Here is a 57,106-nt window from a genome sequence, read left to right as displayed (position 1 = left end):
CATCGCGCTCGGCGACGAGCTCCTGCGGCTCGGCCCCTTCCCGAGGGACGAGCCCCCGTACCTCGCGTATGGCCTGCTCGATCGGCCGCCCGGCGGCGAGGCGCCGCGCTTCACCGTGCACCGCGCCTTCCCGTCGAGCGCGCTCCGGACTGTCCTGCTCGGGACCGACGGCGCGATCGATCTGCTGGAGTCGTCGTCACGGCAGATCCCGGGGGGCGGCGATGTCGGCCCGCTGTCGAGGTTCTGGGAGGACGACCGGTATTTCCGGAACCCCGACGCGGTGAGGCGGCGGCTCGCGCTCATCAACCGATCGGTGACGCGGCCCGTGTGGAAGGAAGAGCGGATGGAGCGCGAAGGCGGGCTGCTCCGCGACGACACGACGGTGGTCGTCGTGCGGAGGGCGCAGGGCGCCCGCGATTGAGGCGCGGCCCTGCGCGGAGGCGCGGGAGTCGCGGAGGGAAACGACAGGGCGTCTGCGCTCGATCGCGCTCGATTGTGCTCGATTGCGCTCGATTGCGTTTGATTGCGGCCGGAGGAGGCGACTGTGGACGTTTATCTTGGTTCAAAGCGGGTTCGGCTCGACCCTCGGTCCTCGATCGGCAAAGGCGGGGAGGCGGACGTGTTCGACCTGGGCGACGGCCGCGCGCTCAAGGTCTGGAAGACGCCCGATCACCCGGATTACGCTGGGCAGGACGCCGAGCAGCGCGCCGCCGAGGCGCGCATCGAGCGCCACCAGGACAAGCTGCGCGCGTTCCCGCCGGCGCTGCCCGATCAGGTGATCGCGCCCCTCGAGCTCGCAACCGACAGGAGCAGGAAGCGCGTCGTGGGCTACGCCATGCGCCTCGTGCGCGGCGCGGAGCCGCTCCTGCGCTACGGCGAGCCGTCGATGCGCCACGGCGGGCTCTCGTCGGCCGCGGTCTCCGAGGTGCTCGCCCGGCTCCACCGGGCGGTCGCGGCGATCCACGACCGGGGCGTGGTGATCGGCGACTTCAACGATCTCAACGTGCTCGTCGCCGGCGGCGAGGTGTTCGTCATCGACGCCGACAGCTTCCAGTTCGGCCCGTACCTCTGCCAGGTGTTCACCGAGCGCTTCGTCGATCCGCTGCTCTGCGACCCTTCCCTCCCTCGGCCGCTCCTGTCGAGGCCGTATTCGCAGGAGTCCGACTGGTACGCGTTCGCCGTGATGGTCATGCAGAGCCTGCTCTGCGTGGGGCCTTATGGCGGCGTCTTCCGGCCGCGGTCCGCGTCGGCGCGGGTGCCCGAGAGCGCGAGGCCGCTCCGCCGCATCACCGTGTTCGACCGCGAGGTGCGGTATCCGAAGCCGGCCATCCCGTACCGCGTCCTGCCGGACGATCTCCTGGACGCGCTCTACCGCGTCTTCGCCGAGGACCGGCGCGGCGTGTTCCCGCGCCGGCTGCTCGACGCGCTCGCGTGGACGAGGTGCTCTTCGTGCGGCGTCGAGCACGCGCGCCCTGCCTGCCCGGCCTGCGCGGGCGCCGCGCCGGCCGCCGTGAAGGAGTCGACGGTCGTCCACGGCGAGGTGCTGGCGACGCGGATCCTGAGCACGCGCGGGGTGATCCTGGCCGCGTCGATCGGCCCGGGTGGGCTCTCGTATCTCGTGAACGAGGGCGGCCGCTTCCTGCGGGAGGACCGGTCCGTCGTGATGTCCGGCGCGCCGCACCCCGCGACGCGCTTCGCGGTGCACGGGAGCGCCACGTTGATCGGCCGGGGCGGCGATCTCGTGGTGCTCTCGCCGGGGGCCGCGCCCGAGCGGATCCAGGTCGACTGCGTCGGGACGAGGCCCATCTTCGACGTCAACGCGCGCGCCCGCTACTGGACGCGCGGCGGGCAGCTCCTGCGCAGCGGGAGGCCGGGCGCCGCCGCGCTCTCGGGCGAGGCGGACGCCGTGCCGATGGGCGAGGTGCTCGCCGGGCAAACGCTGTTCTGGGTGGGCCAAAGCTTCGGGCTCGGCTTCTACCGCGCCGGGAACGTCTCGATAGCGTTCGTCTTCGACGCCGATCGGCCCGGCCTCAAGGACACGGTCAAGCTGCCTTTCCCGGGCGGCAAGCTCACCGCGGCGACCTGCGTCTTCGACGCCGGCCCGAGCTCGTCGTCGAACGACGGCCGCGGGCGCCCCGACGACGGCCGCGGGCGCCCCCGCGCCGGGCGCGCATGGCTGTTCCTCGCCGCCGAGCAAGCCGGCCGGACCGTGCACCGGTGCGTCGTCGTGCGCGAGGACGGCGCGGTCGAGGCGGTCGCCGACGGCGACGGCGAAGGCGGCTCGTGGCTCGGCGCGCTGACCGGCAAGTGCGCGGCTTCCGGGTTCCTGCTCTCGGCGACCGACAGCGGCGTCGTCCGCGTCGAGGTCCGCGGGGGCGCGCTCGTCGAGACGCGGCAGTTCCCCGGCACCGAGCCGTTCGTCACCCAGGCTTCCCGGCTGCTCGTCGGCCCAGAGGGCCTGTTCGTCGTCGACGCACAGGCGATCACCTTGCTTCGTATCTCGTGAATCCACGCTGAGCTGACGGCCCGCGCTCGCGGGCCGATCGAGAGGAGAGAGACCATGAAATCGACAGAGCTCCCCCTGCCCGCCTTCTATGACGCCAAGAACGCCGAGCGGTGGGGCTACCACCCCAATGAAGAGGCGCTGCACGGCGCCGCCGCCGCGTGGCGGAAGGCGCATGGCGTGAAGCCGTCGGCCGCGGACGCGCAGAACGTCCACCTCCTGCTCATCGACGTGCAGAAGGACTTCTGCTTCCCGCAGGGCTCGCTCTACGTCGCCGGCAGGAGCGGCACGGGCGCGGTCGACGACAGCCGCCGCATCGCCGAGTTCATCTACAGGAACCTCGCGTCGCTCACGAACGTCACGGTCACGATGGACACCCACTTCGCTTACCAGATCTTCTTCCCGGCCTTCTGGGTGGATCGCGAGGACCGCCCGCTGACCGCGCACCGCGAGATCACGACGGCGCAGATCGACGCGGGGGAGGTGCGGCCGAACCCCGCGGTGGCGAAGTGGCTCTGCGGCGGGAGCTACCCGTGGCTCATGAAGCAGGTCCGGTATTACTGCGAGGAGCTCGAGAAGGCCGGGAAATACAAGCTCTACCTGTGGCCGCCGCACTGCATCCTCGGGAGCGACGGCCACGCGCTCGCGGGCGTCGTGCACGAGGCGCGGATGTTCCACGCGTTCGCGCGCGGGGTGCAGTCGTGGGTCGAGGTCAAGGGCGGCAACCCGCTCACCGAGAACTACTCGGTGATGCAGCCCGAGGTGCTGACGCGGCACGACGGCCAGCCGCTCGCGCAGCGGAGCACGGGCTTCCTGAGGACGCTGCTCCACGCCGACGCGGTGATCATCGCCGGCCAGGCCGCGAGCCACTGCGTCCGCAGCTCGATCGAGGACATCTTGACGGAGATCGCGCTCACCGACCGCGCGCTCGCCAAGAAGATCTACGTGATGACCGACTGCATGTCGCCGGTCACCGTGCCCGACGGCAAGGGGGGCTTCGCCGTCGATTTCACCGCCGAGGCGGACAAGGCGCTCGCCCGCTTCGCCGCCGCCGGGATGAACCTCGTGAAGAGCACCGACCCGATTCCGTGCCTGGGCGCATGACCGTGGAGGATCCGATGAGCAAGAACAAGGAGAACAACAGCGGAACCAGCCGCGATGGCTCGCTCGACATCGAGCAGCTCTTCGAGGCGGCGCGGGACGACGGCGCGCTCTCGCCCGAGGCGATGCAGGCGCTGCACATCACCGACCTGGGCGCGCAGATCCAGGCCGGCTTCGGCGTGCAGGTGGACGACGTCGCGTCGTCGGAGGTCGTGCTGGTCACGGTGATGCCCGACGACTCGGGATCCATCAAATTCGCCGGCAACGCCCCGTCGGTGAGGGACGGGCACAACCTGGTGGTGGGCGCCCTCTCCGACTCCAGGCAGCGCGACTCGATCCTGGCGCACAACCGTTACCTGAACGGGGCGGTGCTGTATCCGTACTGCCCGATCGCCCAGGCCGTGAAGATGGACACGAAGAACTACGATCCCATGCTCGGCACGCCCCTCTACGATCAGACGGTGGTCTTGCTCGGAACGGTGATCGCGAAGGCGCAGGAGTTCGCGCTGAGCGGCGTCCCGGCGCGCACCGTCACGCTGATCATCTCGGACGGCGCCGACGCGGGCTCGACGTGGGCCAAGGCCAGGGACGTGTGCGCCCTCGTCCGCGACATGCGGCGGGCCGAGGCCCACCTCGTGGCGGCGATCGGCATCGACGACGGGAACACCGATTTCCGCGCCGTCTTCCGCGACATGGGGATCGAGGACCGCTGGATCCTGACGCCGAAGAGCGACGCGGCGGACATCCGCAAGGCGTTCGCGCTGTTCTCCCAGTCGGCGGTGCGCGCCAGCCAGGGCGGCGCGTCGTTCTCGAAGACGGTCGCGGGCGGCTTCGGCGGGTGAAGCGCGCGCCCCCGGCTCGCCGCGCGCCCCCCTGCGCGGCGGCGAGCCCTCTTCACCTCTCGGCTGCTTCGGCGGAGCACCCGGATCAGGCCGCGGCCTCCCAGGGGACGACGCCGTAGCGGCGGCGCAGCTCGTCGAGATCCACCGCCATGTCGGACCAGAAGTCCCAGTCGTCCATCAGGTCGATGCTCATCTTCGTCCCGCGAACGAACGATCGCACGAGCTCGTCGGCGAGCCCGGGCGTGGCGAGCATCCCCTGCTGCGACGGCGCCAGCACGGTGAGCTGAATGCCCTGCTGGAGCTGCACCAGCAGGAACACGAGGATGCCGAACGGGTCCTCGCGGCGATACCCCGCCTGAAAGGCGATCGTCATCGCCTCTCCGCGCAGATCCGTGCCGTAACCGGCGAGGATGTGGCTCAGGTCGTGCGTGAGCACGCCCTCGGGCACGCCGCGCTTCTCGCCGGGGAAGGAGAAGCCGTTCTCTCGATAGAAGGTGAAGAGCGCCTTGCCGAGGGTGCCCTCTCTGTAGGCCTCGAGCGAGCGGTAGCGCGCGGCGACCGGCTCGTTCTCCAGGACGCCAGCGAAGCTCGCGACGTTCCTGGCGAGCCCATAAAGGCCGCCCTCATCGAGCATGCGCCGCACGTTCTTGCCGAGCAGCGCGCTCCGGCTGATGTCGATGCGCAGGAGGAGCAGCCGCCGCTCGTGGAGGTGGTGGAGCTGGCGGACAGCGTTCGGCCGCGCCCCGAGCGCCGCGGCGAAGCGCTCGACCTCGAGCAGCTCGCGCTCGTCGACGCGCTCGCCGCACAGGGTCATCGCGCAAAGACCGTTGATGAGCTGCTCGCGCAGCGCGGGATCCTCGACGGCGCGCGCGAGCTCCTCGGGCGCTATCGGGGCGAGCGCGTCGACGTCGAGGTCGGTGTGAAGGAGGTGCCGTTGCACCGCGGTTATCGCGTCGCGCCGCGACCCGTCGAGGGGGCCGGCCGAGGTAAGGACGACCTTGATCGCACGCAGACCCGCGTGCGCCTGTTCTTGGCTCGGGATGAGGTAGGTCATGAGAGAGAGAGTGATACCGAGCGCGCGTCCCGTCCTTGACCGGCGGCGCCAATGTCTTGACCGGACGCGCCGCCTGGGCGAACGATGTGGGTTGGTCATGACGGTCGTACGGTGGAAGGCATTGGAGCGGCGCGTGGTCCAGCACTCGCCGTGGCGGAGGATCGAGGACGTCACCTTCGAGCTCCCGGACGGGCAGGTCCGCACGTTCTCGCTCAAGAAAGAGGGCCGAGTCGTCGCCGTCCTCGCCATCTCCCGCGAGAAGAAGGTGATCCTGGCGCGCCAGTACAGGCCGGGGCCCGATCGGATCCTCGACGAGCTCCCAGGCGGCGGCGTCGAGCCTGGCGAGGCCCCGGAGGCGGCGGCGGCGCGCGAGCTCCTCGAGGAGACGGGGTATGTCGCCGGGCGGCTCGTGCCGCTCGGCCGCCCGCTGGAGTGCGCTTACTCGACCATCGAGCGACACGCGTTCCTGGCCGTGGACTGCGTGCGCGACAGGGCGCAAGCGCTGGATGAGACGGAGTTCATCGACGTGGTAGAGAAGCCGATCGAGGACTTCGTGGAGCAGCTCAGGGAGGGCGCCTGCACCGACCCGGAGGTCGGGTGGATGGGGCTTTACGAGCTGGGCTGTCTGAGAGCGAGCGCCTGAGCCTCGCCACGCGGCAGCGCGGCGGAAGCGCGCGGACGCCGGCGCCGCGATGCCCGCCGGTCGCTGGCTGCGCTATGGTGGAGCTCATGCGCAGGCACGATCACGTCCTCCTCGCCCCCGGCGCCGGCGCCTCCGGTCGCACGGTCCACGCGCCTCCGGCCGGCAGGGCGCGCCCGCACGTGGACGACCGGCTGGCGCCGCCCGAGACGCGGGTGGAGTACCTCCACGGCGTCGAGGTCTACGCCGCCCCGGCCGATCCGCCGCACGCGACGCAGCATTTCGATCTGACCTACGTCCTCGGCGCCCACGTCGCCGAGGGCTACCGGGGCGCCGTGGACATGCTGACCCGGACCGACCTCGGCAGCGATTATGCGGCCGACGCCAGCGTCTTCGCGCAGAAGCCCGACCGCGCGGGCCGGCGGCGGCTGGAGGAGCTGGCGTTCGAGGTCAGCGACAAGCAGGCCCTCGCCGTTCCGACCACCAAGGCGCGCCTGCTGATCGCCCGCGGCGTGCGGCGGGTGTTCTGCATCCTGGTGAAGCAGCGCCGGGTGATGGAGTGGTCGCGCGAGACCGACGGCTGGCGCCCGCTGCCCAAGGATGCGGTCATCGAGGATCCCTGCCTCGTGCGCCCGCTGCCGATCCAGGCGCTCCTCGAGGCCGCGTCCTCGGACGACGCCGTGGCGCGCGCGCTGCTCGACAAGCGCGTACCCGCGCTCGAGGCAGCGCTCGCGGAGGGCGAGGCGCGCGGCGAAGCGCGCGGCGAGGCGCGCGGCGAAGCGCGCGGCGAGGCGCGCGGCGAAGCGCGCGGCGAAGCGCGCGGTGAAGCGCGCGGCGAGATCAAGATGGCGCAGGAGGCCATCCTCACGGTGCTGGAGTCGCGCGGGGTCGCCACGCCGGCCGAGGTGGCCCGCGCGATCGCCGGCTGCGAGGATCTGAGCAAGCTACGGCGATGGATCAAGCGCGCGGCGACCGCGACGACCGCCGCCGAGGTCGTCGCCGGCTCCCGGCGCAAGCGCTGAGCGAGGACCGCCGCGGCGCGGGCGCGCTGGACGCTCTCCCCCGCGCCCGCGCGCCCCGTTACTCGTGCTCGCCCCCGCCGCGGCGCACGTGCTTCTTCTCGCCCGTGCGCCGCTTCTCGTCGAGCCGCCGCGCCTTCGACGCGCGCGTCGGCCGCGTCGGCCTTCGCTGCACCGGCACCTCGAGCGCGCGCAGGATGAGCGCGCGCAGCTTCTCGCGCGCGTCGTCCAGGTTGCGCAGCTGGTCGCGCGTCAGCTGGCTCACGATGAACAGCCGCCCCTCGGCGTCGAGCCGGCCGCGCGCCAGCGCGCGCAGCCTCGCCTTGGCGTCGTCGGCGAGCTCCGGCCACGCGCCGAAGTCGAAGCGCAGCTCCACCTTGGAGGCGACCTTGTTGACGTTCTGACCGCCGGGCCCCGACGCGCGCACGGCGCTCCAGCTGAGGAGCGCGGCCGGGGCGGTCAGCGCATCGTTGACGACGAGGGGATCGGACACGGCGGCTCTCCTGCCCTGCGGGCGGCGCGAGCGCCGTGCGGAGCGGCTGACGCCTAGCACGCGCGCGCCGCGCCCGCCGCGCTGCGCGCAGGGCGCGCTCTGCCGGGGAGGAGGCGCGTGTGCGATAGAGTCGCCATGCAGTGCCCCCCCGATCCCGCCGCCGCGCCGCCGGGCGCCCCTCACCGAGGCCGCCCGCCGCCTGCGCGGCTCCGCCTGCTTCGCTGCCTCGGCATCGCCTCCGGCCCAGCCGCCGCCCTCGCGATCGCGCTCGTCCCGAGCGGGCTCCACGCCGTCCCTGGGTACGGCCACCGCCCTGCGTACGCGGCCGCGGTCGCGGCGTGGATGGCGCTGTGGTGGCTCTTCGAGGTGCTCCCCGTCGCGCTCACCGCCTGCTTGCCGCTCGTGCTCTTCCCGCTGCTCGGCGTCTTCGGCCGCGGGCTCGCGGGCGACGCGGCCCGCGCCGCCGCGCCGTTCGTCGACGCCTACATCTTCCTCTTCCTCGGCGGCATGGCGATCGGGGCCGCCATGGAGCAGTGGAGCCTTCACCGCCGGGTGGCGCTCCACATCATGCGGGCCGTCGGCACGGACCCGAGGCGCCTCCTGCTCGGCATGCTGGTCGCGACGAGCTCCATCTCGCTCTGGATCTCCAACACCGCGACCGCCGTGATGATGGTCCCTATCGGGCTCGCCCTGCTCGCGCAGCTGGAGTCGGCCGCCGGGGGGCGCAGGCTCACGCACTACGGGGCGGCCATCATGCTGGCGGTGGCCTACGCCTCCAACGTCGGCGGGATCGGCACGAAGATCGGCACCGGGACGAACTCCATCTTCTGCGGCTTCCTCGCCGACAAGCTCGGCCACGATCTCGGCTTTCTGCGGTACATGGCGATCGCCCTGCCGTTCGTGGTCCTCTTCGTCCCGCTGCTCTGGCTCGCCCTGTGGCGCGTCGGCAAGCGGGACGGGCTCGGCCCCGGCCGTGCGCGCGACGCGCTCGACCGCGAGCTCGCGGCCATGGGCCCGATGAGCCGCGGTGAGAAGACCGTCGCCGCCATCTTCGCGGCGGCCAGCGCGCTCTGGATCCTCGGCGATCCGCTGCGCGCCGCGCTCGCGCCCCCCCTCCAGGCCGCGCTCAGCGGCCTGGGCGCCGCGCTCGGCTCGGGCGCCGCGGCCGGCTTCAAGGTGCAGGGCAAGCACTACGAGGCGACCGTGGCCGTCCTTGCGGCGCTCGGCCTGCTCGCCCTGCGCGCCCTCTCGCTCGCCTCCCTGCGCAGGATGCCCTGGGGCACGCTCGCCTTGCTCGGCGGCAGCTTCGCGATGGCGGCCGGCATCGAGGGCGGCGGGCTCTCGGCGTGGATGGCCGCGAAGCTCGCGGTCGTCGCCGAGGCGCCGCTGCTCGCGCAGCTCGGGCTCGCCAGCGCCGGCACGATCGCCCTGTCGGCGCTGGCCTCCAACACCGCCACCGTGAACGTGGCGCTCAACGTGCTCCCGCAGGACCTCGGCGTGCTGTTCGCGGCCACGATCGCCGCGTCCTGCGACTTCATGCTGCCGACGGGCACGCCGCCCAACGCCATCGTGTTCGGCAGCGGGTACGTGCGGCTCCCGGTGATGATCCGGACAGGCTCCCTGCTCAACGTGGCTGCCGCCGCGCTCATCACGGTCTACGTGTACGGCTACGCGCGGCACCTCATCGGCGGCTGAGCGCAGGGGCGCAGCGGCCTCCCGCGCGCCGTCGCCAGCCTGGGCGCCCGCGCCTCGCCGCCGGGTCCGGCGCCCGCGCGCGGCTCAGGAGACCTCGCGCCGCGCCGACCCCCACCCGCGCCGCACGAGCGCCGGCGCAGCGGGCCGACCAGCGCGCCCCATGTCGCGGCTTTGGGCTCGGCTCCGGCGCCCATCAGCTGGAACGCCGCGCAGGGCTGGCCACGGAAATGGGCCAGATAGAGCCGAAGGATGCGGAAGAAGGCCGCCCAGCCGTGCATGTGGCCCTCGAACTGGTTGTCCCAGTCGTCGGTGCTCGCGAACCAGCTGTGCACCACGCGCACGACGCACGTCCCCCCGGACCGCGCCTCCACGATCCACTCCGTGGCGACCTTGGGGCCGCCGGGTCCCACGTCCTCCGGGGCCTCGGCGGAGAACCGGCGAGGCGGCTCCCAGGCCGGTGAGCGACGATCACCAGGCCCCGAGCCCCGTCTACGTCACCGACCGGCGGCGTCCGGGGAGAGGGCGTTCAGGTCGACGCCACCCGCCTCGATGGCCCGGTAGCTCGCCGCGAGGCGCTGGGCCCAGGCCTCCACGCCCTCGTCGCTCAGCAGGCCGTCCTGGCGGATCTCGAGGAGCACGCAGGGCAGGCCGCGGGCCTCGCCGTGCGTGGGGATCCCGTAGTCGCCGCCCTCGGTCACGCGGTAGGGCTCGTTGTCGCCGACGCAGAGCCCGGGCTCGCGCCGCAGCGCTTCGAGGAACGGCGCGGCGAGCCTGCGGTCGCGCCCGTAGAGGACGGCCGCGTGCCACGGCCGGTCCTCGCCGGGCATCGCGGGCGTGAAGCTGTGGACGCTGAGGATCGCGGTGCGCTTCCGGCGGTCCCGCCGCGCGTCGAGGAGCGCGGTGATCGCGCGGTGGTAGGGCCAGAAGCACGCGTCGGCCCGCGCGCGGGCCTCCGCGGCGTCGATGGCGTTGCCGGGGATGGGCACGCCGCAGCTGATCTCGGGGATCGACGTCGGCGACCCCAGCGGCCGGTTGCAGTCGATGACGAGCCGCGAGTAGCCGGAGAGCACGAGCGGCGCGTCGAGGAGCGCGGACAGGCGGCGCGAGAGGCGCGCCGCGCCGATGTCCCAGCCGGTGTGCTCGCGGAGCGCCTCGTGCTGCCTGCCCAGCTCGGCGAGGCTCCTCGGAACCGCGTTGGACGCGTGGTCGCAGAGCAGGACCGCGCTGGAGGGCCCCTCGGGGTTCACCACCTCGAACGCGGGCGGCTCATCGGACGCGAGGATGCGCAAGGCTGGCGAAGGAGGGCGCATGACGTCTGGCCCAAGACATAGCAGACACCGGCGCGCGCGCGCCGCGCGCTCTCGCGAGGGCCCGCGGCAGCGCGCGCTCAGTGCGGCGACGTCATGCACGCGCGCAGCGCGACCTTGGCCCGGTGCAGGAGCACCGCGACGTGGCCGGCCGAGATGCCCAGCGCGCGCGCCACGTCCTCTCCGGGTTGCTCCTCGAGCATGCGCAGCGTCACGACGGCCTTCTGGATCTCGCAGAGCTCCTCGACGCACGCGCGCAGGCGGACGTGCTCCTCGGCCCGCGCGATCGCCTCGTCGGTCGCCGGGGCGTCCCCCGCGGCCTCCGGGTGCGCGTCCACGTCGTCGTGCGGCCGGGCGTGGAAGTGGCGGCGGCGCCGGTTGCGCGCGGCGTTCCGCACCGTCCCGGCGAGCACGCCGCCCCATGCGCCGACGTCCTCCGGGAGCGCGCCCCGCTGCGCGAGCGTGAGCAGCGTGCAGAGGCCCTCCTGCACGCAGTCGACCGCATCTTCGGGTGTCACCCCCTCCGCGCGCGCCAGCCCCGCGAGCGCCGCACGTTCGGAGCGCACAAGGTGCGACACGTGGTTGAGGAGGTCGTCCGCGTCCTTGATGGCGCCCATGGTCCAGGAGGTCAGGTGTCGAGCCGCGCCCACATTACAACGGGCGACCGCTGTAATGGATGCCGCCCTCGAGACCTGCCAGGGCATGGAGGTTCACGCCATGTCCACGAATCCTGTCCGCGAGATCGATGAGGCGAGCTTCGACGCCGAGGTGCTGGAGGCCAAGGTGCCCGTCCTCGTCGAGCTCACCGCGCAGTGGTGCCCGCCGTGCCGCGCGCTCGCGCCCATCCTGCACAAGCTGGCGGAGGAAGGCGCAGGGCGCCTGAAGGTGGTGGCGGTCGACGGCGACCGGTGCCCGGCGATCGCCCGCCGCCTCGGCATCCGCGCGTTTCCGACCGTCGTCGCGTTCGTCGGGGGCAAGGAGGTGGCTCGTCACGTGGGGCTGACCACGAAGGACAAGCTCCTCCGGCTGATCGAAGGGGGCGGGCTCCCCGGCGGTGCGGGGAGGGACCGAGCGCCCTCGCCGCCGTGAGGGCGGCACCATCGCGCGCCTCCGGCGGCGGGCGGCTGAGATCGGCGCGCGGAGGGGCTCCTCGCGCCGATCTCGGGCCCGCCCGTGGCCTATCGTCGTGGCCTATCGTGACGCCGGTGCGTATCGCGCTGCCCCTCGGCGGGGAAGCTGACCTTGCGCGTCGTCGCCTCGGACGCGGAGACCTCGAACGGCCCCACCGGCAGCGGGTCGCTGACCGACTTGCCGTCCTCATCGACGAGCGAGATCGTCCCGACATACTTATCGGCGGCGACCTGCACGCTCGCGTCGAATCGATCGCAGGGGACCACCTGCCGCGTGATCTCGTTGTTCTTCGTGTTGATGAGGACCAGCTCGACCGCTTGCGCGCCGTGCGCCTTGCACTGAGCGGCGTCGGTCTTGTCCCCGATGGACCACTGGACGGTGGCGAACCCCATCTCTTCAGGGTGTGCGCCTCCAGGCCGCGTCTCGCCGGTCGTTTCTCCCGTGCACGCGACCATCATCGCTGCACATAGCCCTGCTGAAGCGTAGACACTTCGCATACCTACCTCGCTGTGCTCGCTGCGGACTCCAGCGCCGCGCCCCGCATCCAGCAACGCGGATGCCACGCGGCCTCGCGGCGAGCCTGCGAGCCCGGCGCTCTCGGGCAGGGCTTGAAATGGCCGAGCTGGTTCGCCATGTTCGCCGTCCGATCGAACGCGAGCGGCGCCTCGCAGCAGCGGCGCCAGGCGACGGGCGGCGTCGGGCGACGCCCGCCGAGGAGGCACGACCCCGATGCGCACGCCCGAAGATGCTCGCGACAGCCGCCAGGAGGCCGCGTGGGGCGTCGCCTACGGGATCGCGGCCTACAGCTCCTGGGGCGTCGTCCCCGTCTTCTGGAAGCAGCTCCGCCACGTCGGCGCCGTCGAGCTCCTGGCCCATCGCACCGTCTGGAGCCTGCTCTCGTTCGTGGCGCTCACGCTGGCCGCAGGGCAGCGCCGCGCGCTCGTCACGGCCCTGCGCGACCGGCGCGTCGTCGCGGCCATGGCGGCGACCGGCGCGCTCGTGTCGGCGAACTGGGTCCTGTTCATCCACGCCGTCGCGGTGGGGCGCGTGCTCGACGCCAGCCTCGGCTACTTCATCAACCCGCTGCTCAGCGTGCTCCTCGGCATGCTCTTCCTGCGCGAGCGGCTGCGGCCCGCCCAGTGGCTCGCGCTCGGCCTCGCCGCCTCGGGCGTCGTGCACCAGGCGGTGCGCGCCGGCTCGATCCCCTGGATCGCCCTGGGCCTGGCGAGCACGTTCGGGGTGTACGGCCTGCTGCGGAAGGTCGCCGCCGTCGGCTCGCTCCCCGGCTCCACCCTGGAGACGTCGTTCATCGCCCCGCTCGGCGCGGCCTACCTGGCCGCCCTCCACGCCGAGGGCGCCGGCGCCGCGGGCCGCGCCGATCTGCGGACCCACCTCCTGCTCGCCGCGACGGGCATCGTCACGGCCCTGCCGCTCGTCTGGTTCACGAACGCGGCGCGCCGCCTGTCGCTGACCACCGTCGGCTTCCTCCAGTACCTCGCGCCGAGCGGCCAGTTCCTGCTGGCCGTGCTGGTCTATGGCGAGCCGTTCACGACGGCCCAGGCCGTGAGCTTCGCCTTCATCTGGACCGGGCTCGCGGTGTTCAGCGCCGACGCCGTGCTGCGCGCGCGCCGCGCACGAAGGGACGAGCGCCGCCCGGGGCGCGGCCGCTGCCGCCGGTGTTCCGCGAGCGCTACGGCGCGCTGACCCCCGGCGACCGCGGGGGCATCGTCGTGCCAGGCACGCGGCTCCACGCCCCGCTCGATCCGGCGTGACCGGCCGCGCCCGCGAGCACCGGGGCGCTCACCGCTGCTCGTCCGGAGGTCCCGACGTGAGCTCCTGCCCGCCGAGGAGCTCGACACCTCACCGCCGCATGCGCGCGCTGCATGCCCATGGCGCGCGCTCCGCAAGGCACCTCACCGCCGCGAGCGCTGCATGCCCATGGCGCGTGCGCTCTGCGAGGCAGCTCACCGCCGCGTGCGCGCGCTGCATGCCGATGCCGCGCGCTCCGCAAGGCAGCTCACCGCCGCGTGCGCACGCCGCACCCACACGACCCCGGCATGCTCCTCGCAGCGCACGACTTTCCCATGGCTCCCTTACCTCCGGCCCGAGCGGCAGAGGAATGCGCCGGCAGCGATCCCAGTCCCGCGCCCGGCGGCGGGGCGCGCGTCCCTGCCGCTCCGCCCGCCGCCCCGGACGCGACCGCCGCCCGCCGCGCGCGGCGAAAGGCGCTGCTCCACGCGGCGCTCGGCGGCCTCGGCCTGGCCGCCCTGGCCGCGCTCATCCGCCACGTCGGCGCGGCCGAGATGCTCGCCGCGGTGACCCGCGCCGCGCCGTTCGTGCCTCTCCTGATCGCGCTGGAGGCGGCGCGCGTCGGCTGCGAGACGCTCGCGACCGGCGTGCTCTGCGCGCCGCGCCGCGTCCCGGCCGCGGAGCTCCTTCGCATCCACGTCGTCACCTATCCGGTCATCACGCTGATGCCGGCCGGCCGCCCCGCGGGCGAGGCGGTCAAGGCCGCGCTGCTCTCCCCCCACGTCGGCGCCCCGCGCGCGGCCGCGATCGCCACGACGAACCAGTCGCTCGCGCTCCTGTCCTCGGCCCCGCTGTCGCTCCTCGCGGCCATCGCCCTCTTCCACATCGGCGGCGCCTCCCCGCTCGCCCTCGGCGTGCTCGCGCACGCCGCCCTCCTGGTCGCGAGCGGCCTCGGCGTCGCCTTCGCCGCGCGGCAGCGCGCCGCCTCGGCGTGGATCACCCGGCGGTTCGCCCGCGCCGGCCAGCTCGCCACCGCCTTCCAGGAGGCCATCCGCGAGCGCCCGCCCGTCCCGGCCTGGCCGTTCGCCGCTTGCCTCGCGGGCCGCGCGCTCCAGGCGGTGCAGTACGGCGTGCTGCTCGCCGTCGTCGGCGCCGAGAGCGGCCTCCTCCGCGCGCTCGCCGCGTACGGCGTGGGCGCCGCCGGCACGGCCGCCGGCGACCTCATCCCGGGCCAGATCGGCGCCACCGACGGGGCCTTCACGCTCGCCGCCCCGCTGCTCGGCCTCACCGCGAGCTCCGCCGTCGCGATCTCGCTGCTCGTCCACCTCCTCCAGGCGACCTTCGCGCTCGCGGGGATCGCCGCCGCGCTCGTGTGGCGCCGCAGCCCTCCGGCGCCCTGAGCCGAGCTCGGCCGGGGCCAGGGGCGTCGCTCGCGCCTCCGGCGTGCGCTCAGCCGCGCTCGCGCCTGATGCGCTCCAGCTCCGCCAGGGCCTCGGCCAGCCGCCGCTCGGCCTCGTCGGCGCGCTGCCGCTCCGCATCGAGGCGGCGCCGCTCTTCGTCGAGGCGGCGCCGCTCTTCGTCGAGGCTCATCTCGGTCTCCTCGATGCGCGCCTCGAGGTCGCCCACCATCGAGCCGAGCCGGGCGAGCAGCTCGTGCGTCTCCGGCAGCGGCGCCAGCCCGTGGAAGAAGCGCAGCCGGTCTCCCTCCAGGCTCAGGTCGAGGTCGAGCACCGTGCTCGCGAGCCGGCCCTCCTGCGGGACGATCGGCTGGTACCGCGCGCTGCCCTCGGCGAGCCGGAAGCCGCGCAGCCGCCTTCGCCTGCGATCGAAGACGAAGTACTCGGAGATGCCCAGCGACGCGTAGCGGGTGACGTTGTCCTCGAGGTCCTTCTTGCTCTTCCCGCGCCAGAGGATCTCCAGCGCGAAGTCGATCCCCTTGCCCTCGGCGCTCACCGACCAGTGGGGGCGCTCCTTCACCTCGACGTCGAGCACCGCGATGACGTCGGGCGCGAACATCCGCTCGGCCGGGTAGTACACCGGCAGCTCGCACGCGAGGTACACGCGCCGGCCGATGCGCTGGAAGTACCCGCCCAGCGCGTCCCTGGCCGCCACCTTCGGGTTGAAGTGGAAGTCGCCCTCGGGAGGGCACGCCTCGGAGACCTCGAACTCCGACGGGAGCGTGTCGAGGACGCGCTGCCGCTCCTCCGGCGTCATGTGGTCCCAGAGCTCCTGCGGGGGGGCCCGCGGATCGTCGGGGTCGATCACCCAGGACGTCGGCGCGCGCTGCATGATCCGAGCTTAGCGGGCCCACGCGGACACAACCAGCCAGGAGCCTGACGGCCCCGCCTCATGTCACGAAGCCCGGCAGATCGATCGGCGTTCCGGTCGCGGCGCTCCTGGTCCTGCAAACCCACGTGCGCTTCGAGCCGGAGCCGAGCGGGACCTGGAAGGTGCCGGTCGAAAAGGAGCCGACCAGGGGGTCCGGAGGGGGTCCGGCACCCCCGCCCGCGCTCTGCATTGCGCCACGGGAGGGGTCCGGCACCCCCGCCCGCGCTCTGCATTGCGGTTCGGAGGGGTCCAGACCCCCCTTGTGGCACAACGGAGAGCGCTTTTGCGGGGTAGATGGCACAGAATTTCGGTAACAACAGCAGAATCTGGCACAATCTTGCCCCGAAAGACGCTCTGCCGAGCGTTCTCGAGGGGTCCGGACCCCGGTGTGTCGCAATGCATTCCGGTTGTGCCGGTGCCGGACCCCCTGGGGTGGCACAGAACAGCGCCCGCCTGGCACAAAAGCCGGGCGTGCGGTGCGGCAGCGCGAGCCCGCTCGGCGAACGCTCGGCGCGGCGCCCTCGATGGGTCCGGCGGCGCGGCGTGGCGCGGCCGCCCGACGACACAGCGACCGCGACCGCGGCAGATCGCTGGCCACCCTCCGGCGGTTCGTCCTACGGTGTGCAGTCATGACGGAGACGACCGGCGGCCCTGGAAGGGACGTGCTCACCCAGAAAGAGGCAGAGGAGCGCGCCGCGCGCATCGGTAATGCGCGCTACGAGCTCTCCCTCGACCTCTCGCGCGGCGCCCGCGGCTACCGAGGCGAGGCCGTCGCGTACTTCGACGTCCGCGGCCACGGCGACACGTTCATCGACTTCCGCGGCCGGCGCATCGAGCGGCTCGAGATCAACGGCGCCCCGGTCGAGCCCGTGTGGTCCGACTGCCGCATCCTCCTCCCGGGGCGGCTGCTCGCCCCGGAGACGCGCGTGCGCGTCGTCTACGAGAACGACTACGATCACACAGGCGACGGCTTCCATCACTTCCGCGACCCGGAGGACGGCGAGGACTACGTCTACTCGGACCTCGAGCCGTTCAGCGCGCACCGCGTGTTCCCCTGCTTCGATCAGCCGGACATCAAGGCGAGCTACCGGCTCTCCGTCACCGCGCCCGAGGACTGGGAGGTCATCGGCAACGCCCGCGTCACCCGCACGTTCGGCGCCGGCCTCGGGCGCACGACGCGGGTGTTCGAGGAGACGACCCGGTTCAGCACCTACATCTTCGCGCTGATCGCCGGCCCGTACAGCGGCGTCCGCGACGAGCACCGCGGGATCCCCCTCGGGCTCTACTGCCGCAGGTCGCTCGCGAGGCACCTCGACGCCGAGGAGCTCTTCACGCTCACGAAGCAGGGCTTCGACTTCTACCCGGAGTTCTTCGACTACCCCTACCCCTTCAGCAAGTACGACCAGGTCTTCGTCCCGGAGTTCAACGCCGGCGCCATGGAGAACGTCGGCGCCGTGACCTACAGCGAGCGCATGATCTTCCGGGACCCGCCGACGGACCACCAGCGCCTCACGCGCGCCGAGGTGCTCCTCCACGAGATGGCCCACATGTGGTTCGGCAACCTCGTGACCATGCGGTGGTGGAACGATCTCTGGCTGAACGAGAGCTTCGCCACGTACATGGCCTTCCTCGCGATGGACCAGGCGACCCGGTTCCAGCCGGCCGTGTGGAAGGCGTTCAACGTCATGAAGAGCTGGGCCTACCGGCAGGACCAGCTCGTGACGACGCACCCCATCGCCGGGGAGCTCGCCGACACGGAGCACACGTTCCTGAACTTCGACGGCATCACGTACGGCAAGGGCGCCGCCGCGATGAAGCAGCTCGTCGCGGCGATCGGCCTGCCGGCCTTCCGCGAGGGGATGCGCCGGTACTTCAAGCGCTACCAGTACGGCAACGCGACGCTGCGCGACTTCCTGTCCGCGCTGGAGGAGGGCTCCGGCCGCGACCTCGGCGCGTGGTCGCGCCTCTGGCTCGAGCAGGCGTCCCTCAACACGCTGACGGCCGAGTGGGAGCGCGAGGGCGACCGCATCGGCCGGCTCCGCGTGCTGCAGACGGCGCCCGCCGACTACCCGACGCTCCGGCCGCACCGCATCGACGTCGCGCTCGCGCGCGAGGAGGACGGCGCGCTCGTCGTCGACGCGGTGCCCGCGGAGATCGACGGCGCCGCGACCGAGGTCGCCGCCGCGCGGGGGCAGCGGGCGCCGCTCCTCGTGTTCCCCAACCACAACGACCTCACGTTCGCGAAGATCGCGCTCGACCCGGCCTCGCTCGCGTTCGTGCGCGAGCACATGGGCCGCGTGGAGGATCCGCTCCTGCGCCAGCTGCTCTGGTCGTCGCTCTGGAGCATGGTGCGCGACCAGAAGCTCGCCTCCCCCGCGTACCTCGCGCTGGTGAGGGACAAGCTGCCCGCCGAGCCGGACCTCTCCCTCGTCGACCCGGTGCTCACGAACGCGGTGACGGCGCTCGCGCGCTACGTGCCGGATCCCCTGCGCGAGGCCGAGGCGAGCGCGTTCACCGGCCTCGCCCTCGCGGCCCTGCGGGCGGCCCCCCGCGGCGACGCGCAGATCGTGTGGGCGCGGGCGCTCTTCAACGCGGCGTACTCCGCGCCGGATCTCGCGCTGGCCGCGCGCCTCGCGGACGGCGAGATCGAGGTGGACGGCCTCGAGATCGACCAGGAGATGCGCTGGACGGTCGCCGTGAAGTGGGTCGCGCGCGGCATGAAGGGCGCGGAGGAGCGGCTCGCGGCCGAGCGCGAGCGCGACCCGTCGGATCGCGGCCAGCGCGCCGCGCTGCGCGCCGAGACGGCGCGCCCGGATCCGGCGGTGAAGGCCGCGGCGTGGGCGCGCTTCCACGAGGACGGGTACGGCTCGCTGCACCTCACCAGCGCGGCGATGTCGGGCTTCAACTGGTCGTTCCAGCGCGCGCTGCTCGAGCCGTACGCGCAGGCGTTCTTCGAGCGGGTGCAGCAGGTCTTCGAGACGCGGACGCACGAGCTCGCGTCCGCGTATTTCACCCATCTGTTCCCCTCGTACCGCGTCGATCGGGACCTCCTCGCCCGCGCGGAGGCGCGGACCGCGGCGCTCGGGCGCGCCCCGGACGGCGCGCCGGCGGCGCCGCGGCTGCCGATGCTGGTCCGGATGCTCCGCGAGGCGAGCGACGACCTCGTGCGGGCGCTCGCCTGCCGGGAGCTGGCGGCGGCGAGCGCCGAGGGGCACCGCCCGGGGGGCGGGGGCGCCCCCGGCTGAGCGAGGGACCGGGGAGAGCTGCGCTCGAGGCGACGATGATCGTGCAGATCGGGAAGACGTCCGTCACGTGGACGCGCGCGGACCTCGAGGCGAAGGTCGCCGGCCACGCGCGCGTCCTCATCGACGTCGGCACGGGCGACGGCCGCTTCGTGTACCGCTCGGCCGGCGCCCACGCCGATACGTACTGCATCGGCATCGACCCCGCGGGGGAGCGGATGCGCGAGGTGTCGTGGCGCGCCAGCCGCAAGGTCGCCCGGGGCGGCCGGCCGAACGCGCTCTTCGTCGTGGCGTCCGTGCAAGCGCTGCCCGAGGAGCTCACCGGGCTCGCCCACACCCTCACCGTCAATTTCCCCTGGGCCTCGCTGCTCTCGGCCCTCGTGCTGCCCGAGGCGCCGGTGCTCGAGGCGCTGCGCCGGCTCGTCCGACCGGGGGGGGAGCTCATCGCGCTGCTCAACCAGAGCGTCTTCGACGACCGGCCCTACGCGGGGCGGCTCGGGCTCCCCGAGCTCTCGGACGCGTGGGTCGATGACACGTTGCGCCCCGCCTACCGCGCGGCGGGCTTCGAGATCCGGGCGAGCGAGCTCGTCGAGGGGGACATGCCGCACCAGACCAGCTGGGGACAGCACCTCACGCTCGCGTCGGGCCGGAGGACGCGCCTGCTCACGGCCGAGGCGATAGGCGCGATCGGCGGCGGAGCGCCGGGGTGAGGGCGCCGCGCGCCGCCGGGACGCTCAGGCGATCTGCCCGGCGAGCTACCGCGTGCTCCCGTGCTGCACCGCCTCCCGCTCGGTCACGCGGCGGACGGTCTGCGCGGTGTGCCTGTCGTCCTCGCTCTGCGCGACGTCCGACAGGCTGATGATGCCGACCAGGCGGCCGTCCGCCTCGGTGCACAGGACGCGCGACTTGTGGTGCTGCCCCATCAGCTGCTCCGCGCGCTGCACGTCGTCGTCGGGCCGGCACGCGACCACCCCGCGCGTCATGACGTCGCCCACCTTCGTGCTCAGCGGCCGGCTGTGGGCCAGCACCCGGATGGCGAGGTCGCGGTCCGTCAGCGCCCCGAGCACCCTCCCGGCGCTGTCGCAGACAGGAAGGAAGCCGATGTTCGCGTCGCGCATCTTGCGCGCGGCCGTCTGGATGGTGTCGTCGGCCAGGACGCTCTGGATGTCTTGCTTCATGATCTCCTTGCACAGCATGGTTCCCTCCTTCGGTTCCGTTTGCAGCGCTCGGCAGCGTCACCGCGCACAAAAGGACCTTAGGGGCCCCTCGCGGGCGAGGGATGGAGCATCATGATGAATGCGGCGTCAGGGACCGCTTGATCGCGCCTCCGGCGGGCGAGCGCGCCGGGCGGCGCCCTGGCGGGGCGCCGCGGCGAAAGCCAACCTCGGTGCGAGACACCAAACCTCGGTGCGAGACATCATGTCAGAGCGGATCACGGGGGCGGTCATCCGCCGGGCGCGGCCGGCCGACGCGGCCGTCATCGCGCGCATCGAGGTCGACTCCTGGCGGGCGGCGTATCTGGGCCTCGTGCCGGCGGCCGATCTCAACGCCCTCTCCGTGCCGGCGCGCGAGCTGAGCTGGCGGCACATCCTGAACCGCGACGCCGCGGCCGGGACGCGGACCTGGGTGCTCTGCGCCGAGGACGCCGGGCTCGGCTTCGCGAGCGCCGGGCCGACGCGCGACGACGACGACGACCCGGACGACGTCGGCGAGCTCTACACGATCTACCTCCTGCCCGCCGCGTGGGGGCGCGGGCTCGGCGCCGCGCTGCTCGACACGGCGCAGGCCGACCTGGCCCGGCGCCGCCACAGGACCATGACGATCTGGGTCCTCGAGGGGAACACCCGCGCGCGCCGCTTCTACGAGCTCTCCGGCTTCAGCCGCGACGGCGCGCGGCGGTGGGCGCGGGTCGGCGCCGGCAGCCTCCCGGAGCTCCGCTACCGGCGAGCGCTGTAGCGCCCCGGATCCCGCGCCGAGGGCGGCGCCGGCCCGCGCACCAGCGACGGCATCGAGCCCCGGCGCCCCGGCGCGCTAGCCGAAGCGCACGACGATGCTGCTGTAACCGCCCCGCGGGTCGTACTGGGAGGTGATCTTTCCCCAGGAATACTCGTACGGCGGCGCGCCGAGGATCGACGCCAGCCAGGCGTCGTGGCTGGCCTTGCGCTCCGCCTCCTCCTTCTCGGACCAGTCGTTCCAGAACGCCTTCGACTCGGCGCCCACCTCGAACAGCTCGACCCACGCGATCTTGCCGCTGCAGAAGTGCAGCGTGATGCGGAAGGTCCGGAAGCCGATGCGCTGGCGCGACGTCCGGTATCCGCTCCACGGCTGCGCCTGGCTCAGGGCGTTGGCCATCCGCGCGAGCGGCGACGACAAGAACTGCGCTTCCGAGTACGAGGGCCCGATGCGAAGCCCGGATGTGAGCTCGATCTCGCCCGTCTGTCGATGGATCATCCAGCCCTCCGACCGCTCGGAACAGCATACACCACGGCTCGCGGACCGGCGCGGCTCAGCCGAGCCCCGCCGACGTCCGCGCGCGACAGTCACGCGAAGACCCGACTCGGCCTCTCCGAAGGTGGGTGTTCGACGGAGGTTCACCCCTGCCTCTCGCTCGCCCGGCTGCTCGGAGGACAACAGCCGCGGTCCCTCCCGCGCAGCGCGAGGGACGCCGCCGATGTCCTCCGGTGTCGACACGGCACCCACGATGTCGCGGGTGACCGAGCAGACCGAGCAGACCGAGCAGACCGAGCAGACGGAGCAAACCGAGCACCCACTTTTGCCATGGGCATAAGGCAGTGTCGCGCAATGCGGTTTTCCTGCTCGTGACAACCCGCATACCGGTAATATCGGTCACGGATCGCGCCGGGCCCCACCCGAGGTCATCCGAGGTCTTCTTGCTGCGTTGCCCTTCCTGCCATCGCCGACTCGCAGTGCTCACCTCCTGCCCGACGGACGGAGCCACGGCGCCGTCCCGCCCAGCGCCGGTCGATCTCGACGCAGAGACGCCGCCGTCCGTCGCGGGCTTCCTCGTCGGCTCGCCGCTCGCGGCGGGCGCCTTCTCGGTCCTCTGGGCCGCGACGCGGGCGGAGGACGGCGCTCCCGCCGTGCTCAAGATCAGCAGGGCCCACTCGCTGCTCGCGCGCGAGCGGTTCCGCAGCGAGGCGTGGGCGCTCGAGCAGCTCGGCCCTCCGGCCTCGCCTCGCCTGCTCCAGAACGGCGTGCTCGAGGACGGCCGCGCGTACATCGCGATGGAGCGGCTCCGCGGCGAGACGCTGGCGGCCCACCTCGAGGGCCTGCCCGCCGCGCCCGACCTGCGCTCCGCCCTCGACGTCGCGCTCGGCGTGCTGGGCTGCCTCCAGGTGATGCACGAGCGCGGCCTGGTCCACCTGGATCTCGCGCCCGAGAACGTCTTCCTCGAGCCCGACGGCGGCGTGCGGCTCCTCGACTTCGGCCTCACGCAGCGCGAGCGCGGCGTCGTCTGCCACCCGGCGGACAGCGCGCTCACCACGCTGGGCGCCATGCTCGGGGCGCTCGAGGTCGCGTCGCCCGAGCGGCTCCGGGGCGAGCCGCTCGACGCGCGCGCGGATCTCTACGCCTTCGGCGCGCTCCTCTTCGAGCTGCTCACGCTGCGCCCTCCGTTCGCGGGCGCTCCCGCGGACGTCGCGCAGGGGCACCTCGGCCGGCTCCCCCCCAGGCCGAGCGAGATCGCCCCGGTCCCGCCGTCCATCGAGGCCCTCGTCCTCGCCTGCCTCGCCAAGGAGCGCGCGCGCCGCCCGGCCGACGCCGCGGGCCTGCGGGCCGCGCTCGCGTCGGCGGGCGCCGAGGCGCTCGCCCTGGCCGGCGGGGCCGCCGGCGCCGCGGCGACCGCGGGAAACGACGCCGCCACCGGCTCCACGGACCGGCACGACACGGTGGTGCTCGCCCTGGAGGCCCGCGGCGCCGAGGCCGAGGTCCGCGCCGCCGTGGCCCGCCACGACGGGCACCTCGCGCGGCAGCGCGGCTACCGCTTCGTCGCGATCTTCCCCGGCCCGAAAGAGGCGGCCGCGGAGCGCGCGCTCCTCGCGGGGCGGGAGATCGTCGCTTCGGTCGGCGCGCCCCTCGCGATCCACATCGCGCCGCTGAAGCTCCGCCGCGACGCCGAGGGCGTCCACGCCGCCGGCATCGCCGTGGAGCGGCCCGAGTCGTGGCTCCCCTCGGATCCGTGGCGCGGCATCGCGCTCAGCGCCGAGCTCGTCACCGCCCATGCCGGGTTCGACGTCGCCGCGGCGAGCGAGGACGGCCGCTACTTCTTCGCCCCGGACGCGCCCCCGCCCTCGGGCCGTCGTGACGCCGCGCCGCCGCTCGTCGGGCGCGGCGACGCCCTGAGCGCCGCCGAGGAGAGCCGCGAGCGCGCGCTCGCGGGCCTCGGGCCCGGCCTCTGCGCGCTGATCGGCGAGCGCGGCGCCGGCAAGTCGCGCCTCGCCGAGGCGATCGCCGAGAGCAGCCGGCGCGCGCACCCCGGCGCGCTCGTGATCTCGCTGCGCGCCGCGCCGGAGCTCGGCGCACGCCCCGGGGGCGGCCACGGCCGGACCGCGGCCGCCTTGCTCGCCGAGGTGCTCGGCGCGAGCAACGGCGCCCTCGCGGCGCCCGGCGACCCGCGCGCGTTCTGCGTCGAGCGGCTCGGAGAGCCGCTCGGCGGCGAGGTGTGGCCCGCCGTGGCCGCGATCCTCGGCTGGCCGGGCGGCTCCGCAGGCCGGCCGCCGCCGCGCCGCGGGAGCGTGATCCGGGCGCTCGCCGAGGGGCTCCGCCGGAGGGCGATGGATCGGCCCGTCGTCGTGATCGTCGACGACGCGCACCTCGCCGACGGCGCCACGCTCGACGCGCTCGACCTCGCGACGCGGCGCGAGGCGTCGGTCTCGCTCTGGGTGCTGCTCGCCGGCGCCCCGGCGCGCTGCTCGCCGGCGCCCCGGCGCCACGCGCTGAGCGCCCGCGGCCACGCGCGCGATCACGTCGCGCTCCCGCCGCTCGACGACGCCGCGGGGCTCCTGCTCTGCGCGGAGCTCCTCCGGCCCGCGGAGCCTCCGCCGAGCGCGACGCTCCGGCGCATCTGCGCGTGGGCCGGCTACAACCCCCGCGCCCTCGTGGAGCTCACCCGGGCGATCAAGCGCGCGGGCCTCGTGCGGCTGCGGGCGAGATCGAGCGGCCACCAGCTCGCGACCGCCGAGCTGGAGAGGCTCCCGCCGTCGCCCGCGTGGCAGTGGTTCGCCGCGGGGCAGCTGGAGGCGCTCCCGCCGGAGCTCGGCGCGTGCGCGAGGCTCTGCGCGGTGCTCGGCTTCGAGCTCTCGGAGGACGTGGCGGCGAGCGTGCAACGCGCGCTCGAGCGCGAGGACGCGGCGGCGGCGAGCGCCGACCACGTCGACGTCCCGAGCGCCCTGCACGCGCGCGTCGACGTACCGAGCGCGCTCCGCGCGCTGGTGGCGCGGGGGCTCCTCGTCCCCCGTGGCGCGCACGGCGCCGCGCACGGCGAGGGCGCCCTCTGCGGCGGCGCCAGCTATGCCTTCCGGAGCGCGCTCTTGCAGGAGGCCATCTACGCGCTGCTCCCGGAGGACCGGCGCGCGGTGATGCACCGGCACGCGCTCGCCGTCTGGGAGCTCAGGGCCGAGGCCCGGCCGAGGGCGCCGGAGCTGCTCGAGCCGATCGCGCGCCACGCCGCGGCCGCCGGAGCGCGCGCGCGCGCGGCGCACGCGTACCTGCTCCTCGGCGATCTCCAGCGCGACCGGCACAACAACGCCGTGGCGGAGAGCCACTACGCGTCCGCGCTCCTCTGGGCCGACGGCGACGATCAGCGCCAGCGGTACCTCGCGCTCCTCGGCCGCGCGCGCGTGCGCTACCGCGTCCTGCGCACCGGCGAGGCGCTCGACGATCTCCGCTCCGCGGGGGCGCTGGCCCGGACGATGAAGGACCCGCGGATGATCGCGGAGGCGCTGCTCGAGGAGGCGACCGCGCTCGACTGGGCGGGCGCCTGGGAGGAGTCGGCGGCGCGCGTCGAGGAGGTGATCCCGCTGCTCGACGCCCGCGAGGGCCGCGCCGACGCCGCGCTCGCCGCGCGCTTCGAGGTCGCGGCCGGCCGCGCGGCGTTCCGCAAGGGCAACCTGGACGACGCCCTCGAGCGGCTCACGCACGGCGTGGAGGGCGTCCGCGAGGCCGATCACGACACGCACGTGACCGGGCTCACGCTGCTGGCCTGCGTGCTCGCGCGGTCCGGCCAGCTCGAGGAGGCGGAGCGGCGCTTCGACGACGCCGTGCGCAGCTGCGAGGAGCGCGGCGACCGGGGCCACCTCTGCGCGGCGCTCGTCCGCCGCGCGGAGCTCTGGCCGGCGCTCGACGCCCCGGATCGCGCGATGGCGGACCTCCGGCGCGCGGTCCAGCTGGCCCGCGAGGAGGCGAGCGCCCTGGCGGAGCGCGACGCGACGATCAAGCTCGCGGAGCTGCTCTACCTCTGGGGGCACGAGGACGAGGCGCTGCCCCTGGTGCGGCAGGCGCGCTCGCTCGACGAGCAGCTCAAGGACAGGCCGGCCTACAGGAGCGCGCTCCTGCTCGCGCGGATCCACGCGATGCGCGACGAGCACGCGGACGCGAGCCGGCAGCTCCGGTGGCTCAGGGCGCAGGGGGCGATCGCGGATCTGCCGCCGTACGCCCAGGCCCTCCTCGGCGTCATGCAGCTCGCCGTGAAGGACCCGAGGTCCGGCATGGAGAGCGCGCGCACGCGGGCGACGGCGCGCGAGGAGGGGGAGCCGCCCGGCGAGCTGGGCGGCGGGCTCAGCGCCGACCAGCGGGTCGAGCTCCTCTACTGGCGGGCGCGCGCCCTGCTCGACGCCGGCCGCCCCGAGGATCTGGCGCTGCTCCTCGCGCGCACCGCGCCGCTGCTCGCCGAGAGCCGGGCCTGGCGCCCGCGCTTCGCGAAGCTCCGGGCGGGCGACGGGCAGCTCGCGGGGTAGGCGCTTCGGGTTCGTCGATCCGTCCCGGAGCCGCGCTCGGTCGCCGCCTCCTCCTGAGGAGCCCGCGCGAGCTCGACGACATCGAGGGCGCCCTGGTCATGGAACGGCCGCTGCTACCGGCGGGGCATGAGCGTCGCGCCATCGAGCGTCGGACGACGGGGCCTCCGGGCGGGCTCTGGGGCCCCCTCGGGGTCGAGGGCGCGCTCGGGCCGCGTCGGCCCGTCACGGGAGTCGAGAGACAATGGACTCGTCACCTGCAATCAAGCTGCTCCTCACCGACGTCGACGGCACCCTCGTCACCTCCGACAAGCGCCTCACCGATCGCGCCCGCGCGTCGGTCGAGCGGTTGCGCTTGGCCGGTGTCGTGTTCGCCATCATCAGCGGTCGCCCGCCGCGCGGGATGGCGATGCTGAACGGACCGCTCGCGCTGACGACGCCGATCATCGCGTTCAACGGCGGCATGTTCGTGACGCCCGATCTCGGCACGGTGCTCGAGCAACGGTGCCTGTCGGCCACCGTCGCCGAGGAGGTCGCGACGGCGCTCGCGAACGCCGGCCTGGACGTCTGGGTCTACCGTGGCAGCGATTGGTTCATCCGCCGCCGCGACGCGCCGCACGTCACGCACGAGGAGCAGACCGTGCAGTTCGCGCCCATCGTCATCGACGATCTCGGCGGCGTCCTCGCGAACGCCGTCAAGATCGTCGGCGTCAGCGACGACCTCGCCCTCGTGGCGCGCTGCGAGGGCGAGCTGCGTCAACGCCTCGGAGCCCAGGTGTCCGCGGCGCGATCGCAGCCTTACTACCTCGACGTGACGCACCCCGACGCGAACAAGGCGGCGGCGCTGCAATGGTTGTCGCGCGCGCTCGACGTCCCGCTCTCGCAGGTCGCCTGCATCGGTGACATGCCGAACGACGTGCTCATGTTCCGCCTGGCGGGGCTGAGCATCGCGATGGGGAACGCCAGCCCCGACGTGCAACGCTGCGCGCGCCACGTCACCACGTCGAACGACGACGAGGGGTTCGCGAGCGCCGTCGACCGGTTCGTCCTCGGCGCGCGCGCCGACTCGTCACCGCGGCCTGGCCAGCTCCAATGACCCCGAAAGCCAGGAGGACCTCATGTCTCCCGAACAGTTCGACATCCTCATTCTCGGCAGCGGCGCCGGCGGAAAACACGTGGCCTGGGACATGGCCCCGGCCGGGGGCCGAACGGCCGTCGGGTCGCCGTGGTGCAGACGGCGATGCTGGCCGGCATGCCCTACACAGGACTGCGAGATGCCGTCCTGACGCACCCGACGATGGCGGAAGGCCTCGACCCGCTGTTCGCAAAGGTGCCGGCCAGGTCCACGCGCTAGAGCGACAAACGGGTTGAAACCCCAGAAGAGAACAGGAATTTGAACCGCCAAGCGCGCCAAGGACGCCAAGACTGTGGTTTGTTCTTGGCGTCCTTGGCGTCCTTGGCGTCCTTGGCGCGCTTGGCGGTTTATTTCTCGCTCGATCAACGTGATCGGTATTCCAGAATACCGATCACGTTGAAACCCGGAGAGTTTTCACAGGGAGGCGGGGAGGCGGGGAGGAAGAAAAAAATGAATCTCTCGCTCTTGCCGTCTCTCGCTCCCCGCCTCCCCCTCCGTGCAGGGTCGCCCGGCGGGCTCCTTCCCTCAGGTGAAGGCGTATGTGCGCGAGGCGCGCGGTGGCCGCACCGGATCCATGGACACACCTGGGCACCGATGGACGCCACGTTCGTCATCAACGAGCATGTTCAACGAGCATGCCACTCCGCCACAGATAACGCGTCGCGTTATATCCTGAAGCAAAGGGCGCCGCCGCGCGAACTGCGAAGCGCATCACATTCCGAGGTGAGAACCGCATCACATCGGAATCTCAATGGCGGAGGCGGAGGCGGAGGCGGAGGCGGAGGCGGAGCTCGCTCCGGGCGCCCTCTCTGTTCCGCGCTCGCACGAGAATCATGAGAAAAGCCGCGCCGCCCGCGGAACTAGTGGTTGGATCCTGCGCGAGGGCGGCGTAATATAACAGATTGTGTCATCCCCCGAACCGACGCAGAGCGCCTCGCTATTCCTCTGCATCACCTTCTTTCCGAGCGAGCGCCTGGCGACGGCGGTGCTGCGGCTGGTGTCCAGCTTCTGCGGCGCGGTGCTGGACGACGCGAATGTGAGCTCGCGGTTCTACATGGCCGCGCACGAGCTCGCCGAGAACATCACCAAATACTCCACCGGCCCTCGCGTCAGCCTCGAGCTCGCGCTGGAGGAGGACGAGACGTCGCACATCATGAAGATCCGCGCGCGCAACGAGGCGTCGCCGGAGCGGCTGCGAGAGGTCGAGAAGCGGCTGCTCGACCTGAAGACCGCGAGCGACCCGCTGAAGCACTACGACGACCTCATCACGGAGACAGCGATGATCGAGGGCGTCTCCGGCCTGGGCCTCGCGCGCGTCCGCGCCGAGGGAGGGCTCGACGTCGACTACAAGATCGAGGGCAACGAGCTCACGATCATCGCGCACGCGCCGCTCGAGCGGTGGAGGATGAATGGACAGCCTAAGGGTTGATCGCATCACCACGGACAGCTTCGGCATCGAGCCGGCGCTGCTCGGCGATCACCTGAGTATCAAGCTCACCGGGACGGGCGACATGGCGGCGGCCGCGCCGCTCGGCGCCTATTGCAAGGAGGTCCTGCACGAGGTCCGGCGCCTCTCGCTCGCAGCCGTCGAGTTCGACATACGCGCCCTGTACTTCCTGAACTCGAGCTGCCTGAAGGCGTTCATCGCCTTCATCTCCGGCGTCACCGACCAGGGCCCCAAGTGCAAGATCCGGTTCGTCACCGACGCGAGGCTCGGGTGGCAGCGGCGGAGCCTGGCGGCCCTGGAGCGCATGTCCCCCGGCCTCGTCTCCATCCACGACAAGTGAACGAGGAGCGATAGATCATGGCGGCGAAGCGCCACACGATCGCCCTCCTGACCGACTACCTCTGCGGCGAGTACCAGTCCGAGGCGCGCTTCGGGGTCGAGCGCGCGGCCGAGGCGCACGACGTCAACCTCATCGTGGCCTTCGGCGAGACGCGCGCCCGCCAGGGCTACACGCTGGACGCCCGGGGCGGGATCTATTCGCTCATCGGCGCGACGACGGTCGATGGGGCGGTGATCATGTCGTCGGCGCTCACGAACCACGTCGGCCCCAACGGAGCGCACGAGTTCTGCCGATCGCTCGCGCCCTTGCCCGTGTGCAGCGTGGGGCTCGCGCTGGACGGCGTCCCGAGCGTCATCGTCGACAACGCGGTCGGGGGGGAGGCGGCGGTCGCGCACGTGCTCGACGACCACGCGTGCAAGCGCGTCGCCTACATCAGCGGGCCGGCCAACAACGAGGAGGCGAAGCTGCGCGCCGTGGCGTACCGGAGGGCCCTCGAGGCGCGCGCGCTCCCCTACGACGAGCGCCTCTTCGTGTACGGCGATTTTCTGATCGACGGCGGCCGCCGCGCGATGCGCGAGCTCCTCGGGCGCAGGGTCGAGTTCGATGCCGTCGTCGCCGGCAACGACAACATGGCCCTCGGCGCGATGGACACGCTGAAGGCGCACGGCATCGACGTCCCTGGCGACGTCCTCGTGTGCGGGTTCGACGACGTCGCCGTCTCGCGCGTCACCAGGCCGTCGCTGACGACCGTCCGCCATCCGATCAAGGAGCTCGGGGCGCTCGCCGTCGAGACGGTCGTGCGCCAGCTCCGCGGCGAGCGCGTGCCGGAGTGCAGCCTCCTCCCCGTCGAGCTCACGCGGCGCGAGTCGTGCGGCTGCGGCTACTACGCTGCCCTCCCGCGCGCGACCGGGGCGCCTCCGCGCCGCGAGCCGCTCTCCCTCGCCGCGCAGCGGGAGCCGCTGGAGCGCGCGCTCGCGCGGTGCGTGACCGTCCCGGCGGCGTCGCGTGAGGCCTGGCCCCGGGAGCTGCTCTCCGCGCTCGAGGAGGAGCTGAGCGGGCGGGAGGGCCGCTTCCCGACGGCGCTCCAGGACGTCCTCGACGCGGCGGCGCGCGAGGGCGTCGCCCTCGACCAGTTCCAGGGCGCGATCACGCTGCTCCGCGCGAAGATCGGCCGGGCGCCCGGCGGCGCCTCCGAGGACCGCCTCGAGCGGCTCTGGCACACGTGCCGCATCCTCATCAGCCACGCCTCCGCCCGCGCCGAGGGCGAGAAGCGGCTGTACCTGGAGCGCGCGTCGGTCAACCTCAGCTGGACCGGCATGTTCTTCTCGACCTGCCTCGGCATGCCCACGCTCCGGCGCACGCTCGCGGCGGAGCTGCCGAAGCTGGATCTCACGCACGTCGCCATATCGCTCTTCGACGACCCCCAGCGCGCCACCCTGCAGTCGCTCTTCCTGATGGAGAACAGCCGCGAGGTGGAGCCGCCGCCCGCGAGCTTCGCGTCCTCGTGCCTCGCGCCGCCCGGATTCCTGAGCTCGTCGGAGCGCTGGAGCGTCGTCGCGATGCCGCTCACGTTCGGCGAGACGGAGCACTACGGCATCGCGCTCGTCAACAGCGGCGCGAACGAGATGGTCTACGACGCGGCGCGCCTCCAGATCGGCTCTGCGATGAAGGCGGTGTCGATGCACCGGGAGATCGTCCGGCACGTGGAGGTACGCGAGCGGCTGGAGCAGGAGAGGGTCCACCAGGAGACCCTCGTCGCGAAGCACATCCAGACCTCGCTCGTCCCGTCGCACCTGCATGTGGAGGGGCTCGATCTCTCCGCGATGATGCGGCCGGCCGCGGAGGTCGGCGGCGACTACTACGACGTGCTCCCCACGCGGGACGGCGGGTGGCTCGGGATCGGCGACGTCGCGGGGCACGGGCTCGTGGCGGGCCTCGTCATGTTGATGATCCAGAGCATGGTCGCGGCCATGACGCGCAGGGATCCGGGCGCCCGCCCGGGCGAGGTCGTCTCGGCGCTCAACCGGGCGATCTACGACAACATCCGCGACCGGCTGAAGCGCGACGAGCACGCGACCCTGCTGCTGCTGCGCTACGAGCGCGGCGGGCGGGTGACGTTCGCGGGCGCGCACGACGACATCATCGTGTGCCGCGCGAGGACGCGGAGGAGCGAGTGCGTCCCGAGCTCCGGCGTGTGGGTCGGCGTCCTGCCGTCCATCGACGCGTTGACCAGGGACGCCGAGCTCCTCCTCGAGGACGGCGACCTGCTCGTGCTCTACAGCGACGGGGTGACGGAGGCGCGCAACGCGCACCGGGAGCAGTTCGGGCTCTCGCGGCTCTGCGCCACCGTCGAGGCCGCCCAGGACGCGCCGGTCGACGACATCCGCGACCGGATCCTGCGGGAGGTCGACGGCTGGTGCCCGAGCCCGGACGACGACATCACGATCGTCGTGGGCAGGTACCGCGCGCCGGCGGCCGCCCTGTAGCCGCGGCGGCTCGCCGGGCTCGTCAGCCGGTGACGCGGCCCTCGATGATCCCGCCGTCCGCGGTGATGGCGACGACCACCTCGCCGTCGACGAACAGCGACACGACCGGGCCGACCCAGGCGTCGTTCTCCCAGACGCACTCCCACGCCCCGGCCATGGGCGGGATGCCCCCGCGCCGCACCCAGACGCGCCCCGCGCTGCCCGCCCAGGCGCGCCCCTCCGCGTCGATCGTCACGGCCGACAGGGCGCGCCGCGGCTCGATGATCTCCGTGAAGACGCTCTGCCCGTACCGCCAGACGACGCTGCCCTCCGCGCCGACGGCGATGCCCACGCCGAGATCGGGCCGCCCGGCGCACGCGACGAACGCCCGCGCCGGCGGCGCCGGGATGCGCTCCAGGTGCCAGTCGAGCGGCGCGTAGAGCGCGACAAGCCCCTCGCCCTTGGTCGACCGGCCGACGACCAGCCACCGCTCGTCCTCGACGCGCGCGACCGCGGCGAGCAGCGCGACGCCGTCGGCCGGCATCGGCCGCAGCCAGCGCTTGGCGATGAACGCGTGGAGGAGCGGCCGCGGATCGTTCGGCGTCGTCGAGACGAGGATGCCCATGTCCTCGAGGTCGCCGCTCAGCGCGACGTGGCTCTGCGGCTCTCCCGGCAGCTGGAAGACGCCCGTCACGCCGCCCGTCGTGTACACCGCGAGCGTCGAGGCGTCGCCGCCGATGAGCCACCGGCCGGGCCCGATCCGGTGCACGAAGCGCACGCCCTGCGGGCTCGGGAGGCCGCCGGACGACGCCTCGCTCCAGCTCGTCCCGTTCCAGAAGAGCAGCCCCCCCGTGGCCGCCGCGAGGCACCGGCCGTAGCCGTCCCAGGCCACGCTCCGGATGACCGAATCGAGGCTCGGGTGGTGGAGCACGCTCCACGTCCAGCGCTCGACGACCGCCGACAGGCGCGGCGCGGGCTCCCGCGAGGCGCGCGGGGGCGCGCTGATGATCTCGGCCTCGATCGGGCGGTCCTGGCTCGGGCGCTCGGCGGCCTTGGCGCTTCGCGGCGACAGCAGCGTCTGGCCGAGCTCCCCCTTGAGCTGCACCGGCGCCTTCATGTGCGTGGACGGGACGGTCATCGGACCGACCTCCTCCGCGGCGCGCACGCGCGGTTCCCCCGCGCTCGCCACGATCCGCTGCTCCAGCGCGGAGATCGGCGAGGCGGGGCGGAGGTACGGCGAGAGCATCGCGGCCACGGCCACCGCCTCCTGGAGGCGCTCCTGCGCCTCGCCGGTGGACGCCCAGCGGAGCGCGAAGTCGATCGACTTGCACGCCTGCTCGTTGCCGCGCAGCGCGGGGTGGAGCCACCGCGTCTCGACGATGCTCCGGCGCGTGCGCGCCATGGCGGCCATGAGCGCCTGCGCCTGCGACTCCGCGATGATGTACTCCTCGCCCGTCAGCAGGAAGAAGATGACGGACGCGAGGTTGAAGATGTCGGTCCACGGGCCGATCGTGCTCGGATCGGCGGACAGCATCTCCGGCGGCACGACCCCGGCGTTGCCGACGACGCCGGCCATGATCGTCTCGCGGATGCCGCGCGGCCGCGCCATGCCGAAGTCGCTGATCTTGAACAGCTCGCCTTCGCCGGAGCCGCAGCAGAGGATGCTCTCCGGCGTGAGCTGCCGGTGGACGACGCCGACGTCGTGCACGGCCGACAGCCCGCTCGTGATGCACTCGATGGCGCGCGTCGCGCGCGCCGGATCGAACGCGTGGCCCGTGGCCTGGATGGTCCCCTGCACCCGCTGCCGGAGCGTCACGCCCTGCACGCCGCCGTGCACGTACTCGATGGTGATCCAGGGGAGGTTGAGCGCCTTCGTGCCGCGGCGGACCTCGAACGTGCCGGTGTCGATGAGCCGGACAACGAAGGGGGTCGGAGGGACCTGCTCGTTGAGGCGGCCGAGGGACACCGCCTCTTTCTTCACGATGACGGCCGCTGACGGACCCAGCTGCCTGAAGAGCGACGGCCGGAGGATCTTGACGACCACGGGCGTCTCGCCTTCGGGCGCGGTGCGGACCGCGTAGAACGAGACGAACATCGCCCCGGACCCGGCGCGCGACACGATCCGGTAGCCGATGCTTGACGAGAGGTCGCTGGCGATCGTGGCACCCTGCAGACCTCCGAGGGCCTCTTCATCGCTGGGTATTGTGAGCACGTGAACGACCATAGCGCACCCGGCGCGGCGTGGAACAACTTGCCGCGGGGGAGCAACGCGGCCGCCTCGGGCGCCGCCGGAGCGGCTCGGCAAGCGGCCCGTCGGTCTGCTCGCGGCGGCGAGCGCGCGGGCGCGCGGGCGCTGAAGCGCGCGCCCCCTGTAAGCCGGCCAGGGCGGCGCGCGTTGCACGGGCATGAAGAACCAGCGCTCCCTGTCCCGGGCGTGCCTCGCCGGGCTCATGCTTTCGGTCACACCGCTGCTCGCGGCGTGCGCGGCGCAGGCGACGCCGCCCGTGGCCGCCGCTCCGGAGATCAACACCATCACGGTCGTCGGCCGCGGCGACGTCAGCGCGAGGCCTGACGTCGCCCGGGCGCAGATGGGCATCGAGGTGATGGCGCCGACGGTGCACGAGGCGACGAGGCTCGCCGCGGCGCGCATGACCGAGATCCTCGCCGCGCTCAAGAACGCCGGCCTGGCCGAGAAGGATATCCAGACCAGCAACTACTCCATCCAGCTCGTGCGGCAGCCCGACGTGCCGCCCTGGATGGCCACGGGCCACGCGCAGCCCGCCCCGGCGGTCGCGCCGGCGGCCCCGGCCGCGGCGCCCGCGGCGCCCGCGGGGCGCGGACCGAAGGCGCCTCAGCCGCCCGCGCCGAAGCCGCCGCCCGCCGACCTGGCGCCGGCAGCGCCGCCTCCGCCGACGCACGTCTATCAGGTGAGCAACACGGTGATGGTCGTCATCCGCAACCTCGATCAGGTCGGGGCGGTGCTCGACGCCGCCGTGGCCGCCGGCGCGAACAACGTCTGGGGCGTCTCGTTCGGCCTCGACGAGACCGACCCGCTCGAGGCGCGCGCGCGGGAGAAGGCGATCGCGGACGCGCGGGCTCGCGCCGGGGCGCTCGCCAGGCTCCAGGGCGTCTCGCTCGGCCCCGTCGTCTCGATCAGCGAGGTCGTCGAGCAAGGCCCGATCTACGCCCCCCGCGCCGCGCTCGCCTCCGGCGGGTACTCCGCGGACATGGGGACGCCCGTGTCGGCCGGCGAGGTCTCGTTCGGCACGCAGGTGAAGGTCGTCTACGCGCTGGAGAGCGCGCCGGCGAGCCCGCGCAAGTGACGCCGCGGCGCGGAGGGAGGGGCCGCGGGCGCGCCTGCCCGCGCGGCGGCGGTCGGATTCCAGCTAGATCCACCGCGCGTCGCCCCAGTGGGTAAAGTCCTGGTACCCAGCACAGACCCATCCTCCATCGGCCCCTGCACAGCGCACCATGATCGCTCCGCCCCGCCCTTCCCTTCGCCGTGCCCCTGTCCTCGCGGCGCGCCCGCGCCGCTCCGCCGCGCTCGCTCGCTCGTTCGCGGCGGCGGCGCTCGCCGCCTCGACCACGGGCTGCCTCGTGCTCGAGCCGCCGACGTACGAGCACCCCGAGCAGACCGCGCCGGTGCTCACGGCGGTCTTCCCTCCCCAGCACATACCCGTGTACATCGTCGAGCGGCAGGACAGCTTCAAGAATTTCGGCGCGACGGTGCTGTCCGAGGACAACGGCACCCCTCTGCAGGGCGTCCTGTACATCGATTATGGGCGGCCCAGCAGTGAAGATGCCCTGTTCCCGCTCCCGTTCCGGAGGGTCACGTTCCCACGAGTGTTCCCAGCCGGGACCATGGCTGGCGGACAGCGCCCCTTCGAGCTCACGTGGGATCTCACGACGCCGATCCCGGCAGAGGGGGTGACGCCGGAGAAGGAGTGCCACACGATCACCATGATTGCATCGCACGCCTTCAACAAGTGCAGTTGCGCGGCCGACCCGGACGACGTGAGTTCGCTCACCTGGCAGATCATCCACTGCAATCCGAACGAGCCGACCTGCCCCAAGTCATGCCCTCCGCTGGATTGCGAGACGACCCCGTGCCTCTTCTGCGATGATCCCTCGCTCGAGGATGGCTGCAAGAACCACTGACGCCGCGGGGCCGCGCGCTCGGGGGGGATTGGGCGCGCCCCCGACGCCGCGGGGGCGTGGTACATCGGGTCGATGAGCGCTCCCCCTGATGTCCAGCCCGCTCTCGCGCCGCGCGGCGGGGTCGTGCGCCCTGCGCGCCGGCCGCCCGGGTGGGTCGCCCCCGGGCCGCAGCCGGCGACGCCGGATCGCCCGGAGGTCTGGCCCGGCCCCGGCGAGGACCTCTGCTATCTGTCGGGCGACTTCCGGATCCTGCAGCGGCTCGACGGGCACCGCTGGTCGGCCGACGACCTCGTGACCGCCTGGTTCGCGGCCGAGCGGGTCGCGCACGCGCCCCCGCGACGCACGGTCGACCTCGGCTGCGGCATCGGCACGGTGCTCCTGTTCACCGCGTGGCGCTTCCCGGACGCGCGCTGCGCGGGTGTGGAGGCGCAGGAGGTGAGCGCCTCGATGGCGCGGCGCTCGGTCGCGTGGAACGGCGTCGACGCGCGCGGCGAGGTCCGGTGGGGGGACCTGCGCGATCCGGCGGTGCTCGACGGGCTCGCGCCCGCGGAGCTCGTGACGGGGACGCCGCCGTACCTGCCGGTCGGCACCGGCATCGAGTCCGCTCGGCTCCAGTGCGGGCCGTGCCGCTTCGAGCACCGCGGCGGCGTGGAGGAGTACTGCCTCGCGGCCGCGCGGCTGCTCGCTCCCGGCGCGCCGTTCGTGGCCTGCGCGGCGGCGCGGCAGCGGCCTCGCGTCGAGGCGGCGGCGGCGGCGGCCGGGCTCGCGCTCGAGGCGTGGCGCGACGTCATGCCCAAGGAGGACAAGGCGGCCTTGTTCTCGGTCTATGCCCTGCGCCGCGCCGAGGCCGTGGCGTCGTGCCATGACGAGCCGCCGCTCGTGTTGCGGGGCCGGAACGGGCGCTTCACCGAGGAGTTCGACGCGCTCCGCCGGACGATGGGAATGCCGGTATAACCAGGGATCCTGCGCGGGTGTGTCGGCGGGGGGCTCACCGCCTCATCGCGGAGCGCACGAACCTGCGCCCCGCGACAGGGCAGCCTCCTTGCCGGCGGATCCGCCTCGTTCGCCGCCCGTCAGCTCGGCTGTGACACGAGCGGAAGGGTCATGGTCTGCGCGCGGAGCAGCGGCCGTCCGTCGCGCGACAGGAGCGCATCCTTCGCTTGCTGGCCCTGTGCCGTGCGCGGTCGCGCCGGGCGCGCCGGCTTGTCGCCGGGCTCGGGCGCAGGCGCAGGCGCTGGCTCAGCGGACACCATCTCGACCGGGGCCTCCCATGCGTGTCGGGTCCCGCCGGCCTCGTTGGCCTGGAAGAACACGGCACGGAGCGCCCTCCCCTCGACGTCCGTCTCCACGGCCATCATCCAGAACCACGGGCCATCCGGCTCGGTTTCCTGCCCCATGAACGAGAAGGCCATCTGGCGCGACTCCGAGCGGCGACCGTGCTCGCTGCGCGCGGCCTCGAGGTGCCGCTGCGAGGGTTTGTCGGCCGGACCGCGGTACACGCGCACGGCGACGCCCTCGATGTGCGGCATGAAGTACAGCCCGTCTCGATGGACGGACAGCCAGGGATGTCTTCCGCTCTCCGCCAGCTTGCAGAGGGAATGACCGAACCGCTCGTGCGCCTTGCAGCCGATGCCCCAGCTGGTGTCGCCCTCCTCGCGGTTCGCCTCGCTGAACGCCTTGTTGCGGACATCGACCGCTGTCTGCGCCAGGAGGACGAGCCGGCTCTGCTGGAGGACGGGGTTCAGCTCCCAGGGCAAGGACGCATCCATCGTGTCCGGCACGGTACGCGTGTTCACTGAAAAGTCAATCGGTACCGGCGCTTGCACGTGCGCGAGGGGGCTCCGTGCGCGGCGCAGCGGGCGCGGCGGGTCGACCCGACGCCTCCCGAGCGGCACCGCTGCGCGCCGTGCTAGAGCGCGCTCCACGCACGACGGCGTCGCGTGCGGGGAGGTGTCCTTGGGAGAGGCGATCGTCGGAGGGAACGCCGCGGAGCGACCGCTGGTGGGCGTGGGCGTCATGATGGTGCGCGACGGGCGCGTGCTGCTCGCGCGGCGCCGCGGGAGCCACGGCGACGGCAGCTACTCGTGGTGCGGCGGCCACCTCGAGCTCGGCGAGTCGTTCGAGGACTGCGCTGCACGCGAGGTGCGCGAGGAGAGCGGCCTTGTCGTCAGGAAGCTCTCCTTCCTGTGCCTCAGCAACATCGTCGCTTACGGCAAGCACTATGTGGACATCCAGCTCCTCGCGGAGGAGTTCGACGGCGAGCCCGAGGAGCGCGAGCCCCACAAGATCGCCGGCTGGGGCTGGTACCCGCTCGACGCGCTGCCCACCCCGCTGTTCCGCCCGGTGGAGCTGGCCATCGCGAGCTACCGCAGCGGCCGCCGCTACAATCCCTGATCCCGGCCTCCTGCGCGCGCAGGACGGCGCCGCACCGCGCGCGGCCCTTTCGCTACGTTGCTACGTCGCTGGTCCGCTGCGTCAGCGCAGCCACACGAGCGCGATCACCGCGCCGCACAGGACCGCCAGCGCCAGGACCACCGCGCCGATCCGCGCGCCCCACCAGCGCTTCTCGGCTCCGCCCTCCACCATCGCCGCGCTCATCCAGACCCCGGCAACCTCTTGCTCCATGGCCTCCATCGCCTCCGCCTGGGCCTCGATCTGAGCGAGCTCCTTCCGCACGTCCTCGCCCCGCGCTATCTGGAGATTACAAGGATCCATTGACTCTCCAGTAGACCCTCGAGCGAAGCGCCGCCAACGGATCCGCACCAGGTGCACCAGCGCTCAACTCACCGCAGGGTCAGGCTTCGCTCGCTCAGCTGGACAGCGACGCATCGCTCGCCCGCGCGCCTCCAATCAGGGCATCCTTGCCCTGGCCGGTCACCCTGTCTCAGTCCGCCAATGCCGGTATGAACATGGCCCGGCACCCGAGCCGGGATTCTCCGGCGCCACGCCGGCGCTGGAGGCGCCCTACGGCCCGGCCGGCCGGCGAGCGCGGCGCAAAGCCACGCTCGCCGCGCAGCGTGGCATCCTGCCACAGCTGCGACATCCCGCCTGACCGTGACGCGCCCGCGGCGCGCCGTCAGACCGCCGCGTGCGCCGCGCTTCGCAGCGGGAGCGCGTGTCGCTCTCCGTTGATAGGCATGCGCAGGGCACGTATCATGCGCACCATGGCAGACGCGGCGGACGGCTCGCCCGGCTTCAGCTCTGGAAGCGCGAACGGCGGCGATCCCCCCGCGCCGCTCGCGCCCGACACCGCGGACACGCTGCAGGGCGTCGACACCGTGGTGCGCGACCGTCCCCCCGCGCGGGCGGAGCGGCCGGCCGAGCGGAACGGCGGCGGCTCCACGCTGAGCGACGAGGACCTCTGGCAGGCCGCGGCGCGCTCGAGCCTGCACGAGGGAGGCAGCCCGGTTCAGGTGCCGCCCGAGGGCACGTTGCTCGGAGGGGTTTACCGCGTCGTCGGTCGCCTCGGAGAGGGGGCCATGGGCGTCATCCTCCTGGCGCGCGACGAGCAGCTCCAGCGGAACGTCGCCGTCAAGCTGCTCCGGCCGGAGCAGCTCGACAACGCGCAGATGCAGGCCCGCCTGCTGGCGGAGGCGCGGGCGATGGCGCGCGTCCACCACCCGAACGTCGTCGAGATCCATGCGTTCGGCGAGTACGAAAACGCGCCGTATTTCGTCATGCAGTACGTGCCCGGGGTCACGCTCGACACGCATGTCCACAGCAAGGGGGGCCGGCTCGGCCTCGACGAGGCGCTGAGCGTCCTCGACCAGGCCTGCCTCGGCGTCGCGGCGATCCACGCCTCGGGCATCGCCCACCGCGACGTCAAGCCGAGCAACATCCTCGTCGGCCAGGCCCTCCGCGTCGTGGTGGCCGATCTCGGGCTCGCGAAGCGGATCCCCCGCGGCGATCGGGTCGAGCTCGCCTTCTCCGGCACCCCGGCGTACCTGGCGCCGGAGGTGGCGCTGGGCCGGCAGCTCGATCCCGCGCTGCTGCCGCGCATCGACGTCTACGCCCTCGGGGTGGTCGCGTACTACCTGCTCGCCGGCCGCCTGCCGTTCCAGAGCACGAGCACGGTGGATCTGGTCATGCAGCACGCATATCAGCCCCCGATCCCGCCGAGCGAGATCTGCCCTGATCTGCCGCCGTCGTTCGACGCGCCGGTGCTCGCGGCGCTGGCCAAGGAGCCCGACCAGCGCACGGCGAGCGCGGAGGCGCTGCGCGAGGCGCTGCTCGACGCGCGCGGCGCCCTGCCGGCGTACGCGCGCTCGACGCGCGTCCTGGTCGCCGACGACAGCCCGTCGTTCCGCAGCTTCCTCGCCAGCGTCCTCGCGGAGGCGCTGCCCGGCGCGACCATCGAGACCACGCCCGACGGCGCCGCGGCGCTTTCGGCCATCGAGGCGAACCGCCCCTCGCTCGGCGTGTTCGACCTCGACATGCCCGGGCTGGACGGCATCGCGCTCACGGCGGCGGTGCGCAAGCTCCCACAAGGGGATTTCCCGATCATCGTGGCGACCGGGACCGGGGGCGCGGCCGACTGGCAGTGCCTGTCGCGCCTCGGCGCGTCGGCGTTCCTCGTCAAGCCGTTCGACGCGGGGCAGCTCATCACCCTGGCGCGCGCGCTCGTGGGCGTCGCCGAAGAGCAGAAGCGCCGGCCATGAGGGGCGGGGCGAAGACCCGGGCCTCCGCCACGGCGGGGGCAGCGCGGGCGGCGTGGCGCGAAGCTTGCCGGCGGGAGAGCGCCGATGTCCGGCGTGGTCGAGGCTCCCGATGAACGACAGCGCGATGAAGGTCCTGCTCGTGGATGACGACGAGGTCGACCACCTCGTCACGCGGAGGCTCCTCCGCGACGCTCCCCGCACCCGGTACGACGTGACGTGGCTGAGCAGCTCGGACGAGGCGATCCGGGCGCTGCGCGCCGGCGGCTACGACGTCTGCCTCCTCGACTTCCGGCTCGACGCCCGGACGGGCCTCGACGTCGTGCGCGAGGCCAACCACCTCGGCTGCGCGATCCCCATCATCATGCTGACGGGGGTCGGCGACGAGGAGATCGACATGGCCGCGATGAGCGCGGGTGTCGCGGATTACCTGGTGAAGGGGGGGTTCGACGCGCAGATCCTCGAGCGCACGATCCGCTACGCCATCGAGCACAAGCGGAGCCAGCTCAAGCTCAAGCAGTACGCCGACACGCTGGAGGAGAGCAACCGGCAGCTCGTCCAGATGCACGAGGAGCTCGCGGCGAAGAACGCGGAGCTGGTCCGGCTGAACGAGGAGAAGAACCGCTTCGTCGGCATGGCGGCCCACGACCTCAGGAACCCGCTCGGCGTCATCCTGGGCTACAGCGATTTCATGCTGATGAGCCACCGGCGCGGGGAGCCGTCGTCGCTGCTCAAGGAGGGCGGCGTCGAGATCGTCAACATGATCAGGAGCTCGAGCAAATTCATGCTCTCGCTCATCAACGATCTGCTCGACGTGTCGATGATCGAGCTCGGCAAGCTGAACCTCGACAGGAAGAGCACCGATATCGTCCAGCTCGTCGAGTCCAACGTGGCGCTCAACATGGTGCTGGCGGGGCAGAAGAGCATGAGGCTCGTCGTCGAAAGAGACGAGGGCGTCCCGCCGGTCGAGGTCGACGTCCACAAGCTGGAGCAGGTGCTCAACAACCTCATTAGCAACGCCATCCACTACTCGCCTCCGGGCACGACCATCTGCGTCCGGGTCCACGGCGGCCGCGGGGAGGACGCCTGCGGGGGGGCCGAGGTGATCCTGTCGGTGAAGGACGAGGGGCCCGGGATCGCGGCGGAGGACCTCGGGAAGCTCTTCCGGCCGTTCGGGCGGGCGAGGACGGTCAGCACCGGGGGGGAGCGCTCGACGGGCCTCGGGCTGGCGATCGCGCAGCGGGTCGTCGAGGGCCACGGCGGGCGGATCTGGGTGGAGAGCGTGGTCTCGAAGGGGTCGACGTTCTTCGTGGCGCTGCCGGTGGCGCGGGCGGAGGAGAAGGAAGAGGCCGCGTGATCGGCGCGCGACGAGCGCGGGTCCCGCGCCGCTCGACGTCACGATAGAAGGCGTCGAGCGCCCCGCAGACCGGCGCGAGCCGACCGCAACCAGCGCTGTCCGAACCGTCGTGTGGGGAGACGCCGCCACGTGTGAGCTCTCGGCGCTCCGCTCCACCCAAGAACCCATCCTGCGCCACGCAGAGCGATCGGCGCTGCCGCCGCTGCGTAACAGCATTCCACGTTGAGGAGCCACTCCAGAAGGTGGATACTCCGTTGGATGCAAGCTCACGGTCCGCGGTAGTGCGAAGCCGCGAAGATCGGCTCGATCGCGGGCTGCGCCGTGCCGGACGCGCCCTCGAGCGCTCGCCGGAGGCTCGCCGCACCGCCGCCCTCGGGCCGCGACGTTCCGACCACGTTGAACCGTGCAGGACACATCGATGTGCGCAGTCTCCGCACCTCATGCGAGGTGCCAGGGAGGAGTAGCTGTGGCGAAGAGAAGAGCGTTATTCAGAGGTGTGCTGTCAGCGCAGGCCAGCGTGATGGCCGCGCTGCTCTTGCTGCTCGGACAGGGATGCGGGAGCGACGACAACAAGCCCGAGCCCCAGGAGCAGACCCCACCCGAACCGGAAGAAGAAGAGAACGAGAACCCTCCGCCCGAGGAGGAGGAGCCTGATCCCGATCCTCCCAAGGAAGAGCCCGAGGAGCCCGAGGAGCCAGAGCCCGAGACCCCAGCGGGGCCCACCGACTTCGTGTCGGCCGATGATCCTTTCATCGAGGGGTACCTCGGCGAGGAGGAAGAAGAAGAGGAAGAAGAGGAGGAAGAAGAAGAGAGCCGCGAGCTCGAGGAAGGCGACATCTACCGCGTCCTCGGCGGCGGGCAGCTCCTCAACCTCAACAGCTTCCGCGGCCTGCAGGTCATCGACATCCAGGACCCGTCGGCCCCGAAGTTCCTGGGCCAGATGCAGATCGCCGGCACCCCGGTCGAGATGTACGTCGTCGGCGACCGCGCGGTCGTGCTCCTGAACGACTGGGCCGGCTACCAGCTCAAGGCCGACGGCCTGACCGTGGAGCGGCGGACCGGCGGGACCGTGCTGTTCATCGACATCGCCGACCGCGCCGCTCCGAAGCTCTTGTCGCAATATCCGGTCGCGGGCGCCATCATGACGAGCCGCCTCGCGCGCGGCGAGAGCGCGAGCTCGCTCTACATCGCCTCGAACGGCTCGGAGCTCGAGGAGATCAACCCGGGGCAGTTCCAGTGGGTCAACAAGACCCTCGTCCGGAGCTTCGACGTCGGCGCCGACGCGCTCGCCCCGCGCAGCGAGATCGAGCTCGGCGACACCGTGACCGCCATCCACGCGGAGGCGGACGTGCTCCTCGTGGCGCACAACGGCGGCAGCTGGTCGCAGGATCCCAGCGAGATCTCGATCATCGACATCTCGAGCCGCGACGGGTCCATGGCGCTGCGCGACAGCGTGAGCACGGCCGGCTACGTGCGCTCCCAGTTCCACATGGACTTCCGCGACAACATGCTGCGGGTCTTCTCCGGTCCGCAGTGGGCCGACGGGTCGCCCAGCTACCTCGAGACGTGGAACGCGGCCGATCCCGACGACATCGCGCCGATCGACAGCGAGGAGTTCGGCGCCGAACAGTCGCTCTACGGCGCCATCTTCCTGGACGACAGGGCGTTCGCGGTCACCTACCGGCGCCAGGATCCATTCCACGCCTTCTCCATCGATCCGAGCGGGAACGTCACCGAGGAGAGCGAGTTCATCGTGTCCGGGTGGAACAACTTCTTCCGCCCGGTCTTCGGCGCGACGCGCCTGATCGGCATCGGCGTGAACGATCAGAACGGCCGGCAGCTCGCGGCCAGCCTCTACGACATCACCGATCTGACGAGCCAGGATCCCCTGGTGGCGCGCGCCGAGATCGACGGCGGCGCCCAGGGCTGGAGCTGGTCCGAGGCCGACTGGGATCACCGCGCGTTCACGGTGCTCGACGACGCGGTGGACGCCGTGGCGCCGAGCGGAGAGCCCGAGACGGGCCTCGTGCTGCTCCCGTTCTCCGCGAGCAGGGTTGTGGACAACACCCGGCGGCCGTTCTCCGGCGTGCAGATCTTCACCTTCTCGGACACCACGCTGACCCGCCGCGGCGTGATGGAGCACGGGACCCCCGCGCGCCGCACGTTCCGCGCCGAGGACATCGCCACCGCGAACGTCTCCGATGAGGAGCTCACCCTCTACGCGCAGGACAAGCTCGACACGCCCGAGAAGCTCGGACACCTCGATCTCGCCCCGGATTACGTGAAGGTCTTCGCGTTCGGCGAGCACCGCGTCCGCGTGAAGATGCCTTACGATCTCTACTGGACCCCCGCCGAGAGCCGGAAGATCAAGGCGGAGGTCGTGCCGAGCGCCGGGCTCACCCAGCTCGCGCAGCCGATCGCCACCTTCGATCTGCCGGCCGACGCGCAGCTCCACCAGGTGGGCGATCTGCTCGTGTCGCTGACCACCACCTTCGAGAACTGGGTGGGCAAGGTGACCCACCTCGAGGTGATCGACCTGTCCGACCCGACCGCGCCGCGGCGGGCGGGCACGCTCGACACGAGCGATCTCCCCGCCACGGGCAGCTACTACGGCGGGGCGAGCTCGTTCTCGACCGTGCACCCGGCGCGCGACGCCCTCGCCTTCCTGCGCGTCATCGGCCACTCCGAGGACCTCGGGGTCGGCTGGGCGTGCCGGACCAGCTCGGTCGAGAACCCAGGCTGCTTCGGGCAGGAAGGCTGCACGTACATGGCCGGAGAGCGGACGTGCCGCAACATCGGCGGCGAGGAGTACTGCAACGGCGGGTTCGCCGAGTGCACGGACCACCCCGGCGCGGACACGAGCTGCACGCCGGTCGAGGTCGACCGGAACGACATCGTGGGGATCACGTCGACGTATTGTTATGAGTACGTCCCGCGCCGCAGCTGGGCACAAATCGAGGTCCACGTGGTCGACCTCTCCGACCCGGACCACCCGACCGTGGCGCCGGCCGTCGCGCTGCCGGACGACAACGAGGCCGTGAACGTCCTCAACGACGACGGGGAGCTCTACTTCAACATCAAGCGCTCGATCAGCGGGCGCGCGCCGGACGATCCGCGCCCGCGCACGCAGTACTTCCTCACGCACCTCGACCTGACCAACCCGTCGCAGCCGGCGCTCGATCCGGGGATCAACGTGCCCGGCGAGGTGCTCGCGATCCAGGGCGCGTCGATCTTCGCGAGCGACAGGGTGTGGGGCCAGCAGTTCATCGAGACGGCGATCGCGCGGCTCGAGGTGCACGAGGGGCTCGCGTACCTGCAGGAGTACCAGAAGTTCCCGGACCGCCAGGTCAACGCGATCTCCATCGACGGCCGCGGGCTGCCCGTCCTGTCCCACAGCCTGATCTGGCGTCCGAGCAACGGGTGGTACGCTGGCTGGGATCCCAACCAGAAGCTGACCACGCTCTCGCCGGCGGGTGAGGCGCCGCCGCCCGAGCCGGAGAACGAGAACGAGAACCCCGCGATCCCCGAGTTCGACGTGCTCTCCACCGTCCGACTCGCCTCGTGGGCGTCGCTGCGCCACACGGCCGACATGCGGGCGCTCTTCGAGGTGCCGGGCGGCGCCCTGGCGATCTCCCTCGAGGAGCCCGAGGCGCCGAAGGCACAGGCGTTCTTCCCGCTCTGGGGCTGGCCCGAGAGGTTCGTGACCAGCGGCGAGGAGGTCCTGTTCGCCGCCCGCCGCTTCGGGATTCACCAGCTCGATCGCGAGACCGTCAACCTCGTCCCCTACCTGGGCGAGTAGCCGGGCCGCCGGGCAAGCCGGCCGGGGCCGAGCGCACCGAGCCGGCTTGCCGCAATGGCGCGCGGCGCGCAGCTTCGCGCGGCGCGGCCGCCTCATCCCTCTTTTCCCTCTTCGAACGCTACGCACCGCGCAGGCCGCGCGTGCGAGGCGGTGAGATCCGGTTTCGCGGAGCGCCCGACAACGCTATGGAGGAGCCCCATGGTCGAGCAGAGCACAGCGGAAAACGGGCAGAGGCAACCGGAGGGCGCGGGGCCCGTCGAGGAGCGCGCGACGGAAGCCGCCGGAGAACCGGCGGAGGCGGGCGCGGAGGCCTCTTCCGGCGGCACGACGACGACCACGACGGCGGGCGCAGCGAGCGCGGCAGACGCCGTGGCGGCGCCGGCCGCCGCTGCGCCCGACGCCGCTTCGCCCGCCGCCGCTGCGCCGGCTCGATCGCGGCCGCCGCGGGTCATCGACATGCGCCGGCCGCGCACGCCAGCGCCCGCGCAGGAGCCGCCGCCGCGGCGCCCGGCGCGGCCAGCGGAGCGCGGACCTGCCGACCGTGGAGCGCGCGAGCGCGGGCCGGCGGAGCGCGCAGGACGCGACGGCATCGCGGCCGAGCGCCGCTCGCCGGACAAGGCCAGGGGGGCGCGGGAGGGGGCGACGCCGCGCGGCCGGACAGGCGCCGGGGGCGCTACCCAGACCCGCGCGCCCGCGGCCCATCCTGCGCCGGGCGCCGCCACGCGAGAGCAGCGCGCGGCCGCCGCCGCGGACCCCGCGCAGCGCGAGGCGGAGCGCAACGCCGCGCTCGCCGAGGCGAAGCGCGCGCCCGCCGCGGGAGAGGCCAGCGCCTCCAAGGCGTCGCGGCAGCCGCAGCCCGCCGAGACGCGCGGCGAGGCGCCGGAGACGACGGCGACCCCCGAGCCGCGCCGGGACGGCGTGTGGGTGCCCCCGCCGAGCGCCGCATTCCCGCGGAAGAAGAAGCCCGCGCTCACCGCCAAGGAGGCGATGAAGGCCAGAGTCCAGGCGCGGGCCGAAAAGAAGGCAGCGAAGCAGGCACCGAGCCGCGCGGCCGAGCCCACCGCGGACCAGCGCGTGGAGGCCGCCCGCGAGGAGCCCGGAGCGCCTCCCGCTGCAGCAAAGCCCCGTGACGCCGCCGTGGCGAAGCCCCGCGATGCGGCGCCGAGGTCAACACGCCGCGACCAGGCGGCGCCGGCGGCGAGCGCGCCGGCCGCGAAGCCGGGGCTGCTCCGGCGGTTGCTGAGCCTGTTCCGGCGCTCCGGCTAGAGCGACAAACGGGTTGAAACCCCAGAAAAGAGCAGGGATTTGAACCGCCAAGCGCGCCAAGGACGCCAAGATTGTGTTTTGTCCTTGGCGTCCTTGGCGCCTTGGCGGCTCATTTCTCGCTCGAGCAATGACGGGGCTTTCGCTCGGCGAGAGCCGCATGGAAGCGGCGCTGTCAACCTACACCTCCACGCCCTCCAGTCGCCAGGCTCGTGCGAGGCCGTCGCGCCAACCTTCTTCGATGACCTCGGCATGCCCCACGATGAGACGCTGGGCCGGTCGCTCCAGCATGGCGCGGATGGAGCGCGCCGCCGCGGTCCTGTCCGGAATCTTCTTTCTGGCGTCGGGAGGCACGCGCACCCGCTCGTAGAAGCCAGTAAGGCGCGCGGCGTAACGCAAAGTCCAGTGGTCCTTGGCGCAAGCGCAAAGCACGATGTCTGCGCCCAGCAGGGTTTGCGTCGGCCGGTGGTAGAGCACCGTCTCGTCCCAGAACGGCACGCCCCGAAGCGGCAAGGCCTCGAGCTCGGGGACCTGCTCGCCGAACTGGGCGTCGTGGATATCCACGTCGATTCTCAACGCCTTGTTCCTGTCGAGCGCCGACGCCGGTCCCACCACCCGCGCCTCGGGGAAACGGGCCGCCGCCGCGGGTGTCCCGAGATGATGCCAGCAGTTGGGTACCACGAGCCAGCGCACGGGGCCCAGGGCGCGTAGCTGCTCTGCCAGCGCATCGGTGGGAGGGGCCGGGGTGTGCAGGAGCAAACTGCCGTCCTCGAGGCGTACGACCGTTGTGCGGGCGCGCATCCGTACCCCGCTGAACCACACGGGACGGTCCAGGGTCCAGATCTTGTCATCGACCACGGCGGTGAGAGCGCTGTCAGGCATGCGGGCGGCATCCTCCAGGCGGCCAAGGCGTTCGAGGGGCAAGGGCCATTCGTCCTCAACCCGCGGCGCCGGCGGGCCGATTCTTCCTTCTCTTCTTCTTCTCGCCCTCGCGCGCCCGGTCCGCCGCCCGCAGCGCGCCGAGCTCGCGCCGGAAATCCGCGGCCGCCGCGTGGTGCTCGTCAGCCGACCGGACGACGCCGGCGATGGCGCCGCCGCAGCGCGGGCACTCGCTCCGATCGGACGTCAGCGCCGTGCGGCAGCCCGGCTCGGAGCAGAGATCGTACTGCCACCAGTGACCGACGGCCCAGCCGACGAAGGGCGCCCCGACGAGCACGGCGGCGGCGAGCTCCCCACCGGCGCCGCGCGGCAGGGCGGCCGCGACCAGGACCGCCCCGCAGAAGCCCGCGAGCAGGCCGAGGAACAGGCCCATGCCCGAGTGCGCGCGCCGCAAGCGGAAGACCGGCCGCGGATCGCCCTCCTCGAGCTTCGTCATCGCGGCGGGCCCCTCCTTCGGATCGTCCCAGATATGGCCGCACTTGTGACAGTGCCAGCGCCTCGGCAGGAACAGCATGAGCGGCGCGGCGAGGATCGCCAGCGCGGCAGCGGCGCTCGAACCCTCGAGGCGCAGGCGCTCGTGGAAGCAGTAGGGGAGCTCGCAGCGCGGGCAGCGGACCCCGGCGGCCTCCTCGTCGTCGTCGCTGGCCGCCTCCCCGGGGTGGACCTCGAGGAGCCCCTCCACGCGCTGGAGATCACCCTCGCGCACCTGCAGCTGCGTGCCGCCGGCGGCGCCGCTCAGCATCGGGTTGTAGCTCGCCGCCTCGAACACGTGGGACTCGATGCCGCTGGCCGAGAGCAGCGTGCGGTCCATCTGGGCCGCGACCGGATCGAGGTAGCGGCGGACCGTGATCAGCTTCCCCGTGCCCGAAGCAGCATCCAGCTTGTCGCGGTACGGCAAGACGTCGCCTCCCCTGGGTCGGGACAGTGTCGCCCGGCTATGGGACCAAGAAATCCAAACGCGGTCCAAAAGTCAATCTCCCCGACGAGGGCCCGGCGCAGCTGCGCGAGCGCGTGACCTCCAGGGGCGGCACCGCCGCGGCGATCGAGATGCTGCGGGCGCTCAGGCGGCGCGGGGGCGCGCGTCGCCGGTCCCGGCAGGCGAGCCGATCTCCCACGCTCGACTGTAATGCGACGGAGACCGGCGCGTCCTCCCGCAGCACCTGAAAGGAGCTTCTCATGAAGGTCACGCACGCAATCTTCTCGATCGCGCTCGGCATCACCTCGGTCGCCTCCGCGCTCGGCTGCTCTCAGCCCGCGAGCGCCGAGCCACAGAAGGCCCCTCGCGTGGTCGAGATCATGGTCCACGGCGCCTTCGTGCCCGAGAAGATCGCCGCGGTCGAGGGGGAGCGGCTGGAGCTCCGGCTCGTCCGACACGACAGCGGCGGCTGCACCAAGGAGGTCGTCTTCCCGAGCCTCGGTATCCGCAAGGAGCTGCCGACCGGACAGCCCGTGACCATCGACCTCCCGGAGCTGAAGGCAGGGGAGCTCCAATTCGAGTGTGGCATGGGGATGATCAAGGGCACGATCGCCGTCACGCCGAGGAGGTGAGCAGCAGAGGGAAGCGCTCCCTGGCTCACCACGAGCGAGCCCTCCGGCTGGCGCGAGCCACGTGCTCGCGCCAGCGCACCCGTTCGAGTCACCGCATAGCGCTCGCCTGCGCCGCGGCTCGTCTCGGGCAAGCGCGCGGCCGACGCCGCGCGGCGCTTGCCACGACTGGCGGCACAGCGCATCGTGCGAGGGCGGCGGACCATGATGCACGCGCTGAAAGACTGGAGCCCCGGCGCGGAGATTGACGGCTTCACGCTCGGCGCTCGCGTGCGCGCGGGGGGCATGGGCGTGCTCTTCCGCGTCACGAGGCCAGGCATCGAGCGGCCGCTGGTCATGAAGCTGCCGCGCCTGGGGCCGAACGAGCCCAGCGAGAGCATCGTCGGCTTCGAGACGGAGACGATGATCCTCCCGACCTTGAAAGGACCTCACGTGCCGGCTTTCGTGGCGGCGGGAGACCTCGCGGGTACGCCGTACCTGGTCACGGAGTGGATCGAAGGCCGCACGCTCGCTGACCTGCTCGGCGCTGGACCGCTGAACACCGCCGACGTGACCCGGATCGGCGCCGCCCTCGCGGACGCGCTGCATGGCATCCATCAGCAGGGCGTCGTCCATCTGGACGTGAAGCCCGAGAATGCCATCGTTCGCGCGGACGGCACGGTGGTCCTCATCGACTTTGGCTTCGCCCACCATGCGCATTACCCCGATCTGCTGGCGGAGGAGACGCGCCTCGGCGCCGGCTCTGCGCCGTACGTCTCGCCGGAGCAGATCCTCGGAACACGCGCAGACCGGCGCAGCGATCTGTTTGCGCTGGGCGTGGTGCTGTACGAGCTGGCGACGAGGGAGCTGCCGTTCGGCGAGCCCGACACCGACGTGCGCAACCGGCTCTGGCTCGACCCCCTGCCCCCCTCGGCGATCGCGCCCGGCATACCGCCGTGGCTGCAGGAGATCATCCTGCGCTGCCTGGAGCCGCGCGCGGAGCTGCGCTACCAGTCGGCCGCCCACGTGGCATTCGACCTGCGACACCCCGAGCAGGTGCCGCTGAGCGCGCGCGCCACGAAGACCAAGCGCGCCGGCCTGGTCTCGCAGCTGCAGCGATTCCTGAGGGCTCGCGCCGAGCACGGCGCCCGCCTCCGCGCGCCCCCGGCGCTGCTCAGCCGCACACCGATCGTCCTGGTCGCCGTCGACACCACCCATCTGGAAGACGAACGACACCAGGCGATCCGCTCTGCGGTCTCGCAGTTCCTCGCGCTCAGCACGGAGTTTCGCCTGATCTGCCTGACCGTGATCGCTCCTTCCGGAGCGTCCCGCGAGCACCTGGTGAAGCTGCGAGACTGGGCGGCTCCACTGGGCCTGCCCAGCCAGCGGCTCTCGTTGCACGCCGTCGCGTCCAGCGCGCCAGAGGACGTGATTGTCGAGCTGGCTCGCCACAACAACGTCGATCTCGTCGTGATCGGAGCGCCGCCGCAGGGCGGCCGCGCCTGGTCCCAGTCGGTCGCGTCGACGGTCACCGCGCGATCCGGCTGCAGCGTGCACATCGTGCGAGTGAATGCGGCCCTGCGGCCGCCGCGCGACGAACGCGCGTCGTGACGCACATCGGCCCTGATCGGTCGGCAGGTGGGACACGATACCTCCGCGTGGGCGGCGCTCCGGAGAGGGGCGCGCCGCACCTCGATCGCGCCGTCACGGCGCGCAGCGTCGCCTGGCACACCACCGCCTGAGATGCCATCGGCTCCGGATGCAACTCCTACGATCGATTGTCTTATGCTCAGGTGACCGACGACGCGCCGATTGCGATGTCCTTGGAATGTACCGACGATTGTCCCTCGGTCTGGGCTTGCTCACGTCTCTCCTGCTCGCGGCGGCCTGCAGCGGCGCGGGGAACGACGGAGGCCCGGGCGGCGGGGGCCCGGTCGCGGGCAGCGGCGGCGGCTCCAGCAGCTCGGTCGCTGGCAGCGGCGGCGGCTCGGTCGCGAGCAGCGGCGCCGGCGGAGAATCGCCGGATCGTTGCACGCTGCCGCAGGAGACCGGGCCCTGCGAAGCGGCGATCCCGAGCTACTGGCACGACCCCAGCACCGGCGAGTGTGTTCCGTTCACCTAGGGTGGTTGCGAGGGCAACGAGAACCGCTAAGACGCGGACTGCGCCCTGCGCGACGGCGTCGGGTGCTGCGAGTCGTGCGACGGGAAAGGCATCGTCGCCCTCAACCAGAGCGGGGATCTCGGCGCCCTCGTTTGCCCCGAAGAGATCGTCGCGTGCCCTCCCTGCGCGCCCGTGTATCCGGAAGGAATGACGGCGGTGTGCTCGGAGGGCAGGTGCACGCCGCGGCTCTCCGAGACGCCCTGAGCCCCAAGGGCGTGGGCGCCCCCACACCGGTCCGTCCGGCGAGCGCCCGTCGCAGACCTCCCTGCACGATCTGTGAGGTTCCACTTCTTTTGGTATACAGGTGAGGACAGAACAAGGGGCACAGATGAACTGTGAATCGGATCACAAGGATGTCATTGCGGAAAATGAGCGCCTGAGGCAGCGCATCCGGGAGCTGGAGGAGGCGGACCAGGAGCGGGATCACCTCCGCGCTGCCCTGCGCCGGAGCGAGGAGCATGTGCGCCTCTTTGTCACCTACACACCCGGCGCGTTTGCCATGTTCGATCGGGACATGCGCTACATCCTGGCCAGTCACCGTCACCTGGCGGATTTCGGCTTGCGCGAAGAAGATGTCCTCGGCCGGAGCCATTACGAGATCTTCCCCGACATGCCCGAGCACTGGAAGGCCATCCACGAGCGCTGCCTCGCAGGGGCCTCGGAAGGGAATGACGAGGAGCCCTTCCCGCGGGCCGACGGGCACGTCGAATGGGGGAGCTGGAAGATCTTCCCGTGGCACACGACGACCGGCGAGATCGGCGGGATCGTGCTGTTCTCGGAGGTGATCACCAAGCGAAAGCAGCTCGAGGACAAGCTCCGGATGCAGGCGAAGACGCTCCTGGAGCTGTCGGCGCCCATCGTGCCCATCCGCCAGGGCGTCCTCGTGCTGCCGCTGGTGGGCGCGCTGGACGCGGCGCGGGCGCAGCAGATGATGGAGAACCTGCTGGGCAAGGTGGTCGAGCGGCAGGCGCGGGTGGCGATCATCGACGTCACGGGCGTGCCGGACATCGACACGGCCTCGGCGAGCGCCCTCCTGCAGGTGGCGCGGGCGGTCCGGCTGCTCGGGGCGCAGGTCGTCCTGACAGGCATCCGGCCCGAGGTGTCCCAGGCCATCGTCCGCCTCGGCATCGATCTCGCCGGCATCGTGACCCGCCGCGATCTGCAGAGCGGGATCGCGTTCGCCACCGCGACGAGCCCGGGAGCCCCGTCGCCGTCCCCGGCATGACGCACCCTGCCGGGGGATCGCGGCCGCCGGCAGCCTGCTCGGGGCGCTGACGTTTCTGGGCGCTCGAGGCGCGCTACTTCCCGTTCCCGGCGCGCGCCGCCCGCCGCGCCGGCCGGGAGGCCGATGCGCGCGCGGCCTTCGCCGAGGCCCGCCGGCTGCTCCCGTCGGGCCTCTCGTCCGCCCGGCGCTTCGCCGCGCTGGGGAACGACGGATAAGATGCCCCCGTGCCGAAGGAAAAGGCCAGGCCTGGCGAGACGCTCATCGCGCGCAACAAGCGCGCTGGCTTCAATTACGACCTCGGCGACCGGTTCGAGGCGGGCATCGTCCTCAAGGGGAGCGAGGTGAAGATGCTTCGCGCCGGCAAGGCCGACCTGACCGACTCGTTCTGCACGGTCCTCCGGGGCGAGGTGTTCTTGCACGGCGTGAGCATCGCCGCGATGGCCGACGCCGCCTTCGGCCACGTGCCGAAGGGCGCGCGCAAGCTCCTCCTCCACCGGCGCGAGATCGAGCGCCTCGACCTCTCGATCGCCCGCGAGGGGATGACCGCCGTCGCGACCCGGCTCTACTTCAAGAGCGGTCTGGCCAAGGTCGAGATCGCGCTGGCGCGTGGCAAGAAGAGCCACGACAAGCGCGAGACCATCAAGGAGCAAGACGCCGAGCGCGAGATGCGCGCCGTGGTGGTGCACGGACAGCGAGGGTACGGGCGCGCGTGACGCTCCGCGAGCTCGCGGAGGACCGAGCTCGGGCGTCGATCGCAGGCCGGCGCCCACCCCGGACGAGGCGGCTCGTCTCGCTGGACGTTTCGCGACGTTTCGCGACGTTTCGCGACGTTTCGCGACGTTTTCGCCCGGAACGCCGCCCGCCGTGGAGCGCGCGATGACGTAGGATGGCGCGTGTTGGCCCGCCCGAAACGCCCGCCGTCAGGCCCCCACCCGCTCGAGCTGCCGGGCGACGCCATGCGCGAGATGGTCGAGCTCGCGATGGACCGCATCGTTCAGCACATCGAGAGCCTGCCGGAGCAGCCGATGCACGCGACGCGGGGAGGCAAGCGGGTCGCGCGCTCGCTCCGCGAGCCGCTGCCGGAGCGCGGCGTGCCTTACGAAAAGCTCCTCCGGAAGCTCTTCGGCAAGCTCATCCCGATGAGCCTGAACACGGCGTCCCCCGGTTACATGGGGTACATCCCGGGCGGCGGGCTCTTTCACGCGGCCGTGGCCGATCTGATCGCGGACGCGGTGAACCGGTATGTGGGCATGTTCCAGGCCGCCCCCCTGCTCGTGCAGATCGAGGCGAACGTGATCGCCTGGTTCTGCGCCATGCTCGGCCTGCCCGAGGGCTCCGGGGGCCTCCTCACGACGGGCGGCTCGCTCGCGAACCTCGTCGCGGTGATCACCGCGCGCCGCGAGCGACTCCCGCCGGACTTCCTGCGAGGGACCCTCTATGCCTCGGAGGAAGCGCACCACTCGGTGACGAAGGCCGCGCTCCTCGCCGGCTTTCCGCCGGAGGCCGTGCGCGAGATCCCGGTGGACGGGCGCTTTCGCATGCGGACCGACGCGGCGGCGGAGGCGGTCGCGCGCGACCGGGCGCGCGGCCTCTCGCCTTTCCTGCTCGTCGCCTCCGCGGGCACGACGGGCACCGGCGCGATCGACGATCTGCCCGCCCTCGCCGGCCTCGCCGAGGCCGAGCGCCTCTGGCTGCACGTCGACGCGGCGTACGGCGGCTTCTTCGCGCTCACCGAGCGAGGGCGCGCGGCGATGCGGGGGATCGAGCGCGCCGATTCGGTGACGCTGGACCCGCACAAGAGCCTCTTCTTGCCGTACGGGACGGGCTGCCTCGCGGTGCGCGATCGCGAGGCGCTGCGGCGCGCGCACGCGCTCTCCGCGTCGTACATGCCGCCGATGCAGGCAGAGGACGATCTCGTCGATTTCTGCGCGATCGGCCCCGAGCTGTCGCGCGACGCGCGCGGGCTGCGGGTGTGGCTGCCGCTGAAGATGCATGGGGCCTCCGTCTTCCGGGCCGAGCTCGACGAGAAGCTCACGCTCGCGCGCGGCGCGGCCGACGCCCTCCGGCAGGTGGCGCACATCGAGGTCGTGGCGGAGCCCGAGCTGTCGCTCCTCGCCTTCAGGGCGCGCCCGCCCGGCGTCGGCGACGGGGCGGCGCTCGACGCGCTGAACCGGCGCCTCCTCGCGCGGGTGAACGCGAAGCAGCGGGTGCTGCTCACGGGGGTGGTGGCCGGAGGGCGGTTCCTGCTGCGGATGTGCATCCTGAGCTTCAGGACACACGCGGACCGGGTGCACGCGGCGCTCGCCGACGTCGCGTCGAGCCTCGCGGAGGTGCTGGAAGAGCTCCGCGACGGGCCGCTCTCGCCCGCGCGCGGCGGCGAGCAGCGCGGAGGAGCGGACGACGACTGAGGGGCGCAACAGACGCGCTCACGCGGCGCTGGCTCAGCTCGGTCTCGTGTTCTGCTTCCCTCCCTGGATCACCTCGGGATCTCCTCGTTGCGTCGTCGCGTCAAGCGGGCTTCTGGGCCGGCAACGCCGCCTGGTCGAGGAGCGTGAAGGCGCGGAGCACCTCGGCGACGCTCCACGCCTGGGCGATGCAGCCGCGCGGCGCGAAGGGGGCGTCACCATCGAAGATCTCGCTGATCGAGCCGAGGCCGGCGGTGTTGATGTGGTCGCCCATCGGCGCGAGCAGCCGGCGGGCTGCGTCGGGATCGCCATAAACGCGGAGGTGCGCCTCGGTGAACGGGCCGATGAGCCAGGCCCAGACCATGCCCTGGTGGTAAGCGGAATCGCGGCGCTCCTGATCGCCGCCGTAGAACCCGTGATACGCGGGATCCGACGGGGCGAGCGAGCGCAGCCCGTGTGAGGTCAGGAGCGCCCGCGCGCACGCGTCGACCACGGCGCGCTGTCGCTCGGGGGAGAGCGGGCTCTCGGGGAGCGACACGGCGAAGATCTGGTTCGGCCGGAGCGCCGCCTCGACGCCGGCGGGCCCGTCGAGGACGTCGTAGCAGTAGCCCGCGGCGGCGTTCCAGAAGCGCTCGAAGGAGGCGAGGGCCCTCGCCGCCATCCCCTGATACGGCTCGGCGGGCTCGCCGAGGCGGGCGGCGAAGGCGACCATCGCCCGCAGCGCGTTGTACCAGAGGGCGTTGATCTCGACCGGCTTGCCGATGCGCGGCGTGATCACGCGATCGCCGACCTTGGCATCCATCCAGGTGAGCTGGACGCCGTCCTGCCCGCCGCGGAGCAGGCCGTCGCCCGGGTCAACCTGGATCCCATACCGCGTGCCCCGGAGATGCCAGTCGACGATGTCCCGCAGCACCGGGAACAGATCGCGCAGGAGCCCGTCGTCGCCGGTCGCCTCGTGACAGGCGCGGATGGCCTGGAAGTACCAGAGCGTGGCGTCCATCGTGTTGTATTCGGGGTGCGCGGCGCCGTCGGGGAACCGGTTGGGCAACATCCCCTGATCCACGAAGGCGGCGAACGTGCGGAGGATCGGCGCGGCGATGCTCGCCTGTCCTGTCGAGAGCGCGAGGCCGGGCAGGCTGATCATCGTGTCGCGGCCCCAGTCCTCGAACCAGGGATAACCGGCGATGACGCTCTTGCCGGGGCTGCCGCCGGAGGCCTGCGCGCGTTCCACGACGAACTGGTCGGCGGCGAGGACGAGCTGCGAGACCCAGCCGGGGGCGGCGGCCGCGCCCGACGGCCGCGCCCCGCTCCACGCCGAGAGGAGGGCCCGATCGCGCGCGCGGCGGCGCGAAAGGGCCTCCGGATCGACAGCGGTGATGCCGTCTCCGGCGGCGGCGAGGAACACCACCGTCTCGCCGGGCAAGAGGGTCGCCTCGAAGGTAGCGACGTGGAGGTGGTCGTCGCGGTCGAGGAGCCCGCGCGCCGTCTCGGCCGGGAGCGCGAAGCCGCGGTAGAGCTCCGTCGCGGGGGTGGCCGCGCCGCCTTCCAGCTTGAGGAACAGCGGCAGCGCGTCGCCGGCCGTGACGACGCGGACGCCGCCCCAGGCGGCGCTGACCTCGGCCGGCCACGCGACGGTGCCTGTGTTGTGGAAGACGCGGTTGTTGGCGATGGCGCGCGCGGTGAGGCGCAGCGGCTCGCGGGCCTGGAGCGCGGTGTAAGCGACGTAGGTCGTGTTCTGGCCGTGCTCCATCCAGACGCGCTTCTCGAGCAGCGCGTCGGCGCAGGCGTAGCGCCAGCAAGGGATCGAGCCCTCGAGCGCGAAGTGCTCGATGTTGACGAAGCCGCTCGGCGCGACGGCGCCGCTCGCCCAGCGGTTGGTCGCGAGGTCCCAGGCCGCGCCGCGGCAGGTGACGGTCTCGTCGAGCTTGACCAGCATCAGCCGCCGATCGACGGGCGGCCGGAGGGCGGCGACGAGCAGCCCGTGGTAGCCGCGCGTGATCGAGCCGGCCACCGTCCCGGAGCCATAGCCGCCGATGCCGTTGGTGACGAGCCACTCGCGGTCTTCGGCGATCCTCAGGTCGCCGCAGATCTCCCTCCCCATCCTGACCATGCGCTCCTCCTCCGGGACGTCCATCGCTGACCGAACCGGCTCGACGCG

Annotated in this window: 48 protein-coding genes and 1 pseudogene (1 of these 49 running past the window's edge); 33 read left to right on the top strand and 16 right to left on the bottom strand. The window is 72.6% G+C overall.

Going from position 1 to position 57,106, the window contains the following annotated elements; all coding sequences use genetic code 11:
• From WMF27_RS11720 to WMF27_RS11705, 4 genes are all read left to right on the top strand, one after another.
• Positions 1-421, top strand: the 3' portion of a protein-coding gene (locus tag WMF27_RS11720; RefSeq protein WP_437768777.1) for a protein phosphatase 2C domain-containing protein. 410 nt of this gene lie to the left of the window's left edge; 421 of the gene's 831 nt are visible here — the last part of the coding sequence; its start codon lies beyond the left edge, outside the window; it ends in the stop codon at positions 419-421.
• 123 nt (positions 422-544) lie between these two features.
• Entirely contained in the window at positions 545-2,506 is a 1,962-nt protein-coding gene (locus WMF27_RS11715; RefSeq protein ID WP_437768778.1) for a hypothetical protein, read from the top strand.
• A gap of 54 nt (positions 2,507-2,560) precedes the next feature.
• Positions 2,561-3,607: a nicotinamidase gene (locus tag WMF27_RS11710; RefSeq protein ID WP_437768779.1), complete on the top strand. Its 1,047-nt coding sequence runs from the start codon at positions 2,561-2,563 to the stop codon at positions 3,605-3,607.
• A 14-nt stretch (positions 3,608-3,621) separates the two neighbouring features.
• The gene (locus tag WMF27_RS11705) at positions 3,622-4,446 is read left to right on the top strand and encodes a hypothetical protein (RefSeq protein ID WP_437768780.1); all 825 of its coding nucleotides are present in this window, start codon (positions 3,622-3,624) and stop codon (positions 4,444-4,446) included.
• A gap of 85 nt (positions 4,447-4,531) precedes the next feature.
• Here the strand turns inward: WMF27_RS11705 and WMF27_RS11700 are convergent, their stop codons facing one another.
• Positions 4,532-5,500, bottom strand: coding sequence for a hypothetical protein (locus tag WMF27_RS11700; protein ID WP_437768781.1), 969 nt, complete (start codon positions 5,498-5,500; stop codon positions 4,532-4,534).
• Between the two features lie 97 nt (positions 5,501-5,597).
• On the opposite strand from WMF27_RS11700, the gene WMF27_RS11695 reads away from it, so the two are divergent.
• A complete protein-coding gene (locus WMF27_RS11695; RefSeq protein ID WP_437768782.1) occupies positions 5,598-6,143 on the top strand; it encodes an NUDIX hydrolase in 546 nt (181 codons plus the stop codon).
• A gap of 86 nt (positions 6,144-6,229) precedes the next feature.
• The gene (locus WMF27_RS11690; RefSeq protein WP_437768783.1) at positions 6,230-7,162 is read left to right on the top strand and encodes a Uma2 family endonuclease; all 933 of its coding nucleotides are present in this window, start codon (positions 6,230-6,232) and stop codon (positions 7,160-7,162) included.
• Between the two features lie 58 nt (positions 7,163-7,220).
• Here the strand turns inward: WMF27_RS11690 and arfB are convergent, their stop codons facing one another.
• Complete coding sequence (gene arfB, locus WMF27_RS11685) at positions 7,221-7,652, bottom strand: alternative ribosome rescue aminoacyl-tRNA hydrolase ArfB (protein WP_437768784.1); 432 nt, start codon at positions 7,650-7,652, stop codon at positions 7,221-7,223.
• 135 nt (positions 7,653-7,787) lie between these two features.
• On the opposite strand from arfB, the gene WMF27_RS11680 reads away from it, so the two are divergent.
• Positions 7,788-9,347: an SLC13 family permease gene (locus tag WMF27_RS11680; RefSeq protein WP_437768785.1), complete on the top strand. Its 1,560-nt coding sequence runs from the start codon at positions 7,788-7,790 to the stop codon at positions 9,345-9,347.
• On the opposite strand, the gene WMF27_RS11675 is transcribed toward WMF27_RS11680, so the two are convergent.
• From WMF27_RS11675 to WMF27_RS11665, 3 genes are all read right to left on the bottom strand, one after another.
• The gene (locus WMF27_RS11675; protein WP_437768786.1) at positions 9,320-9,757 is read right to left on the bottom strand and encodes a hypothetical protein; all 438 of its coding nucleotides are present in this window, start codon (positions 9,755-9,757) and stop codon (positions 9,320-9,322) included. The two genes, WMF27_RS11680 and WMF27_RS11675, sit on opposite strands and share 28 nt — an antisense overlap.
• Positions 9,758-9,841: 84 nt before the next feature.
• Positions 9,842-10,636 carry an N-formylglutamate amidohydrolase gene (locus tag WMF27_RS11670; RefSeq protein WP_437768787.1) on the bottom strand — a complete coding sequence of 265 codons (795 nt, stop codon included), beginning with the start codon at positions 10,634-10,636 and terminating at the stop codon, positions 9,842-9,844.
• 98 nt (positions 10,637-10,734) lie between these two features.
• Positions 10,735-11,271, bottom strand: coding sequence for an RNA polymerase sigma factor (locus WMF27_RS11665; protein ID WP_437768788.1), 537 nt, complete (start codon positions 11,269-11,271; stop codon positions 10,735-10,737).
• 100 nt (positions 11,272-11,371) lie between these two features.
• Here WMF27_RS11665 and WMF27_RS11660 point away from each other — a divergent pair, with 100 nt between their 5' ends.
• Positions 11,372-11,743 carry a thioredoxin family protein gene (locus tag WMF27_RS11660; RefSeq protein WP_437768789.1) on the top strand — a complete coding sequence of 124 codons (372 nt, stop codon included), beginning with the start codon at positions 11,372-11,374 and terminating at the stop codon, positions 11,741-11,743.
• A gap of 89 nt (positions 11,744-11,832) precedes the next feature.
• Here the strand turns inward: WMF27_RS11660 and WMF27_RS11655 are convergent, their stop codons facing one another.
• Entirely contained in the window at positions 11,833-12,177 is a 345-nt protein-coding gene (locus WMF27_RS11655) for a hypothetical protein (RefSeq protein ID WP_437768790.1), read from the bottom strand.
• A 337-nt stretch (positions 12,178-12,514) separates the two neighbouring features.
• On the opposite strand from WMF27_RS11655, the gene rarD reads away from it, so the two are divergent.
• Both rarD and WMF27_RS11645 read left to right on the top strand, forming a co-directional pair.
• Positions 12,515-13,489, top strand: coding sequence for an EamA family transporter RarD (gene rarD, locus WMF27_RS11650; RefSeq protein WP_437768791.1), 975 nt, complete (start codon positions 12,515-12,517; stop codon positions 13,487-13,489).
• A 380-nt stretch (positions 13,490-13,869) separates the two neighbouring features.
• On the top strand, positions 13,870-14,934 hold the full coding sequence (locus tag WMF27_RS11645; RefSeq protein ID WP_437768792.1) for a lysylphosphatidylglycerol synthase domain-containing protein: 1,065 nt from the start codon (positions 13,870-13,872) through the stop codon (positions 14,932-14,934).
• Positions 14,935-14,983: 49 nt separating this feature from the next.
• Here the strand turns inward: WMF27_RS11645 and WMF27_RS11640 are convergent, their stop codons facing one another.
• Positions 14,984-15,823, bottom strand: coding sequence for a Uma2 family endonuclease (locus WMF27_RS11640; RefSeq protein WP_437768793.1), 840 nt, complete (start codon positions 15,821-15,823; stop codon positions 14,984-14,986).
• 668 nt (positions 15,824-16,491) lie between these two features.
• On the opposite strand from WMF27_RS11640, the gene pepN reads away from it, so the two are divergent.
• Together pepN and WMF27_RS11630 are read left to right on the top strand one after the other, a co-directional pair.
• On the top strand, positions 16,492-19,107 hold the full coding sequence (pepN, locus tag WMF27_RS11635) for an aminopeptidase N (protein WP_437768794.1): 2,616 nt from the start codon (positions 16,492-16,494) through the stop codon (positions 19,105-19,107).
• A 35-nt stretch (positions 19,108-19,142) separates the two neighbouring features.
• Positions 19,143-19,814 carry a class I SAM-dependent methyltransferase gene (locus tag WMF27_RS11630; RefSeq protein WP_437768795.1) on the top strand — a complete coding sequence of 224 codons (672 nt, stop codon included), beginning with the start codon at positions 19,143-19,145 and terminating at the stop codon, positions 19,812-19,814.
• Positions 19,815-19,859: 45 nt separating this feature from the next.
• Here WMF27_RS11630 and WMF27_RS11625 read toward each other — a convergent pair whose 3' ends face one another.
• Positions 19,860-20,300 carry a CBS domain-containing protein gene (locus tag WMF27_RS11625; protein WP_437768796.1) on the bottom strand — a complete coding sequence of 147 codons (441 nt, stop codon included), beginning with the start codon at positions 20,298-20,300 and terminating at the stop codon, positions 19,860-19,862.
• A gap of 223 nt (positions 20,301-20,523) precedes the next feature.
• Between WMF27_RS11625 and WMF27_RS11620 the strand changes: the two genes are divergently transcribed.
• The gene (locus WMF27_RS11620; protein WP_437768797.1) at positions 20,524-21,060 is read left to right on the top strand and encodes an N-acetyltransferase family protein; all 537 of its coding nucleotides are present in this window, start codon (positions 20,524-20,526) and stop codon (positions 21,058-21,060) included.
• Between the two features lie 75 nt (positions 21,061-21,135).
• On the opposite strand, the gene WMF27_RS11615 is transcribed toward WMF27_RS11620, so the two are convergent.
• Positions 21,136-21,555, bottom strand: coding sequence for a hypothetical protein (locus tag WMF27_RS11615; RefSeq protein WP_437768798.1), 420 nt, complete (start codon positions 21,553-21,555; stop codon positions 21,136-21,138).
• 476 nt (positions 21,556-22,031) lie between these two features.
• On the opposite strand from WMF27_RS11615, the gene WMF27_RS11610 reads away from it, so the two are divergent.
• The 6 genes and pseudogenes from WMF27_RS11610 to WMF27_RS11585 all read left to right on the top strand — a co-directional run bounded on the left by WMF27_RS11610 (position 22,032) and on the right by WMF27_RS11585 (position 31,483).
• On the top strand, positions 22,032-26,078 hold the full coding sequence (locus WMF27_RS11610; protein ID WP_437768799.1) for a serine/threonine-protein kinase: 4,047 nt from the start codon (positions 22,032-22,034) through the stop codon (positions 26,076-26,078).
• 241 nt (positions 26,079-26,319) lie between these two features.
• Positions 26,320-27,171 carry a Cof-type HAD-IIB family hydrolase gene (locus WMF27_RS11605; RefSeq protein ID WP_437768800.1) on the top strand — a complete coding sequence of 284 codons (852 nt, stop codon included), beginning with the start codon at positions 26,320-26,322 and terminating at the stop codon, positions 27,169-27,171.
• 114 nt (positions 27,172-27,285) lie between these two features.
• Positions 27,286-27,429 (top strand): annotated as a pseudogene (locus tag WMF27_RS11600) (mercuric reductase); the annotation flags it as partial.
• A gap of 685 nt (positions 27,430-28,114) precedes the next feature.
• Positions 28,115-28,639 (top strand): hypothetical protein, encoded by a 525-nt coding sequence (locus WMF27_RS11595; protein ID WP_437768801.1) that lies wholly within the window; start codon positions 28,115-28,117, stop codon positions 28,637-28,639.
• Positions 28,620-28,997 (top strand): hypothetical protein, encoded by a 378-nt coding sequence (locus WMF27_RS11590; RefSeq protein WP_437768802.1) that lies wholly within the window; start codon positions 28,620-28,622, stop codon positions 28,995-28,997. Before WMF27_RS11595 ends, WMF27_RS11590 begins: the two co-directional genes overlap by 20 nt.
• A gap of 17 nt (positions 28,998-29,014) precedes the next feature.
• Entirely contained in the window at positions 29,015-31,483 is a 2,469-nt protein-coding gene (locus WMF27_RS11585) for a SpoIIE family protein phosphatase (protein ID WP_437768803.1), read from the top strand.
• 22 nt (positions 31,484-31,505) lie between these two features.
• Here the strand turns inward: WMF27_RS11585 and WMF27_RS11580 are convergent, their stop codons facing one another.
• The gene (locus WMF27_RS11580) at positions 31,506-33,674 is read right to left on the bottom strand and encodes a serine/threonine protein kinase (RefSeq protein WP_437768804.1); all 2,169 of its coding nucleotides are present in this window, start codon (positions 33,672-33,674) and stop codon (positions 31,506-31,508) included.
• 193 nt (positions 33,675-33,867) lie between these two features.
• Here WMF27_RS11580 and WMF27_RS11575 point away from each other — a divergent pair, with 193 nt between their 5' ends.
• The 3 genes from WMF27_RS11575 (at position 33,868) to WMF27_RS11565 (ending at position 36,574) form a co-directional block, all read left to right on the top strand.
• Positions 33,868-34,785, top strand: a complete 918-nt coding sequence (locus tag WMF27_RS11575; protein WP_437768805.1) for an SIMPL domain-containing protein — start codon at positions 33,868-33,870, stop codon at positions 34,783-34,785.
• A 148-nt stretch (positions 34,786-34,933) separates the two neighbouring features.
• Positions 34,934-35,620 (top strand): hypothetical protein, encoded by a 687-nt coding sequence (locus tag WMF27_RS11570; protein ID WP_437768806.1) that lies wholly within the window; start codon positions 34,934-34,936, stop codon positions 35,618-35,620.
• Positions 35,621-35,692: 72 nt separating this feature from the next.
• A complete protein-coding gene (locus tag WMF27_RS11565; RefSeq protein WP_437768807.1) occupies positions 35,693-36,574 on the top strand; it encodes a tRNA1(Val) (adenine(37)-N6)-methyltransferase in 882 nt (293 codons plus the stop codon).
• A gap of 119 nt (positions 36,575-36,693) precedes the next feature.
• Here the strand turns inward: WMF27_RS11565 and WMF27_RS11560 are convergent, their stop codons facing one another.
• Positions 36,694-37,416, bottom strand: coding sequence for a hypothetical protein (locus WMF27_RS11560; protein ID WP_437768808.1), 723 nt, complete (start codon positions 37,414-37,416; stop codon positions 36,694-36,696).
• A 160-nt stretch (positions 37,417-37,576) separates the two neighbouring features.
• Here WMF27_RS11560 and WMF27_RS11555 point away from each other — a divergent pair, with 160 nt between their 5' ends.
• A complete protein-coding gene (locus tag WMF27_RS11555) occupies positions 37,577-38,014 on the top strand; it encodes a nucleotide triphosphate diphosphatase NUDT15 (RefSeq protein WP_437944148.1) in 438 nt (145 codons plus the stop codon).
• Positions 38,015-38,095: 81 nt separating this feature from the next.
• Here the strand turns inward: WMF27_RS11555 and WMF27_RS11550 are convergent, their stop codons facing one another.
• Entirely contained in the window at positions 38,096-38,335 is a 240-nt protein-coding gene (locus WMF27_RS11550) for a hypothetical protein (RefSeq protein ID WP_437768810.1), read from the bottom strand.
• Positions 38,336-38,784: 449 nt separating this feature from the next.
• On the opposite strand from WMF27_RS11550, the gene WMF27_RS11545 reads away from it, so the two are divergent.
• Positions 38,785-40,278 (top strand): protein kinase domain-containing protein, encoded by a 1,494-nt coding sequence (locus WMF27_RS11545; RefSeq protein WP_437768811.1) that lies wholly within the window; start codon positions 38,785-38,787, stop codon positions 40,276-40,278.
• Positions 40,279-40,387: 109 nt separating this feature from the next.
• Entirely contained in the window at positions 40,388-41,632 is a 1,245-nt protein-coding gene (locus WMF27_RS11540) for an ATP-binding protein (RefSeq protein WP_437768812.1), read from the top strand.
• Between the two features lie 266 nt (positions 41,633-41,898).
• On the opposite strand, the gene WMF27_RS11535 is transcribed toward WMF27_RS11540, so the two are convergent.
• Entirely contained in the window at positions 41,899-42,048 is a 150-nt protein-coding gene (locus tag WMF27_RS11535) for a hypothetical protein (RefSeq protein WP_437768813.1), read from the bottom strand.
• 80 nt (positions 42,049-42,128) lie between these two features.
• Here WMF27_RS11535 and WMF27_RS11530 point away from each other — a divergent pair, with 80 nt between their 5' ends.
• Together WMF27_RS11530 and WMF27_RS11525 are read left to right on the top strand one after the other, a co-directional pair.
• Complete coding sequence (locus WMF27_RS11530) at positions 42,129-45,431, top strand: beta-propeller domain-containing protein (protein ID WP_437768814.1); 3,303 nt, start codon at positions 42,129-42,131, stop codon at positions 45,429-45,431.
• Between the two features lie 198 nt (positions 45,432-45,629).
• Complete coding sequence (locus tag WMF27_RS11525; protein ID WP_437768815.1) at positions 45,630-46,697, top strand: hypothetical protein; 1,068 nt, start codon at positions 45,630-45,632, stop codon at positions 46,695-46,697.
• Between the two features lie 177 nt (positions 46,698-46,874).
• Here the strand turns inward: WMF27_RS11525 and WMF27_RS11520 are convergent, their stop codons facing one another.
• On the bottom strand, positions 46,875-47,576 hold the full coding sequence (locus tag WMF27_RS11520) for a DUF4336 domain-containing protein (RefSeq protein WP_437768816.1): 702 nt from the start codon (positions 47,574-47,576) through the stop codon (positions 46,875-46,877).
• A 55-nt stretch (positions 47,577-47,631) separates the two neighbouring features.
• Positions 47,632-48,531, bottom strand: coding sequence for a hypothetical protein (locus WMF27_RS11515; protein WP_437768817.1), 900 nt, complete (start codon positions 48,529-48,531; stop codon positions 47,632-47,634).
• A gap of 278 nt (positions 48,532-48,809) precedes the next feature.
• Between WMF27_RS11515 and WMF27_RS11510 the strand changes: the two genes are divergently transcribed.
• From WMF27_RS11510 to WMF27_RS11485, 6 genes are all read left to right on the top strand, one after another.
• On the top strand, positions 48,810-49,181 hold the full coding sequence (locus tag WMF27_RS11510; protein ID WP_437768818.1) for a cupredoxin domain-containing protein: 372 nt from the start codon (positions 48,810-48,812) through the stop codon (positions 49,179-49,181).
• 201 nt (positions 49,182-49,382) lie between these two features.
• Entirely contained in the window at positions 49,383-50,768 is a 1,386-nt protein-coding gene (locus tag WMF27_RS11505; protein WP_437944147.1) for a serine/threonine protein kinase, read from the top strand.
• 247 nt (positions 50,769-51,015) lie between these two features.
• Entirely contained in the window at positions 51,016-51,279 is a 264-nt protein-coding gene (locus WMF27_RS11500) for a BPTI/Kunitz-type proteinase inhibitor domain-containing protein (protein WP_437944146.1), read from the top strand.
• A gap of 367 nt (positions 51,280-51,646) precedes the next feature.
• Complete coding sequence (locus WMF27_RS11495) at positions 51,647-52,543, top strand: STAS domain-containing protein (protein ID WP_437768820.1); 897 nt, start codon at positions 51,647-51,649, stop codon at positions 52,541-52,543.
• A gap of 224 nt (positions 52,544-52,767) precedes the next feature.
• Entirely contained in the window at positions 52,768-53,256 is a 489-nt protein-coding gene (smpB, locus tag WMF27_RS11490; RefSeq protein WP_437768821.1) for an SsrA-binding protein SmpB, read from the top strand.
• 183 nt (positions 53,257-53,439) lie between these two features.
• Positions 53,440-54,951: a pyridoxal phosphate-dependent decarboxylase family protein gene (locus WMF27_RS11485; protein WP_437768822.1), complete on the top strand. Its 1,512-nt coding sequence runs from the start codon at positions 53,440-53,442 to the stop codon at positions 54,949-54,951.
• A gap of 100 nt (positions 54,952-55,051) precedes the next feature.
• Here WMF27_RS11485 and WMF27_RS11480 read toward each other — a convergent pair whose 3' ends face one another.
• On the bottom strand, positions 55,052-57,082 hold the full coding sequence (locus WMF27_RS11480) for an amylo-alpha-1,6-glucosidase (RefSeq protein WP_437768823.1): 2,031 nt from the start codon (positions 57,080-57,082) through the stop codon (positions 55,052-55,054).
• Positions 57,083-57,106 lie beyond the last annotated feature (24 nt).

Source organism: Sorangium sp. So ce281, from assembly GCF_051527395.1.
Classification (GTDB): domain Bacteria; phylum Myxococcota_A; class Polyangia; order Polyangiales; family Polyangiaceae; genus Sorangium; species Sorangium cellulosum_B.
This window is presented reverse-complemented; position numbering and strand designations above follow the sequence as displayed.

Bases quoted from the DNA above. Each gene is read 5' to 3' on its own strand.
- WMF27_RS11710 (WP_437768779.1), top strand. From the start codon at position 2,561: ATGAAATCGACAGAGCTCCCCCTGCCCGCCTTCTATGACGCCAAGAAC.
- WMF27_RS11705 (WP_437768780.1), top strand. From the start codon at position 3,622: ATGAGCAAGAACAAGGAGAACAACAGCGGAACCAGCCGCGATGGCTCG.
- WMF27_RS11700 (WP_437768781.1), bottom strand. From the start codon at position 5,500: ATGACCTACCTCATCCCGAGCCAAGAACAGGCGCACGCGGGTCTGCGT.
- WMF27_RS11695 (WP_437768782.1), top strand. From the start codon at position 5,598: ATGACGGTCGTACGGTGGAAGGCATTGGAGCGGCGCGTGGTCCAGCAC.
- WMF27_RS11690 (WP_437768783.1), top strand. From the start codon at position 6,230: ATGCGCAGGCACGATCACGTCCTCCTCGCCCCCGGCGCCGGCGCCTCC.
- WMF27_RS11680 (WP_437768785.1), top strand. From the start codon at position 7,788: ATGCAGTGCCCCCCCGATCCCGCCGCCGCGCCGCCGGGCGCCCCTCAC.
- WMF27_RS11665 (WP_437768788.1), bottom strand. From the start codon at position 11,271: ATGGGCGCCATCAAGGACGCGGACGACCTCCTCAACCACGTGTCGCAC.
- WMF27_RS11660 (WP_437768789.1), top strand. From the start codon at position 11,372: ATGTCCACGAATCCTGTCCGCGAGATCGATGAGGCGAGCTTCGACGCC.
- WMF27_RS11655 (WP_437768790.1), bottom strand. From the start codon at position 12,177: ATGGGGTTCGCCACCGTCCAGTGGTCCATCGGGGACAAGACCGACGCC.
- rarD (WP_437768791.1), top strand. From the start codon at position 12,515: ATGCGCACGCCCGAAGATGCTCGCGACAGCCGCCAGGAGGCCGCGTGG.
- WMF27_RS11645 (WP_437768792.1), top strand. From the start codon at position 13,870: ATGGCTCCCTTACCTCCGGCCCGAGCGGCAGAGGAATGCGCCGGCAGC.
- WMF27_RS11640 (WP_437768793.1), bottom strand. From the start codon at position 15,823: ATGCAGCGCGCGCCGACGTCCTGGGTGATCGACCCCGACGATCCGCGG.
- pepN (WP_437768794.1), top strand. From the start codon at position 16,492: ATGACGGAGACGACCGGCGGCCCTGGAAGGGACGTGCTCACCCAGAAA.
- WMF27_RS11630 (WP_437768795.1), top strand. From the start codon at position 19,143: ATGATCGTGCAGATCGGGAAGACGTCCGTCACGTGGACGCGCGCGGAC.
- WMF27_RS11625 (WP_437768796.1), bottom strand. From the start codon at position 20,300: ATGCTGTGCAAGGAGATCATGAAGCAAGACATCCAGAGCGTCCTGGCC.
- WMF27_RS11620 (WP_437768797.1), top strand. From the start codon at position 20,524: ATGTCAGAGCGGATCACGGGGGCGGTCATCCGCCGGGCGCGGCCGGCC.
- WMF27_RS11615 (WP_437768798.1), bottom strand. From the start codon at position 21,555: ATGATCCATCGACAGACGGGCGAGATCGAGCTCACATCCGGGCTTCGC.
- WMF27_RS11605 (WP_437768800.1), top strand. From the start codon at position 26,320: ATGGACTCGTCACCTGCAATCAAGCTGCTCCTCACCGACGTCGACGGC.
- WMF27_RS11590 (WP_437768802.1), top strand. From the start codon at position 28,620: ATGGACAGCCTAAGGGTTGATCGCATCACCACGGACAGCTTCGGCATC.
- WMF27_RS11585 (WP_437768803.1), top strand. From the start codon at position 29,015: ATGGCGGCGAAGCGCCACACGATCGCCCTCCTGACCGACTACCTCTGC.
- WMF27_RS11575 (WP_437768805.1), top strand. From the start codon at position 33,868: ATGAAGAACCAGCGCTCCCTGTCCCGGGCGTGCCTCGCCGGGCTCATG.
- WMF27_RS11570 (WP_437768806.1), top strand. From the start codon at position 34,934: ATGATCGCTCCGCCCCGCCCTTCCCTTCGCCGTGCCCCTGTCCTCGCG.
- WMF27_RS11565 (WP_437768807.1), top strand. From the start codon at position 35,693: ATGAGCGCTCCCCCTGATGTCCAGCCCGCTCTCGCGCCGCGCGGCGGG.
- WMF27_RS11550 (WP_437768810.1), bottom strand. From the start codon at position 38,335: ATGGATCCTTGTAATCTCCAGATAGCGCGGGGCGAGGACGTGCGGAAG.
- WMF27_RS11545 (WP_437768811.1), top strand. From the start codon at position 38,785: ATGGCAGACGCGGCGGACGGCTCGCCCGGCTTCAGCTCTGGAAGCGCG.
- WMF27_RS11540 (WP_437768812.1), top strand. From the start codon at position 40,388: ATGAACGACAGCGCGATGAAGGTCCTGCTCGTGGATGACGACGAGGTC.
- WMF27_RS11535 (WP_437768813.1), bottom strand. From the start codon at position 42,048: ATGTGTCCTGCACGGTTCAACGTGGTCGGAACGTCGCGGCCCGAGGGC.
- WMF27_RS11525 (WP_437768815.1), top strand. From the start codon at position 45,630: ATGGTCGAGCAGAGCACAGCGGAAAACGGGCAGAGGCAACCGGAGGGC.
- WMF27_RS11520 (WP_437768816.1), bottom strand. From the start codon at position 47,576: ATGCCTGACAGCGCTCTCACCGCCGTGGTCGATGACAAGATCTGGACC.
- WMF27_RS11510 (WP_437768818.1), top strand. From the start codon at position 48,810: ATGAAGGTCACGCACGCAATCTTCTCGATCGCGCTCGGCATCACCTCG.
- WMF27_RS11505 (WP_437944147.1), top strand. From the start codon at position 49,383: ATGATGCACGCGCTGAAAGACTGGAGCCCCGGCGCGGAGATTGACGGC.
- WMF27_RS11495 (WP_437768820.1), top strand. From the start codon at position 51,647: ATGAACTGTGAATCGGATCACAAGGATGTCATTGCGGAAAATGAGCGC.
- WMF27_RS11480 (WP_437768823.1), bottom strand. From the start codon at position 57,082: ATGGACGTCCCGGAGGAGGAGCGCATGGTCAGGATGGGGAGGGAGATC.